The organism is Pontibacter aquaedesilientis, from assembly GCF_014773225.1.
In the GTDB taxonomy this organism is placed as follows: Bacteria; Bacteroidota; Bacteroidia; order Cytophagales; family Hymenobacteraceae; genus Pontibacter; species Pontibacter aquaedesilientis.
Genome location: NZ_JACXAJ010000002.1, coordinates 692,058 through 749,293 on the forward strand (window position 1 = coordinate 692,058; position 57,236 = coordinate 749,293).

A 57,236-nucleotide genomic window follows, 5' to 3' on the forward strand; every position below is an offset into this window, starting at 1 on the left:
GCAAGAGTCAAGGGTTTGTAAACCCTCAACTCATAACTCTTAACTAAATCAGCGTTTAGCTTGATGAACCTTATACTCTCTGGCCTTATTTTTACCCCCTTGCTGGCAGCGCTTGTCGTGTTGCTGATGCCTACCCGTCTGCAAAAACCGATGAAGGTGACAGCACTGTTGGGTACGCTGGTGCAGATGGCCCTGTCGGTGTTGCTATACCTTCGCTTTGATGGATCAGCACCCGCCAACGGACACACCGGCTACCAGTTTGTGGAGAAGCTGGACTGGATCAGCTTTTCGCTGGGCAGCCTGGGGCGCTTCCAGATCGAGTATTTTGTGGGCGTGGACGGGGTGAGTATCAGCATGGTGCTGCTGACAGGTATAGTTGGCGTCATCGGCGTAATCTCCTCCTGGACCATCAATAAAAACGTAAAGGGCTATTTCCTGCTATACCTCTTATTGGTGACCAGCGTGATGGGCTGTTTCCTGGCGCTGGACTTCTTCCTGTTCTACCTTTTCTTCGAGTTCATGCTCCTGCCCATGTATTTCCTGATCGGCATCTGGGGTGGACCGAAGCGCGAATATGCCGCTATCAAGTTTTTCATCTATACCCTGGTCGGGTCGCTCCTCATCCTGATCGTGATGATTGGGCTCTATACCTCCGTTATTGATCCGCAGGCGACAGCCTGGCAGATGAACCTGATCGGGCAAGGCATACCTGCCGATGCCAACGTGATCCGCCAGGTGCAGCAGATGCTGCAACAAGGCGTGATCAGTAATGCCGATATCGTCCGTACGTTCAGCATACCGGCCATGATGGAGCCGGCCAACTTTATACCGGGTAGTCTGCTGCATGTGCTGTCGGGCGTTAGCCTGTTCGATCTGCCAATCCGTTTTGTGGCATTCCTACTGGTGTTCGCCGGTTTCCTGATCAAGGTGCCTTCGGTGCCGGTGCATACCTGGCTACCGGATGCGCACGTGGAAGCGCCGACTCCGATTTCGGTGCTGCTGGCCGCAGTGCTTCTGAAAGTGGGCGGCTATGGTTTGATTCGCATTGTATACCCTGTCTTTCCGGATGCGGGGGCTTATTTCGCTACGCTGGTGGGCGGTTTGGGCGTGCTTTCCATCATTTATGGTGCGCTCTGTGCCCTGGCCATGAACGACCTCAAAAAACTGATCGCCTACTCGTCGGTGTCACACATGGGCTTCGTGCTGCTGGGGCTTGCCTCGCTCACAGCGGAGGGGGTGAACGGCGCCATTTACATGATGTTCAGCCACGGCATCATTTCGGCGATGCTTTTCCTGGTGGTGGGCGTGATCTACGACAGGGCACACGACCGCATGATCCTGAACTTCAGAGGACTGGCCAAACGCATGCCGGCCTATACCGCCTTTGTGGTGATTGCTTTCTTTGCTTCGCTGGGCTTGCCGGGCTTTTCAGGCTTTATTGCGGAGTTGCTGGTGCTATTGGGTAGCTTCGGTGCTCCCGAGGCCACTGGTATGCTGCCGCGCTGGCTGGCGATTGTGGCGGTGTTTGGCATTCTGCTGGCGGCTGCCTATTACCTGTGGGCCTTGCAGCGCATGTTCTTTGGCAAGTACTGGATCTTCCCGGAGCTGCGCGAGAAAGCCAGTATTTCTGACCTGGACCGCCGTGAGTACCTGATGCTGGTGCCGCTGGCAATCCTGGCGCTGCTCTTCGGAATCTTCCCGCACCTGCTGCTCGACAAGGTAAGTATAGCCGTATCAGGTTTCACAGAATTAGTGCTTCTCAATGGGCAGGAGCAGTTGAACATGGTTTTATCTACGATCATTCCTTAACCCGTGGAGGAACAAGCGGCACAACTCACCCAAGCCATTGACAGCATCATCTCCGGTGCAGGCACGCTGCTGCCAGAGTTTCTGCTGGCTGGCTTCTTCCTGCTGCTGGTCACGCTGGACCTTTTCAAATCAAAGACCATCAAAAGGCTGTTGCCCTGGCTGGCTCTGACCGGACTTTTCTCTGCACTTATATTACAGGTTATCGGACCTCCAGCGTCAGAAGGCGTGCAGTTTCTTAATTTGCTGCGCTCCGACGGACTGGCCCGCTATGCAAGCATTTTATTCAGTGTGGCAGGTATAAGCACCATTCTGCTTTCGTTGCAGAACCGTAAGATCGAAAAGAGAAGACAGGGCGAGGGACGTGGAGAGTACTATGCTTTGCTTTTGATGCTGGTGCTGGGACTTAACCTGATGGCCAAATCAGTGAACCTGCTCATGGTTTTCCTGGCCATTGAAGTCGTGTCCATCGCGTCCTACATACTTACCCTCACGCTAAAGGAAGAAAAGCGGGCGGTGGAGGCCGGTCTTAAATATGTACTTTACGGGACCCTGTCGGCTGGCGTCATGCTGTACGGGATGTCCTTTTTCTATGGGCTGACCGGCTCCCTCGACTATACCCTGGTTTCGTTCTGGCAGTCGTTGCTCGATGCCAACACACTGATGGTGACGTTAGCGGCCATTCTGGTCTTTGCCGGATTTTTCTTTAAGATATCGGCGGCACCTTTTCATTTCTGGGCACCGGATGTGTACCAGGGCGCACCGATGCCGGTGGTCGCCTTGTTTTCGACAGGTCCCAAAATGGCCGGTATCATCGTGATCCTGCGCTTTGTGGCTGCCTTCGGCGATCCTTCCATTGCTGCCTCGTTCGGGGACATACAGCTTTTCCTGGGGGTGGCGGCACTTGCTACGCTGGCGGTCGGCAACCTGACCGCCCTGTGGCAGCGGACACCGCGCCGGCTGATGGCCTTCTCCTCGGTATCGCATGCCGGTTTTCTGCTGATGGGGCTGATGGCTTTCGGCACAAACTACACTTCCAGTATCCTGTTCTACATGACCGTGCTGCTCTTCATGAATTTTGGCCTGTTCCTTTTCTTGCAAATGGCGGAAGAGGAATGGCAGGTGAAGAAACTGGAAGATTTTCAGGGTCTGGGCAAACAGGCACCTTTTGCCGGTATTATGGCGCTGCTCTACCTGCTTTCGCTCACGGGACTTCCGCCCCTGGCAGGTTTCATGGGCAAGCTCCTTGTTTTCAGTAGCGTCTGGGAAGCCTATACCTTGTCAGGGCAGCCGCTGTTGCTGGTTTTGCTGGTGGGAGGTATACTGCTGACGGGCGTGGCGCTGTTCTATTATATCAAAATACCCTATTACCTTTTCCTGAAAAGGAATCAAACTGAAGAAAATTTAGTTATTTCACTGTCAAATAAGCTGCTGTTGGTTTTCTTTGGTCTGCCGCTGCTGGTTCTGTTCTTTAAACCTGACCTGCTGCTGCACTGGATCGAGAAACTACTGGCCTAGATACTTTACTTGCCCTATGAGCGACTCTATCAAGCACGAATGCGGAATAGCCCTGATCAGGCTCCGAAAACCAATCGAGTATTACGTTGAGAAGTATGGCACCCCCATGTACGGCGTCAACAAGCTGTACCTGCTCATGCAAAAGCAGCACAACCGCGGTCAGGACGGGGCTGGAGTTGCCAGCATCAAAATAAACGCCGGACCAGGTATGGAGTACATCAGCCGGTTCCGCTCTGTGAAAACCCGCGCCATTGACAGCATTTTCGGTAAGATCGGCAAGGAGTTCAAGAAGCTGAAAGAAGACCAGCCCGAACTCGCACGCGACACTAACTGGGTGTGGCAGAACCTGCCTTTTCTGGGCGATGTATACCTGGGCCACCTGCGCTACGGCACGCACGGCGTCAACACCGTGGACAACTGCCACCCGATGGTGCGCGACAACAACTGGCGCAGCCGCAGTTTGGCCGTGGCCGGTAACTTCAACATGACCAATGTGGATGAGCAGTTTGAGAAACTGATCGAACTTGGCCAGCACCCAAAACAAAAATCCGACACCATTACCGTACTTGAAAAGATCGGCCACTTCCTGGACGAAGAAAACCAGATGCTGTTCGAGTCTTACAAAGACGAATTCACAAACAAGGAGATCACCCACCTGATCGAAGACAACCTGAGCCTGCAGCGCGTGTTGCGTCGGGCCTGCAAGGACTTTGACGGTGGCTATGCCATGGCGGGTCTCACAGGTTATGGGGCATCTTTTGTGGTGCGCGATCCGCACGGCATCCGCCCGGCTTACTATTACATGGACGATGAAGTCGTGGTGATTGCCTCTGAGAAGCCAGCCATCAAGACGGCCTTCGACATAGAGTACAGCGCCATCCAGGAGATTACGCCGGGCCATGCCCTGATCGTAGACAAAGCGGGCAATGCAGAACTGAAGGAAATCCTGCCACAGCTGGAGAAAACTTCCTGCAGCTTTGAGCGCATCTACTTCTCGCGCGGCAACGACCCCGAAATCTATGAAGAGCGCAAGAATATGGGCCGTCGCCTTTGTCCGCAGATTCTGGAGGCCATCGACTTTGACCTGAAAAACACGGTATTTTCTTATATCCCGAACACAGCCGAGACATCCTGGCTGGGCATGATGAAAGGGATTGAGGACCATTTGCGTGCCTATCGCCGCAAGGCCATCCTGAACCAGGATCTCACCGAGGAAGAACTCGACCAGATTTTGCAATACAAGCCCCGCGCCGAGAAACTGGTGATAAAAGACGTGAAGCTGCGCACCTTCATCACCGACAACGACAGCCGCGACGACCTGGTAACGCACGTGTACGACACCACCTACGAGGTGGTGAAGAAAGGCATTGATACACTGGTGGTGCTGGACGATTCGATCGTGCGCGGTACCACACTCGAGAAGAGCATCATCAAAATGCTTGACAAGCTGGAGCCGAAAAAGATCATTATCGTGTCTTGCGCCCCTCAGATACGCTACCCGGATTGCTACGGCATCGATATGTCCCGCGTGAAGGAGTTTGTGGCCTTCCGTGCCATGTTGGGGCTATTGAAGGACCGCGGCCTGTACCATAAGATCGACGAGGTATACGACAAGTGCGTAGAGGCACAGCATACACCAGCCTTCATGGAGACCAACTTCGTGAAAGAACTGTTTGACCTGTTCACGCACGATGAGCTCTCCGCCAAGGTATCGGAGATTGTGAAGGCACCGGATGTAAACGCCGAAGTACAGGTGATTTACCAGCGTATAGAAGACCTGCACCTGGCCTGCCCGAACCACAAGGGCGACTGGTACTTTACCGGCAACTACCCGACCCCGGGCGGTACCCGCGTGGTAAACCGTGCCTTCATGAACTTTGTGGAGAACAAGGCGGTACGGGCTTACTAAGCACTGTCAGAAATCATACTGAAAGCCTGCCCTTGCAAAGGGGCAGGCTTTTTTGCGTTTTAGGGGATCAGGTTACTGCGCAATTCCTGCCGCTTTATTTTTTAACTAAAGCACGGAGCGGCCGTTATCGTTATGCGGGCGACACTTTATGCGCGTCGGTGAGGAAGTACCAGATGAGGCAAAACAGAAATTTCTTTGAAAAAACCATCGCAATCCTGAAGGAATCCGTGCGCAATTTCCAGCAGAACGAGCCGATTGTGTACAGTGCTGCGATCGCCTTTTTTACTATTTTCTCGCTGCCCGCTATCCTGATCGTGCTCACATTGGCAGGCTCTGTTTTCTTTGCCGAAGAAACCGTGCGGAGAGAGATTGTGGGACAGATGGAAGAACTGATGAGTGAGCAAGTGGGCGGGCAGGTGGACGACATCCTGCGCAATGTAACGGAGATGCCAATGAGCTTTTGGAGCGTGCTCATTGGGTTTGCCATTACAGCCAAAAGTGCCACAATCATATTTTTTATCATGCAGAAGGCCCTGAACTCGGTTTGGAAGATCAGGGTGAAGCACAATGTGAATTACCTTAAATTTCTGAAGTACCGCCTGGTGACCCTGGCCATAGTGGCAGGTCTGGGGTTTCTGCTGCTGTCGAGTCTGCTACTGGATGCGGCCCTGCTGGTTTTCAGCGACCAGCTCTATGATTTGCTGGAAGAGCATCTATCGTCGGCCATCAGGTTGATAAAGGCTGCTCTCTCGTTGCTGGTGGTGCTGCTCTTCTTCACGGCCATCCACAAGATTCTGCCAGACGCCTCCATCAACTGGCGTGACGCCCTGGCCGGTGGCATCATTACCTCCATCCTGTTCCTGATTGGCAAGGAGCTCATAGATTATATCCTGAGCAATATCAAGGTGGTGGGGATTTACGCTGCTGCGGGCTCTTTTGTGATCGTGTTGCTGTGGGTGTTCTATTCGTCGGTGATTCTGATGCTGGGCGCCGAAGTGACAAAGGCCTACGCCAATGAGCACGGTCGGGAAGTAAAACCCTCGGAAATTGCCGAGCGGTATGAGAAAGTGAACGGCGATTAAGGAGACTACTTCATCAGATCCACCACTGTCATGATGGCGAAGGCGATGGTGCCGCCATATACGGCGAATTTGGTGAAGAACGTGGCTTTGGCCAGGAAGGCAGTATGTTCGTTGAGTTTGATTAGGCCCATCAGGCTAAGGGACAGGTATAGGAACAAGGCCAGCGGAATGATATTGAAAAGGAACTGTAACATTTCTCTTTCTAAGGGGAAGGATAAGGGTAAAAGGTATGGCGCAAAGATAGGTATAAAAGGCCAGGCTGGCGTATATTTGCTGATATCGAATACTCTGAATCCTAGAATACCTTCACGCATGGCCCTTACCAAGATCTGCAAAGCCTTCGGCGAAATGACACCCCACGAAATGTATGATATGCTCCGGCTGAGGAGCGAGGTGTTTGTGGTAGAACAAAACTGCGTTTTCCCTGACATGGATGACAAAGATCAACTGTGCCACCACATCCTGCTTTACAACGAGGAGCAAGTACTGGTAGCGACTGCCAGGCTTGTGCCGACAGGCGTTTCTTATCCGGATATGATGTCGATTGGACGAATCGTGACGAGTCAGTTGGTGCGCGGAACCGGCGTGGGCAAAGAGCTGGTCGAAATGGCCATTCAGGAGTGTTATCGCCTCTTCGGCCAGACAAATATCCGGATCGGGGCGCAGCTTTATGCCAAAAAGTTTTACGAGCGTTTCGGCTTTGAGCAGTCCAGCGAGGTATACGATGAGGACGGTATCGACCACATCAAAATGGTAAAGCAGGTATAGTAACAATGAGATAACATAATTTTGCTATCTTGCTTTTATATATTGCCTTACATGAAAGCAACGCCTCACCTCAGCCACCTTATTCTTTCGTTTTTGGCTTTCTGGCTAATCACAGCCTGCACCAAAGAAGAAGAGGACTACATCAGCAAGTACTGCCCCGGCGCCTGCACAGTGGTAAGTGGCCGCATCATAAAAAGTGGTAGCCTCCAACCCGTGGCAGGCATGCAGGTACTGGCCAGCTGGAAAAACCTGCGGCACTTCAAGGCCGGAGGCGGTGGTACCATCCGCAAGAAGGCCATTGTCAGCACGGACCAGCAAGGCAACTATACCCTCCGCTTTTTGCTTCGCGACGAGGAACTCCAGGACGGCGTCCTCGTGATCAGTCCACTCAACGGGGAATGCCCCACATCCGACTGCCCTTCCTATACCTTGTATCACGACGAACTAAAGCGGGACACGACCTATACCTATGATTTCCAGTTGCCTTAATTGTCGGTAGCTGTCCACAAGTTCATCATGATTTTTGATGCCGCCCTACCTGTACTTCACTAAACTGTATATGAGACGAACCTTTTCAGTTATTTTGCTGGTGCTGGCTTTAGCCGCTTCTGCCACTGCGCAGGATATTTATCCGCTCGGTCAGCGCATTGGGCTGCAGTTGGGCAGTGCGGTGCCGATCGGGGACTTCAGCAAAGACCGCTTTGAGGATGAGTTTCCTCCCATGGCCAGCAAAGGCACCATGGTGCAGGGCAGCTACGCCCGTGACCTGAAGCCAGGTATAGCCTGGGGAGTCACCGCAGGCTGGCGCTGGAACAGGTTCGATCTGGACAGATTCGCACAGGAAGACGACGAGTTGGTGATGAGCAGACGAGCTTCTGCCTGGCAATCAGGGTTTGTGCTGGCTGACCTATACCTGCAGAGCAAGGTGCAGCGTTTCTTCGGCTATGTAAAGGGTTCAGTGGGTGGGGCCTACAGCCAGTCACCCGACCTGCAGGTGAACACCAGCTATGGTCCGATCGCCCGGACTCCTGACAGCGCAGTTTCCATCGCTTATGGTTTAGCGGGAGGTATAGGCGTGCAAGCCAAACAGGTTAATTTTTCGATGGAGATTGGCACCCTGGCAAGCCGACCGACTTTTGAGGTGAGCGATGCGCAAGGGCAGCGGTTCCGTTACAAACAGTCCATGCAAACCGTGCATGTGAATTTGGGAGTAAGCTATACCTTGTAGCTGGCTGAGTTGAGATCACAAAGCGAGTCTATACCTCATACAATCTGCTACACCAAGCATTGCCTTTGGGAGAAATGATGGAAAACCGGGACGATTTCAGTCTATTGGCGCAGTTCGCTCGGCAGCACACCAAAATGTTTCTTAAAGGCGGCCGTGAAATAAGCCGGGCTTTTGTACCCTACCTGTAAGGCAATGTCACCCACAGGCAACTCCCGATGCTGCAGCAGAAGCTGTCTGGCTTTTTCCATGCGCAGTTGCACAGCGTAACCGTGCACGGTAGCACCCACGCACTCCTTAAAGCCCTGCTTTAATTTAAACTCGTTGAGTCCCACCAGGCGGGCAAGCTGGGTGAGGCCGGGCGGGTTGCCGTAGTCCTTTTCGATGATGGAGCGGGCTTGCAGAATGCGGCTTTCGTCATCGCCGCGCAGCACGCTCTTCCCGGCCTGTGCCAGAGGCTGCAATTGCTCCAACTGTAGCATGAGCAGTTCCATGATTTTCGCCTCCAGGTATAGCCGTTTGATCAGACCGGTGCGGCAGGTACTCCGTATCTCGTGAATTACCTGTTTCATGGCCGGGCTGATTGCCAGATTTTCGTTAGTGAGGTTGGTCGGAATACCCTGGCGCACCTGCTCGGCAAAGTCGCGGTGCAGCTGGTTGGCAGGATCGAGCAGGCGGAAATAGAAGGCCTTGGAAAGCAGGATCACATAGTACTGGAAGTCGACGAAAGGCGGCATTTCGAATACGCCCTCAAAAGTGGGGGTATAGCGCAGGTAATGCAGGTTGCTATTGTACTCCCGCTGGCACTCCAAACGATTGATCGTGGCCAGGGCCTTGCCTTTAAAAAAGAAGCCCATCATCACACACTCGCCCGTCACCGAGATGAGGTCGCGCACGGCATCGGCAAAGTTCATGTTGGTGTCAATAATGCAGAGACCTTCGGTATAGAGCTGTTTGCTATGCAGGTACTGGATAGAGGCATGCTGCAACGATACCTCCTGCTCGATCAGCTCACTGCCGGAGGTATAGCCTTCCCCAAACGAGACATCACACACAGGCAATTCCACACCATCTATCAGGGACCTAAGCCGCATAAAATCCTTTTACCGTTAATCTTTCTCCTTTTTCCGATACCCACCCCGCCTGGGGGGTGTTTACTTTTGCCAAAGTTAATTATTTGTAATTAGTCTAAATAAAAACAATGTATAAAAAATTTCTACTTACCTGCCTCTGTTTGATCTTATCGCAACTAGTCTGGGCTCAACGCCACTACGGCGGGAGCGGCCTGAAAGGGCGGGTCACCAACACCAGTGGGCAAGCCCTGGCCGGAGCCAGCATCGTGATCGAGCACCTTCGTGCAGGGACGAACAGCCAGGAAGACGGCACTTTTGAAATGCAACACCTACCACACGGCACCCACGAAGTGCGTGTGCTCCTATTGGGCTATGAAAGTGCCGTGCAGCAGGTTGAGCTCCGCAGAGGCGAAACCGCAACGCTGGTTTTTCAGCTAACGCCTAAAGCCAATCAGGTTGCCGAAGTGGAGGTGTTCGGGGTGCGGGACAAACAGCCCGAGAAACTGGAAGTAATCACCCGGCTGCCCCTCAAGCCCAGCGAGCAGATCCAGAGCATTTCCGTTATTTCCGACCGCCTGATTCAGGAACAGGGAGCTTTGACCATCACCGACGTGACCCGCAACGTACCGGGGGTATACAACTTCGCCACTTACGGCAACAGGCGCGAGAGTATGTCCTCCCGCGGTTTCCGGGGTATACCTGTCGTGAAAAACGGGGTACGCATCAACTCCGATTTCAGGGGTACGGGCGTACTGACTGACATGGAAGGGGTGGAGAGCATTCAGGTGATGAAAGGCGCCAGCTCTATCACGCAAGGCATGGCCGGCGACATCGGGGGACCGGGCGGGATCATCAACATCGTGACCAAAACGCCCAAGTTTGAGCGGGGCGGCTATGCTGCGCTGCGGGTGGGCAGTTTCGGGCAGGTACGTCCTAGTTTTGATGTGTACGGTCCGCTGAACGAGTCGAAAACAGTCGCCTTCCGGGTGAATGGTGCCCTGGAGCGTGCCGAGAGCTACAGAGCCCATGTTTCTTTCGAGAAATTCTACCTCAATCCGTCTTTGGAGTGGCGCCCGGATGGCAAAACCACCTTAACCCTGGAAATGGATTACCTGAACGACAGCCGTACCCCCGACCTCGGCACAATTACCTTGTCTGACGAGCAGTACAATATTTTCGATCTGCCGCACGAACAGTTTCTGGGATTTGAGACAGACCGCACCACCACCAAGAACGCGACTTTTGCCGCCCGCTTCAATCGTAAGCTGAATGACAACTTTTCGGTCAGGGCCGCCTATTTTCGCTCGAACCTGGAAGTGCCGGAGGTGGCCACCAGCCTCTCGCAGGGCAAGCGCGACGCCGATGGCAACTTCATGCTGCCGGCCCATCAAAGGCTGCGCTCCATCACGCAGTCCAACCGCTCCGACAAAAACTCCGTTGTGCAGTTCGACCTGATTGGGCAGGACGTGCAGACCGGCTTCCTGAAGCATACCTTTCAGGTAGGCACCGATTTCCGCACCGTCAACCTGGAGCTGCCGACCTATGCCTCTACCTTCATCGACACAATAGATGTGTTCCACCCCATTCCCAACACCTTGCCTGTCACGCCGGCTTCGAAGATCACGGCCACCACCACAAGCAACGAGGCGAGTCTGGGTTTCATGCTGCAGGATGTGCTCACGATCACGGACTGGGCCAAAGCCATTGGCGGAGTGCGCTATAGCACCACCGAGAGTCGCAGTTCTGCTACGGCAGTGGTGACACGCGGGCAGGCCATCAACCCGATGGCAGGCCTGATCGTCTCGCCATTCAGAGGACTCAACTTGTTTGCATCCTACACCAACAGCACCAACCCCCGCACGGCCACACGCCTCGACAAAGACGGAAACGAGCTGGGGACCGAGCGCATCGACCAGGTGGAGGCAGGTATAAAGTCCGATTGGCTGGATAACCGCCTGCGTTTCAACCTGACGCTCTACCAAATCAACAACCGCAACATGAACCTGCAGGCCGTGGAGCCCGACGCCAACGGGGTACTGATCCAGATGCCTTACTACACGAAAGGCGGCAACGACGAACGCAAAGGGATAGAGGTGGAGCTGACCGGCCGTGTGCTCGACAATCTGGAGCTGATTGCGGGCTATGCCCTGATTGACGCCAGGTATAAGGAGCATACCACCTTCGTGCGCAACTCCTCGCCGCTCAACACGCCTGACCAGACGGCCAACTTCTGGGCCAACTATACCTTTCGCTACGGTGCTCTGAAAGGCCTGGCTTTAGGCGGTGGCGCTTACTATGTGGGCAGTCGCCCGAACAACGACTGGACCAACGCCGGCGTGGACTACCATGAAATAGCGCCGGGTCAGGAGCCCTGGTACATGAAAGCCTACACCACCGTGAACCTGCAGGCCAGCTACCAGGCGACTGAGCACCTGGGAGTGCGCCTGCTCTTCAACAACCTACTCGATGAAGTGGGTTACAATGCCTACCGCGTATCTTTCATCAACCCCATCGACCCCCGCAACATGAGCGCGGTGCTGACCTACCGATTCAGGTAAAAAGGAAAGCAGGGCACACGCAGCCGGGGTCCCGGGACTTGGCTGCGTGTGTTTCAATTATACATAGTCTTACTTAAATTTGCACATGAAAAAGCCTTATTCACTCCGTAAATTTTTCAACGACATCCACTTATGGCTAGGTATAGCCAGCGGACTCGTGCTATTTATTGTCTGCCTGAGTGGCACCATTTATACCTTTCGCACGGAAGTGGAAGAAATGCTGGAGCCTGACAAGTATACCGTTGCCATTGGCAACAAAGCCATGTCGCCGGACGAGTTGGTGCAGCGGATGGAGCAGGAGAGCGGCGGCAAGGTGACGGCCATTTCTATACCTGAAGACAGAGCCCGCGCCTATGTGATGTCGGTGAAAAAGGCGGGAGAGGAGCGTGGTGAGAACCTGTACGTGAATCCCTATACAGGAAAAGTGACGGGCGGGCAAAAAGGCCCGGCTTCGGAGTTTTTTGGCACAGTCATGAAAATACACCGTTGGTTATTGATGGAAGATGGCACCGGGCGTATTATTGTGGGTTCAGCCACGATCATTTTTGCATTCCTGGTGCTCTCAGGGCTGGTGCTCTGGTTTCCGGTGAAGCGCAAAAACTGGAAGCAGGGGTTCAAAGTCAAAACAAACGGCAACTGGAAGCGCCTCAACCACGACCTACACAACACCCTCGGGTTCTATTCGTCCATTCTTTTGCTGATCATGGCGCTCACGGGGCTGTGCTGGTCTTTTGAGTGGTACAAAGAGGGGCTCAGTCAGGTGATGGGGGCGGAGGTGTTCAAGGGCCGGAAAGAGAAGCCGCTGCCATCGGCTATACCTGCCCAGGGTGCTGTGGCCTTGTCGGCTGCAGCGTATTTGCAGCAGGCGAACACCGTGCTGGCCTACGCCGGTGACACCCGCCTTACCTTTGCCGCCGACTCTGCCAGTTCGGTGGTGGTTACCAAAAGCAAGGGTGGCTTTATGGCGCTGGCCGCTTCCGACAAGGTACAGCTCGACCAGTACACCGGCACACCGCTCCAGGTCGAGCTTTTCGCCGACAAGCCTTTAAATGAGCAGGTGGTAGCGCTGATCAAACCGCTTCACTTGGGGGAGGTATACGGCCTGTTCTCTAAAATTCTTTATTTTTTCGCTTGCTTGTTTGCGACTAGTCTGCCGGTAACCGGCACTATTATCTGGATCAACAAGCTGCGAAAGAAACCCAAAAAGAAGAAGGGAGTAGCGGCACAGGTGCAAACCGCCTAGCCATACATTTATTGCTGAAAAGCAGGATGGCCTGACAGGGCTTGGTATACCTGTTCCGCCTCCTGCTTTTCAAAAATTTTCTGGGAGGCGCCGAAGTCCAGCACGAGTTTGGCGGTTTGCCGTGGCGTTTCGGGTTTGTAGGTGGCGAAGCAGAGCTTATTCACATCCAGCACAAAGACAGAGCGGCTCTCGTCGCTGCCAATCTTGATGCTTGTGAAGTTTGTGCTTGCCTTGCCCATCGGTCTGTATCCCACTCAGCTTTAGGTATACGTCAATTCCGGAATTTCTGCGTGATCATGAGCCCATGCCGGCGGCTGTGCAGCACCCCTATCCCTACCCGCCCAAAGCGGTCGTGCAGGATGTTGGCCCGATGTCCCGGCGACTCCATCAACCCTTTGTGGGCAATGCCGAGTGTGGGTGCCATGGCCAGGTTCTCGCCAGCCGTGCGGTAAGGTATGCCGGCTGCTCTTATTCTGTCGGGCGCACTGTCGCCTTCGGGCGATACATGCGAAAAGTAACCCCGCTCAAACATATCGGCCGAATGCTGCCGTGCCACGGTGGTCAGGGCTGTATCGGCTTCGAGGGGTTGCAGGCCCTGGGCCAGGCGCTCTTTGTTGAGCAGCTCCAGCATGCGGGCCTCCAGTTCCGGCCTGGGTGCATATTCATCGGCTGTAAAAGGCAACTCGATGTACTGCCCCGATTCCGGTGCAATGGCCAGCCTGTTGAGGGTTCGTTTGACGGCCTTGTCGAAAACAGGCGCCAGTTCGTCCTCGGCCAAATGGGTGTATTCGCCAAACTTGCTGGCCACACGGCTTCCCTCAACATATTGCTGAAACCGCTCCGGAAAAGGGAAGGCCAACAGCAAAATAGAAAGAATGGCAATGGTCATTAAGCCGCTCAAAAAGCCCGGAAGCGTTCCTAAGATCTTGTTTGCCCGGTGTGTGTGCATTTCCTCCGGAAAATGGTCGAGTAGGAGTGACCCCACAAACTGGATGAGCATGCTGGACAGGATGGCGATGATAAAAAAGGAGACCGGCGGAATCCAGTACACGTTCCAGTCGGTGGCGCGGCTCAGCCAGTCGGCCAGCGAAGGGTATAGCCGGAAGCTCAGCACCAGGGTGCCTACCCAGCGGATCAGGTCGAGCAGGCTGAAGGCAAAGCCGCGCCGCCAACCCATAAAGGCACTTAAAAGCACGATCAGAACAAGGAGCAGGTCGAGTGCATGCATGACATCTCAGGTATAAGGCGTTTCGTCCAAGTCTAAAGTAAAGATTAAAGCTTGTAAATCAAAGCCTTCTAAAGCGTTTGCGGCTATCCGGACCGTCGCATGACTCTTCACCGGTTTTCTGCGTAGACGGAGAAGCCCATCAGGGAATTAACCAGACGCTTTAGACTGAATTGATATGAACATTACCGTATACCCCGGCAATCCTTACCCGCTCGGTGCCACCTGGGATGGTGAAGGAGTGAACTTTGCATTGTATGCCGACTGCGCAACAGGCGTAGAGCTGTGCCTCTTCAACTCGACAGAGGACGAAACTGAATCCGTGAAGGTAAAAATGACCGAGCGAACTCACCAGGTATGGCACGTCTACCTGCCCGAGATCAAGCCCGGTCAGTTGTATGGCTACCGGGTGCACGGGCCTTACGATCCGCAAAACGGGTTCCGGTTCAACCCGAACAAACTGCTGATCGATCCTTACGCCAAGGCCATTTCCGGCACCATCAACTGGCACGACTCTATGTTTGGCTATGAGGTGGGCCATCCGGACGAAGACCTTAAAATGAGCACGCTCGACAGCGCACCGTTTATACCTTGCAGCGTGGTGATCGACCCGAATTATGATTGGGAAGGAGATAAGCTTCCAAAGATACCCTACCACAAATCCATAATCTATGAGGCGCATGTCAAAGGGTTCACCAAAATGCACCCGGATATACCGGAGGAAATCCGCGGAACCTATGCCGCCATCGCCCACCCTGTTACCATCGGGTATCTCAAAGACTTGGGCATTACCGCAATCGAGCTCATGCCGGTGCACCATTTCATAACCGATCGGCACCTGGAAGAAAAGGGGCTGACCAATTACTGGGGCTATAACTCCATCGGCTATTTCGCGCCAGATGTACGCTATACCAGCAGTGGCACCTTGGGCCAGCAGGTGGTGGAGTTCAAGAATATGGTCAAAGAACTGCACAGGGCAGGTATAGAGGTGATACTGGATGTGGTGTACAACCATACCGGCGAAGGCAACCACATGGGCCCCACGCTCTCGTTCCGGGGTGTCGACAATACCTCCTACTACCGTTTGGTGGAAGAGGACAAACGGTTTTACATGGACTACACGGGTACCGGTAACACACTCAACGCCATGATGCCGCCTGTGCTGCGCCTGATCATGGACAGCCTCCGCTACTGGATTCTGGAAATGCACGTTGATGGGTTCCGTTTCGACCTGGCAGCCACGCTGGCACGCGAACTGCACGAGGTGGACCGCCTGGGTTCCTTCTTCGACATCATCCACCAGGATCCGGTTATCTCGCAGGTCAAGCTCATTGCTGAGCCCTGGGACATTGGCGAGGGCGGTTACCTGGTGGGCAAGTTCCCGCCGGGCTGGGCCGAGTGGAACGGCAAGTACCGCGATTGCATACGCGACTACTGGCGCGGGGCCGACAGTGTGCTGGGTGAGTTTGCCGAGCGGTTTACGGGTAGCTCGGACCTGTACCGTGATGATTACCGACGACCAACCGCCAGTATCAACTTCATTACGGCACACGATGGCTTTACCCTACACGACCTGGTGTCCTACAACCACAAGCACAACGAGGCCAACGGCGAGGATAATAACGACGGGGAAAGCCATAATCGCTCCTGGAATTGCGGGGCCGAAGGTCCGACGAATGACAAGGAGATAAACCAGCTGCGACAACAGCAGAAGCGCAACTTCCTCACCACGCTTTTCCTGTCGCAGGGCGTGCCTATGCTCGTTGCCGGTGATGAGATCAGCCGTACGCAGCAAGGGAACAACAATGCCTATTGCCAGGACAATGAAATATCGTGGATCAACTGGCTGAACGCCGATAAAGAGCTGCTGGAGTTTACCCGCAAACTGATCAGTCTTCGCCGCAACCATCCGGTGTTCTGCCGCCGTCGCTGGTTTCAAGGGCAGCCCATCAAAGGCATTGGGGTAGAGGATATCAACTGGTTTTTGCCCGACGGTTCCGAAATGAACGAAGAGCATTGGCGGCATGACCATGTCAAATCCTTAGGTGTATTTCTGAACGGGCGTGGTTTGCACTCGGTTGGCCCCAAAGGGGAGCAGATCATCGACGATAGTTTCTACGTGATCTTCAATGCCCACCACGAACCGCTGGACTACACCATGCCGGAGGCAAAGTACGGCACCCAGTGGACCAGAATACTGGATACCTGCCAAAACCAGGTAGACGAAGATACCGATACGATTGGGGCCGGCGAGCGTGTGACAATAGCAGGACGCTCGGTAGTGCTGTTGCATCATCCGGTGGCGCAACTGGTAGAGGGCTAAACCTTGTGAGTAGGTATAAGTTATAGAATAAAAGCTTTGAACATGGAAGTGACGATCACACACGATAAAGAATACCAGCAGTTTACCGCCAAACTTGGACAAGAGGATGCGGAACTGGCTTATGCCACCCCTTCAGATGAAGTGCTGGACTTCACGCATACCTATGTGCCTGAGTCTGCAAGAGGCAAAGGCGTGGCCAATAAACTGATAGAAGAAGGGCTGTGCTATGCAGAGGAGAACGGCAAGAAAGTCATTGCCACTTGTCCGGTGGTCAAGAAATTCATCCACAAGAATCCGGACTACCACAAACTTCTGAAGTAAGAAAGGCCTTAAGAAGCAGGTATAGCCGGTTGCGATTCGCAGCCGGCTATACCTGCTTTTAAGATTTGTATCTGGCTATATAGATTATAGCCGAAAGAATGAGCGGATGCTTTTCCTGCATCTTCTCCAATAGCTGCTCCATTACGAGGTAATCGCTGACCGGAGTACTCATTTCACCACACAATAGCAGATACTTATACCTGATCACGCTGATGTAGCATTTGTCGTCGTTGTTCAGCAGGTAGCTACAGATATTCAGGTATAGCTCCTTTGCTTCCTTTTCTCCCAGCTCCACCTTTAGTGTGTCCTTGATTGCTTTTCTGGCGCTTTTGTTTTGCATAATAGTAGGAGGAGTTAATGCAATCGGTCCAAAACTTAGAGGGGTATCTGATTTTGATAAATTTTAAAATCAGTGCGTTACATGCGTCAGGGGAGCCGGCGGTTGGTTTTTAACCCGGCAGAAGCGTCAACCTGTACAGGCCACCATAGGTTGACGAACGGAGAAGTTGTTGCTACTGAAGTGTGGCGCTCGGTTGATTTTCCCGTCTACGCTGAAACCAGGCTTTGTCTGCTCACAGCGGCTAACGCTACATCCAGTGTATACCATACTGAAGTGACAGCGATAGAGTTTTATCCTGCTTATAAGTTGTCTATAGCCCATCCGGTGACATGGGGGGAGCCCCTGCCCTGAAAGTCGCTACGGCCGTGTTTTTGTGGAAAAGCGTGAGCACATCGCCAGAAATTTTGAAAGCGTCCACTTTCTGAAGGATGGCCATCAAATAGTTTTCCTGCTCGATGATCGGGCACATGGCACGCGTGCTTCCAAGGTTGGTTAGCTGGAGATTGTCGTTGCTCAGGCTATACCTGCCCATCAGCCTATTGCAGCCAGTAAAACCTTTGAGCTCGTCGCTGCCTTCCTCAAAACGCAGGTAGGCGGTGTTGCTTTCCGGATTATCCTGCAGCTCCTGCCCTTGCAGCGACAGCAGCATCCAGTAGGAGCCCTGCAGTTCGGATACGCCTTCAGCATATTGCCGGTTCTTCTGACTCATGGTGCAGGAACCCAGTAGGATCGATAGGATAAGGAAGTAGGTAAGGTGTATAGTTTGTTTCATACAGGAACTTGATTTGGTTCTTTCTGAGTCGCGGCCTGTGCCGTTGCCTCAATGCTTATCTTCTTACGATGCCGTCCTGATTTTGGTAAGCCTTCGGCCATATTAAAAAAGCAGTCTGCCTCCTGGAGGGCAGACTGCTCAGGTCAGCATCTATTTCTGGTAACCACGTACCCCGGGGCCATAGTTGGTGATTGGCGAACTGGCTGAATAGTCAGGGCCTGAACGGTAGCCATACCCTTTGGGGCTGCGGCTCGGGTAGTCGTCACTGGTATGGTCAAAATCGTGGCTGTCATTGCCTTGATGGGAACTGCGGCTGCGGTGGTCGTAGTTGGCGCCATACTGGCGACCGTAGTCGTTCCGGCTGCTGTCGCTTTGCTCCCTGCGGTCATAATAGCGGTCGTCCAGGTTTTCCGGATTCTCCAGGCTGCGCCGTCCGTCCTGGCGTCCGTGGGCAAAGTTGTAGTGCTCATCACGGCCGTATTGGTCAATGCGTCGGCCATGGCCGGTAGACTGGTAGCTGTTGTCCTGGCGGGCATAGCGGGGCTTGCCGTAGTCCGAGCCTTCGTTGTGCCAGCCCGTGCCCCGGCTGCGCGTATAGCCTCCCTGCTGCTTATAGTCTGATTGTGGGTTGGGGTCGCCGTACCGCCAGTGGTCCTCCTCTGACTGATTGCGGGTATCGTAATTTGGCCGGTCATGGTCCCGGTGCCAGCCGCTGCCGCCCCACTCGTTCTGGTGCATGCTGCCCTGCATGTGGCGTTCGTGCTGGTAGTCGCGGTTACGGTCCTGGCGGCTTTCGTTGGTCATGTCGTGGCGGCCACGGTAACTGCCGCTGTCCTCGTAGCGGCTCAGGTAGTCGGAGAGGTTGTTCCTGTTACCTGCGTTACGCCCTTGGTTTCTATGGTCACTTTCGTGATCTCGCTCGTTGTATCTCATAGTGTGGTTCTTTTTAGGTTGATAATTCAAACATGCTTTATAAACGGGCATTGGTCGGCAGTGTTTAATTTGTCTGATATTTAGGCTCCTATACCTGACCGTTGCCCGTGGTAGAATCAATCCTGATAGGACCCCGCCGAATGGTGGCTATACCTGCTGTCAGAACTTCTACCCGGGTTGGCAGCGTTAGGGCCGGATTCTGGGTCGGGAACCAGGGCCTTTTTTCCTGCACCACAATGAACATACCTTTCTCATCGCCCACCGCCTCAAACAAGGCCGTGGCTGACTTCCAGCGCGGGAGCTGCAGTTTTTCACGCACTTCCTCACAGAAGCCGGTCACATCGGTCACCGCAATGCCTATATCGGCCAGACCCATCAACTGCTGCGGGCCAAAGGCGGCAAGGCTCTCGGGTGATCTTTTGTGGGCGATCAATTCGACAATATTGAAGTCGGGGTCATAGAAGTAAAGTGCCTGCGCCTCCCAGCTTTCGTGTTCCACCACTGGCGAAGTAGCTCCCGGGGCGTATAGAAAGGCGACCTTTTCCTGAAGCCACTGGGAAGCAGCCGTTATCTGGTTGCTAGGTATATTAAAAGCGAAATGGTAAGGTTCATTTGCTCTTTCGGGCACCGTGCGGAACGTGATGGTGCTGGAGCCTGCCTGTATGCTGAACTGCTTTGTGTCTTCAGCAACAAGCGAAAGGCCAAGTGTTTGGGTATAGAAATCTTTGAGCTTCCCTGGCTGACTGGTCTGTAATTCAATTGAAGTAATTTTCATCCGGATCTTCCATATATGGTGTCAATTGAACCTATACGTAAACAGGGAGCCTTCTAGCATGTATTGGCCGAAACCCATGCAGGCAGGTGCTAAGGCAATAGCCAGAAGCAAAATACCACGATTTTGATAATGTGATCCGACTTCCCACATCTCCTGAATTTTAGCTAATTTTGCAGCACTGTGAGAAAGCAAAAGAAGAAAATCAATTTCGAGATACTCGAAAACATACGAATAGAAGAGATGGTGGCCGAGGGCAAGTGCCTCGCCCGTCACGATAACATAGTTATTTTTGTGGGTGGCGTAGCCCCCGGCGATGTGGTAGACCTGCGCATTACCCGCAAAAAGAAGAGTTTTATGGAGGCTGAGGCGGTGAATTTTCATGCCTACTCGGATGTGCGCGTGCAGCCTTTCTGTGAGCACTTCGGTACGTGCGGCGGTTGCAAGTGGCAGCACATTGGCTACGATACGCAGCTGTATTACAAGCAAAAACAGGTACAGGACAACCTGGAGCGCATCGGCAAGGTGCCGCTTCCGGCTTTCGACCCGATTCTGGGCTCAGCCAAAGACAAATTCTACCGCAACAAACTGGAGTTCACGTTTTCCAACTACGGCTGGCTGACCAACGAGCAGATCAAGTCGGGGGAGGAGCATGAGCGCCGGGCGCTGGGCTTCCATATGCCGGGCCGTTTCGACAAGATTCTCGATATCCAGAACTGCTACCTGCAGCCGGAACCTTCCAACAGCATCCGACTGGCCGTGCGCGACTATGCGCGAGCGAACAACCTGGTGTTTTTCGACAAGCTCGGCATGACAGGCTGGCTGCGCAACCTCATTATCCGGACAGCCAATACCGGCGAGGTGATGGTGATCGTGCAGGTATACCACGAGGACGAAGAGGCCCTGACAGGTTTGCTGGAGCATCTGGCGGTTACTTTCCCTGAGATATCTTCGTTGCAGTATGTTGTGAATGGCAAAGGCAACGAGACTTTCCATGACCTGGAGGTGGTGTGCTACAAAGGCTTGCCTTACATACACGAAGAGATGGAAGGTATACGTTTTCGGGTTGGGCCGAAATCGTTCTACCAGACCAACGGCGACCAAGCTTACGAGCTGTACCGCCTAACCCGCGAGTTTGCCGGCCTGACTGGAAACGAACTGGTATACGATCTTTACACAGGGGCCGGTACTATCGCCAACTTCGTCGCCCGACAGTGCCGCGAAGTCATCGGGATAGAGTATGTGCCCAGCGCCATCGAAGACGCCAAGATCAACTCGCAGATCAATGAGATTACCAATACCACCTTTTATGCCGGTGACATGAAGGACATTCTGTCGGATGAGCTGATCGAACGGCACGGGAGACCGGATGTAGTGATCACCGACCCGCCTCGTGCAGGTATGGATGAGAAGGTGGTGGCGAAACTGTTGCAGGTGCACCCGAACCGCATAGTGTATGTAAGCTGCAACCCGGCCACGCAGGCACGCGACCTGGAGCTTCTTTCCGAAAAATACGACGTAAACCGCGTGCAGCCTGTGGACATGTTCCCGCAGACGCACCACGTAGAAAACATAGTTCTGTTAACAGCTAAATAGGTATTAGATGTTAGTATTTAGATTTTAGACTTGAGAATAGCTCGACCTAACAGTAAAGTAGATGGAGCAGTCTGACGTCTAATATCTATAATCTAATGTCTCCAAAAAATATGCAAAACGATCCTGAACTGAACGGTAAATACCTCGGCACCATTTCCAGAGATTTTGTAGTGGTGGCCGAAACGCTGCGCGAAGCATCTTACCAGGTACGCAAGCGCCAAATTTCCAAATACCCGATCTTTGTTTTCTCCCGTACCGAGGTACCGATTGGCTCCCTTTTTCTGGCCAAGGAAGAACTGGCGCTGGAATGGAACATCTATGCTTCCTACCTGGAGGATTTCATCAAGCATAAATTAGTGGATGAAGAAAAGGTAGAGGACTTCGCTGCTGCTTACAAAGACCCGGATGAATTCTGCTGCCTGTTTGTAGTCGATGGCGAGAACTTCACCAATTTCGTATTCATTCCTTTTCCGGAGGATTAATATTAGAGGTTAGATACTAGATGTTAGACGTTAGATTTACAAAGTATTTTAAGAATCAAAAAAGGGAGCCAATGCTCCCTTTTTTGATTCTTAAAATAAGAAAATGTCTAAAGTCTAATTTCTAACATCTAGTATCTAGCATCTAAAAATGCTGCCAGCCCTGTGCCTGCAACGGGAAGGATTGCCCGTGTTTGTTGGCCAGGTTTATACCTTCGCTTTTGTCAGTTATCTTGCCGATAATGCTGATGTCAGGGTGGTTTTTAACCTTGTCGTAGTCAGCAATAGGTACAGTGAACAGAAGCTCGTAATCTTCGCCGCCGTTCAGAATGCAGGTGATCGGGTCGAGGTTGAATTCCATGGCCGCTTCCAGCGTCTGCTCATCAACTGGCAGGTTATCCTTGTAAATCGTGGCACCCACGCCTGACTGGGCACAGATATGGAACAGTTCCGAAGCCAGTCCGTCTGAAATGTCGATCATGGATGTTGGCTTGATGTCACGCTCCTTCATGTCATGGATCACATCCATGCGCGCCTCTGGACGCAACTGACGGCCCACGATGTACTGCTTGTTCTCTAGTTGTGGCTGCATTTCCGGATCCGCCATAAAGGCTTGCTTCTCGCGCTCCAGAATCTGCAGGCCCAGGTAGGCAGCGCCCAAATCGCCGGTCACGCAGATCAGGTCGTTCTCTTTGGCACCGCTTCGCAGCACAGCTTCGCCTTTTGCCACTTCGCCGATCGCCGTAATGCTGATAATCAGTCCGGTTCGGGAAGAGGTGGTGTCTCCTCCAACCAGGTCTACGTTGTAGTTTTCGCAGGCCAGGCGCATGCCTTCGTAGAGTTCTTCTACCGCCTCCACGGTGTACTTGGCGCCCAGTGCGATGTTCACAGTTATTTGGGTGGGTTTGGCAAACATGGCGGCAATATCCGACACGTTCACGGCCACCGCCTTGTAGCCCAGGTGCTTCAGGGGGCAAAAGGTGAGGTCAAAGTGCACGCCCTCCAGCAGCATGTCGCTGGTGATGACAATTTGCTTTTCGCCCGGCTCAATAACAGCTGCATCGTCGCCAATGCCTTTGATGGTAGAAGGCTGGCTAAGCTCGATTTTTTCATTCAAGCGTTTGATCAGGCCAAACTCGCCCAGTTCGCTCAAGGGGGTATAGTCACTCATGTTCTTTCTGCTTTATACCTGCAAAGGTACGCAATTTATCAGGTATGGGGGTAGTGTGCAGCGTCCTGCTTTCATAAATGTAATTTAGCGCAGAAGTAGTAGCTTTGTAAATGTTTCCCCGGACCAGGGGATAGTGTAAGATTCAGAAGCAAGAACATGAAAGATAAAGTAGTCCTGATTACGGGCGGCACCTCAGGTATAGGCAAGGCGCTGGCCTTTGCGTTTGGCAGGGCAGGAGCTAGGGTAGCTTACTCAGGCCGTAACCCGCAAAACCTTCACCAGACAGCTCAGGAACTGACGACGGCAGGTATAGACAACCTGGCCATAAACGCTGATGTGAGCGTGGAGGCAGATTGTGAGCGCATGGTGGCTGAGACCGTGGCAAAATTCGGGAAACTGGATATCCTCATCAACAACGCTGGCATCTCCATGCGGGCGCTCTTTCAGGACCTGGACCTGGATGTGCTGCGCCAGGTGATGGACATCAATTTCTGGGGAACGGTCTATAGCACCAAGTATGCCCTGCCGTATATTCAGGCTGCCAAAGGCTCGATTATCGGTATTTCTTCCATAGCCGGTTACCGTGGTCTTCCGGCCCGCACGGGCTACTCGGCATCCAAGTTTGCCATGCACGGATTTTTAGAAACCCTGCGCACCGAGCTGCTGCATTCGGGTGTGCATGTGCTGATCGCCTGCCCGGGTTTTACGGCCTCCAACATCCGCAACACAGCTCTTGCCGCCGATGGGCAGCAACAGGGCGAAACCCCGCGCGACGAACAAAAGATGATGAGCGCCGAAGAAGTAGCCGATCGCATTCTGCAGGCCACGATCAAGCGCAAACGCGACCTGGTGATGACCGCACAGGGTAAAATGGCCGTCTGGATCAACAAACTCTTTCCGAGCCTGGCCGATAAGCTGGTGTACAATGTGATGGCGAAAGAGAAGGACTCGCCCTTAAAGAAATAATAGTAGCTAAACAGTAGCAAAAAGAGCGGTCCGTCTCCTTGAGGCGGACCGCTCTTTTTGTATGTGGTGAGTGTTAGAAGAGGTATACGCTAGTAGTAATACATCATGCCACCTCCGCCATCAAACCTAGGATTGACGACGTTGTTGAAAAGAGAACCGAAACGATACCGAATACCAAAATTGAAGAAGAAGTCATAGTTGGAGTTCAACTGGCGTCTTCTTGTCAGCAGGTCTTGGTCAGTAACCGTCCCTTTTATAATGTTCAGCTGATCCCGTTGGATGGCATAGTAGCCGCCAATGTTAAAAGAGAAGCCCTTGAACAATCGGATATCCCCGTAGCCGGAAAAGGAAAGCCGCTTCTTGGAGAAGTCGTGGAAGTAATGGCTGAAAGAAGTGGAGCCGCTGATCTGTCCCCATTTCTGGTTAAAGCTCACGTCCAGCGAGAGGCTCTCCTGAAATCTGAACTCTTTCATCTGAGAGAAAATGGTTTCTTCTATGTAGTTAAGGTAGCGTGGACCAACCTTATACATCAAACCCACATAGCGGTTGTTAGACTCTGAATAGGGGAAGAAATTGTACTCAATAGCAGGAGTAACAGCTAGGTCCAGGTCGTAATTGCTGTAATCGGACTTTTGGGCGCTGACGAAGCCTCCAGCCGACAAATGATCAGTGATAGACCAAACGGTGGTGTTGCTAAAGCTATAGCGTCTGTTGGTATAGGTGAACATTTCATCGCCTTCCCCGAACCGGTTGTTGTTCTCGTTTGCGTTTATGGAGATGCTGGTCTTTAGTTTGTCCGTCACTCTGTTGGCGCTTATGCCTCCGTTCAGGCTGTTGCTGGAGTAATTTCTGTCTCCGCTAAAGTGACCACGCAAATTGAGGTTGAACACCCAGAAATTCCAAGGGTCCTCAGCCGACGTGGTGGCAATTTCGGAGGTATTGCTGTTGTCATCTTTAAAGGAAATGATCATGTCCTTTGCCTTCTCCGTTTTGAGTAAATAAGGCATCAGGCCTAGTTTTATCTTTGCAACCGCCTCTTTGCGGTCCTCATCATCGGTGGCGACGGCCTGTCTCAGGTATGACTTGGTCTCCATCATCCCGGCAAATTTCTCCTGCCCCTCAAACTGAAGCTTGTACTCGCGCCCGCCGCTTCCTGTGGACTGAGAGGTGATCAGCAGATAGACATTGGCCTGAAAACGGTCGTTCACATAATCCACAAAGGTGATCTCCCGCTTGATATAGTCTGTGTCGCAGTAGGCCTGACAGTCTAGAAATACCCGGAGGTTGTCAACTTTAGTGGTTGGGGATTGGGCAAGGCATACGTTTACCAAGAGGAGGGCAAGCACGAGGCTTAAGAATGTTTTCATGTATAGGAGAATTTGAAAAGAAAGAATTAAAAAGCAGTTAAATATATAAAAAATTAAATATAAACTGATTTTATAGGAATAATTATTCTGTTCCTTCTCAAAAACATGTAGCGCCCTCAGTTATAGAAAGGAGGCCTTAGGGCAATTCGAGCAGGTTATGCTTGCGTATATAAGCTGTCTGGCCTTTCCATCTGATCTTATACCAAATGTCCTGCTCGCCGGTGATGGGCACTTTATGGCCTTGCGAGGCAGTGGCCAGCCAGGTGGCACCAGCCGATGGGGCCGACATAATGGCCACCTGGTCTTTTTTGATGATACCCTCATCGCCCAGGTTGAGGAAGTTGATGTAGTAGAGGATAAAGAGCAGGTATAGGGTAAAGCCCACTTTGAAGGTACGCGAAAAGCGGTGGCCTTTACGCCAACTCACAAACATAACCGTGACCGTGACCACAGCCGCGAGCAACATCAGTTCGAGTATGCGCATGTAATGTTTGCTAAGCTGGGTTTTGAAAAACTGCAGGTCATTGTACTCATAGCCGTTCAAACGGTGGGCCTGGCCCAATTCCTCCATCTTTTTGAGCACCGAGCGGCTGGGCTGCTTCTTGTAGAAAAGGTGCAGATAATACATAGCCCCGGTATAGTCGCGCAGACTTTCCTTGATGTAGGCCATTTTCAGCAGCATTTGAGGGGAATAGAGCTGCTGGTTTTGTAACAGCGAGTCGTATTTGGTGAAGGCCTCCACATATTGCTGATTATTGAACAGCGAATCTGCTTCAACAAGTGTTTTAGTATCTGTCTGACTATAAACTGGTTCGGTGTGCAGTACCAAAAAAAGGAGCAAAAAACCAGATATTTTGAACCAAAGATTTTGCATTTAATCAGATAGCTATTACTTTTGCAACGCAATTAAGGGTAACGCCCTTAGGAATGCAAGTTAGTAAAAAGATTCTGTAGCTCAGCTGGTAGAGCAATACACTTTTAATGTATGGGTCCTGGGTTCGAATCCCAGCGGGATCACTCTTAGAACCTCCTTATTTAGGTAAGGAGGTTTTTTTACCAACTAACTTAATTGCCGATTCTGTAGCTCAGCTGGTAGAGCAATACACTTTTAATGTATGGGTCCTGGGTTCGAATCCCAGCGGGATCACTTCTAAAAAGCCTCAAACCTGTGTTTGAGGCTTTTTTTATGTCATTGTTTTTCGAAACCGTAACCCAATAGGCAGTTTAAGGTTTATATTGCCATAGCTCACCTAAAGCTTATCTATGGAAAACCTCGTCAAGATCCAGGTACCCGTATCCATTGCCTATCCCGTTTTGGAAAGTCTGCTGAAGAAACAATTGGTAGGAGAATTCATACCTAAACCAAAAGAGGGGGTGGAGGAATCGCCCTACGCCCAGATCCTGGATATCGGGCTGACAGGCAGCAGCTCAGGAGTAGGCAACATCTTCCTGAAAGTACGGATTCGCATTCTGCGCACGATTCTGAAACGGGACCAGGTCGACCTTTATGTGCAGGCGGCACTGGGCTATGATAATACGTCTCAGGAAGTATATGTCCGGCAGTTTAGAATGGAGTCCCAGACATCCAGTCGTTTTTACAATTCCTCACTAGAGGTGCTGGTCAACAAGGTGGCCTACAATCAGATTATACAGAAAACCAGGGTCAACCTGCAGGATATTATAGAAGCGGAACTGAAAAAGGCCAACGGTTCGCTGGAAAAAGGATTGGAACTGAAAGGGCTGAAGCTTACGGGAGTAGTAGAGGAGGTGCGTGTGCAGGACATCTTACCTAAGCCCAACCGAATGTTCCTGAACCTGGAAGTGCAGGCAAAAGTAGAGGTAGACGTTTTTGACTTAGGCGAGCTAATGCCAGTATAGTGAATCGGCTTATTCGGACGGATTCAGTTTTTTCTGAAAATGATAATTTTTTATACCTCTGTTAAAGGCTTGAAAATAAGGCGTGTCAAACCAAAAATGTGTCGAAGCGTTTTAAACAGATACCAATTAGCAGTTCTAAAGTAAAGCAGGATTTTGCGGTTTAGAGAAAAACTGCTACTTTTGCAATCCCAACACAGGGAATACAGTACTGATTCTGTAGCTCAGCTGGTAGAGCAATACACTTTTAATGTATGGGTCCTGGGTTCGAATCCCAGCGGGATCACAAAAGAAAAGCCACTTAGATTAGTCTGAGTGGCTTTTCTTTTTTATGCTGATTCCTTTACTCAGTTTTATAAAGCGTCTCGAAGAGTTTGTACTTATACTGCTTGTACTCCCGCAGCACGGCTACCATGGCAAAAAGCGTCAGGGCGATTACCACAGGGTATGCCAGGTATAGCAAGGGGTGAAGCAGTGGCAAAAACAGCAGCCCCAACAGCAGAATCGAGATGAAACTATATAGGTAAGAGGTCTTGGCACTGAAACTCAGAATACCCCCCTTCACCATTTTCGGACTTGTGAACGACGCGATAATGCCTATCGGGGTGAGCACCAGCACCGCTGCGCTGTACATGAGCAGAATGAAGGTCGCCTGCTCGTGGTTGAACAGTGCCACATACAGCACCACAATCGCTGCGTCGATCAGTAAAGGCATGCGCAATGGCAGCAGGCTGGCTTTCAGGAACTCTTTGTAGTTGCCGGTGGCCCGTTCGGTTGTCAGCCAAAGGTTCTTATAGAAGCCCCACACGTTGTTAAACACATAGGTATAGATGACGAGCGGCCCCACAAACAACCACAGCGATGCGTTCTTGTCGAGCATGTGGATACCCTTGATGCTATACACGGTGGCGTCGATGCCCAGCATAAGTACTTTAAAGCCTAGCCCGAAGAGCAGGAGTTGTTTGGCCATCTTGTGGTTTTTGAACAGGCGCCATCCCAGGCTGCGGCGGGCATTGCTGCTGTAGTTCACAGTGCGGCGTTTTGGTTCGAAAGCGGCCTGCTCCAGGAAATAGTTTGACGTCAGGAAGAAGCCCAGCGAAGCCAGATGCACCACCAGCATGATGACCGTACTGATAGGCTCGAACATAGGAGCGCGTGCCTCCAGTGCTATAAAGGCACCGGCCATCACCACAGCCGCCCAAAATACGCTGCTGCGCCAGTTGATTCTGCGCTCAACAAAAATTTGGAAAGAGCGGCGCGTGATATGAGCCGTCAGGAAGACCAAAAAGCTCTGAACCAGGTGCAGGAAGGTATAGTCAGGCGATATGATGGAAAGCAGCAGCAGAAAGTTGAGCAGCACGAAGTAAAACGGCGACACCAACTCCACCACCAGCTCGGTCCAGAAGCGCATGAGTGGCTTGACAGGGTAGATGCGGTTAATAAAATCAGCCTTGGGAATGTAAGCCGGGAAAAATCCGCGCAGGATAGTGAAGGCCAGCAGCAGCAAGTTGGTATACCCCAGCATTTGGTCCACACTCATGTTCAGGCTGCCTTCCTGCGCCTGTTGCAACAAGTAGGAAAACAACCAGGCATAGAAACCCGAAAGTACAATGCCCAACGCCAGCAGCAAAACGCGCTGTATCTTTTTCTGTCTGAAATAGCTATGGAGTCTCGCCTTGCACGAGTATAAGATCAGGTCCATGTGATAAGTTAGAAAGTTTAAAAGTTAGAAAGATGTGAAGTTTAGAAATCAGAATGCTTTATCGGTAACTTTCTAACTTCCAAACTTTTTAACTCTCTAACTAATTCAACATCCAATCCATGTTGGTGTCGGCTGCGGAGGTGTGGTGCGGAAGCAGCAACTGGAACAGGGCCTGGTCAATCAGGCTTTCGCCGTTCATGGTAAACTCCTGCACCGATCCGTTGTACATCAGCTGACCGTCGTTAAGCACGCCGATGTGCGTGGCTACACGCTCCACATAGTTTAGGTCATGCGATGAGATTAGCACCACCCGGTTTGGCGTGCTGTAGTTTCGTATAAGCTGCACGAGCAGCTGGGCGGCAATCGGATCCAGGCCTGTAAAGGGCTCATCCAGGATCAGCACCCGCGGTTTGTGCAGGATAGCCGCCACAATTCCCACTTTCTTTTTCATGCCTGTGGAGTAGCCCGCAATGTTCTTGTGCAGCGACTCCTTATCCGTGAAAAAATAGTTGGTCAGGCTGCTGATGCGCTGCTGGGCTTCTGACTCCGGCAGTTTGTAGAGTTTAGCCACAAAGTTGAGGTACTCTAACCCGGTGAATTCTTCGATGAGTGGGTTGTCTTCGCAAAGGGCTCCCAAATCCTGTTTAACTTCCAGGTTACTGGTTAGATAGTCTTTGCCGAAAAGGGTGATGGTACCTTCATCCGGTTTTATGAGATCGAGAATGCTATTGAGAAGCGTGCTCTTGCCAACTCCGTTTTTTCCTAACAGGCAGTAGCACTGCCCTTGCTCTATTGTGATATCAAGCGACTGCAAAACGTGTTTTCTGCCATACGCTTTCGATAATCCCTTTATCTCGATGCTCATATATGATGATCTGGCTAAGTTTGTCAACCTGTAACTAATTGTTAATCAGGTATAAAGTTGAGTATACACCCGGAATAGTCCAAACAAAGGCCCGATGTGTCAAGCAAATAGCCCTGCTTCTCCGGAAAAACTTATGTATCTCATCTTGCTATTAGCAACATGTGTGGCTATGCAGAAGGTTTCGGAAAGAACGAATTGTTCGTTAATTTTTTCAATTATCGCCTGCTATCTGCTAACAGCCATTCGGTTGTTGTAGAACAAATCCATCATTCTATTACAGAAAATAAAAATTTAGAACCATCTAAAAATAATTTTTAAATTAATCTAAACTTTTATTTAAGTTTGTCTCGTATTAAATGGCATACCTGACATAACTTATGAAACAACTGTATCTTTTGATGATTATTTCCATCATACCCGTTATTGCACTGGCGCAGCAGGGAAGTATAAGCGGCGTAGTAAGAACCGGGGAATCGCCTGTGGCTTTTGCCAGCATAGGTATAGCCGGAACCACCATTGGTGCTACCGCCGACGAAAACGGTCGGTTTGTGCTGGAGCAGATCCCGGCAGGCACTCATCAGCTGAACGTGTCGGCAGTAGGGTATAGGCCCCAAGAAAAAACTGTCAGTGTCAAAGCTGGCGAGGTAACCACTGTTAGTATCACACTGCAAGCGCAGGATGCCCGGCTGAGGGAAGTTGTCGTGACGGGTACCATGCGGGAGACCTATTTGCTGGAGTCGCCGGTTGCCGTGGAGATCTATACCCCGAAGTACTTCCAGAAAAACCCAACCCCTGCCATATTTGAGGCACTGGAGATTGTGAACGGCGTGCAGCCCCAGATTAACTGCAATGTGTGCGGCACTGGCGATATCCACATCAATGGCATGGAAGGCGCCTATACCATGGTGCTGATAGACGGCATGCCGATCGTAAGCGCCCTGTCTACGGTATATGGCCTGAGCGGAATACCCAATAGCCTGATCGAGCGGGTGGAAATAGTGAAAGGCCCAGCTTCTACGCTGTATGGCTCTGAGGCAGTGGCAGGCCTCATCAACATCATCACCAAAAGCCCGGCCACCGCGCCGCGCCTTTCCGCCGATGTGTTCTATACCTCGCACCGCGAGTTGAATACAGACGTAGGGTATAGCAAGCAGTGGCAGAAAGCCTCCACTCTGCTAAGCGCCAATTATTTCCGTTTCAACGACAGACGCGATGTCAACCACGACAACTTTACGGATGTGCCATTGCAGCACCGCATCTCGATCTTCAACAAGTGGAACCTGAGCCGAAACCAGAACCGGGTGGCTCATCTGGCAGCCCGCTATTATTACGAAGACCGTTTTGGTGGGGAGTTGCAATGGACACCGGCCTTTCGGGCAGGGGACAGCATCTATGGGGAATCTGTCTACACAAGGCGCTACGAAATGCTGGGAGCTTACCAGTTGCCGATTCAGGAGAATGTGGTACTGAGTTATTCCTACAATGACCACCTGCAAAACGCGGCCTACGGTAACACGTTGTACAAAGGCCATCAGCGGGTGGCTTTCGGGCAACTAGTTTGGGACAAAGACCTGGCCTTGCGGCATAAACTACTGCTGGGCGCTGCCTTTCGCTATACCTGGTACGATGACAATACACCCGCCACGCAGCAAGGCGAAGGAGAAACACAGGTAAACAAACCTGCGCAGACCTTGCTGCCAGGGGCATTCGCGCAGCATGAATATAAGGCCTCGGACAAAACCACGCTGCTTACCGGTCTGCGTTACGACTATAACTCTGAGCACGGCAGCATTCTGTCTCCACGCTTTAATGCCCGCTGGTCTCCCAATGAGGACAATACCTTCCGGCTGAGCCTGGGCAATGGCTATCGTGTCGTCAACCTGTTCACCGAGGACCATGCCGCGCTCACCGGAGCCAGGGAGATTGTAATTCGGAATGAGCTGAAACCAGAGCAGTCCTATAATGCCAGCCTCAATTACCAGCGCTATGTTAACTTTGCCGGTGGCTTTTTGAATCTGGAGGGCTCGGCATTCTATACCTATTTCACCAACAAGATCGTCGCCGACTTCCTGACTGACAATAACCTGATCATCTACGACAACCTAAGCGGCCACGCCATCTCAAAAGGTATAGCCCTCAACACAGAACTGGCCTTTACATTTCCGCTACGTTTGCATGCAGGTGCTACGCTGATGGATGTTTACCAGGTAGAGCAATCGGCAGAAGGAAACGAGGAGCGGATACCGCAGCTCCAGGCACCCCGCTTCTCGGGTACCTTCACGGCTTCCTATCAGTTTCGCAACCTAGGCCTTACCCTCGACTACACCGGCAGTGTGAAAGGGCCAATGCACCTGCCTGTGCAGAAGAATGACTTCAGACCGGAGATGTCGCCTTGGTTCAGTTTGCAGAATTTACAGGCCACAAAAGCCATGGGGGAGGGCTTGGAGGTATACGGCGGCGTGAAAAACCTGCTCAACTTCATGCCGAAGCACCCACTCATGCGCCCCTTCGATCCGTTTGACAAGCAGATAGAAGTAGACAACCCCGACGGCTATAGCTTCGACACTGAATATAATTACGCCCCACTACAAGGCCGTCGATTTTTTGTCGGGCTGCGGTATACCTTGCCACAGCAGGCTAAGTAATTGTAAATGTGATCGGTGCAGGTGTGATTGATATGGCGATGAAAAATTTCAGGAAAAGTATCTGCCAAAAATCGGCTTTGGCGGGTACTGCTTGTTGCAATTCTCGAAACTGCTCTATACTTTTGCAAACCTATTTACCTGCGCACGTGGTGAAACTGGTAGACACGCCATCTTGAGGGGGTGGTGCCTTCGGGTGTGGGAGTTCGAATCTCCCCGCGCGCACATCAAAAGCTCTGTTCTTAACTGAATGGGGCTTTTTTTTTCAGGATTTTCTTCTGGACGGGGTGGCTATACCTACCTTTGGTTAGTACGATCAGGCTTATACCTGTAAATTGGAAATGGCCGCCAGCTCCTAGCCTGTTTTTAGGAGGGGTGGGAGAAGGTGACCCGACATCTTTGAGAAAATCTTGTGTATCCTTTCTGATCCTGAAAATCCTGATTCAGACTATACCTTCCGCTCAAACGGATTCTCCGGCTTTACCAGCAAGACCTTTTCCCGTTCCACAACCACAGCTCCGGCTGGGGCGCCCTTGGGTTTGCGCACCCATTTTTTGGGAGTATAGATAACAGGGCATAGCGAATCACTTTTGCGTTTGCTGTAGTAGGCAGCCAGTTGCGCGGCTTTTTCGAGCACGGTGGCAGGTATGGTTTTGCCGGCCTGGTGTTTGATGACCACATGCGAGCCCGACACATCCTTGGCGTGCAGCCAGATGTCCTCTTTGTAGGTATGGCGTTGGGTGAGCTGGTCGTTGCTCTGCGAACTTTTGCCCACCAGTATTTTGAAACCTTCCGTCTCGAACAGGCGAAAAGGGATTTCCTGCTGTGCCTGTTGTTTGGAGCCTGTTAGGTGGGGATATGTTTTCAGGTATTGCTTTAGTTCCTTGTAAGTCTTCACTTCAGCAAGTGCCTGTAACGCATCCTCCAGCACAATGGCCTCCTCTAGTTTTCGCTCCATTTTCTCCTCCAGCTGCCTTACTTCTACGTGCTGGTTCTTCGCCTTGCGGTAGAGGCGCTCTGCCTGCTTCTGAGGCGACTCGTTGCTCTTTAGCTTAAAGGTGCGTGTCTGGTCGGTATAGAAGTCGTAAAGCTCCACCTCCGTAGCCCGAGGCGGTATGTTGGTCAGGTTCGCCATCAGGATATCCGCAGTCTGGGAGTAGGAGCGGTTGTGGCGCATGTCCAGAAGCCGCGCTTCGGTTTGCTCCAGCACCGCCTGGGTCATATGCTGCTTTTTCAGGAGTTGTTGCTGTAGCTGCGCATACTGCTGCTCAAAACCTGTTTCTGTCAGGTATAGGCGGGTATACGCATTAAGCACCTCAATAGGGTCTTGGTATACCTGTCTCACTTCCCCAACTTCCAGCAACGACAGACGCGTTTTCCCGGCTAGCTTTACCAGGTAGTAGGCAGTCGGGTTTTCCAGCTCGTCGAGCATATCCTGCACCAGCTCCCATTTACCCTCTAGTGAGGCATTCGCGTATCCCTTGTTCTCCAGGTATAGCGCAGGTATATCACCGAAGGTAGGGTATACCTGGCGCACATTCCCCGCTGCTGCCGCGAAGGCTTCGAAGTTCTGCCGGATGGGCCGATCCATTTTGAGTGGGTCAAGCTCCAGGTCGGGACTAAATTTCTTGTGAAAAACCTTGAGCGGTTCTTCTCCCTGGAACAGCACTACGTTAGAGCGATTCCCGAACAACTTAAAAAGCAGGGTAAAGTCGTTGCTGAGCCGAAGGTAAAAACTGCGCTCGTTAAGGTGTTGTACTACCTCTTGTACAACAGCACCCTGTATTTCTTTAAATAAACTGACACTGTTGGCGCGTGCCCGCTTGAAATCAGCAGGGAAGGAAAGGGATGAAAACTGGGAGGTCAGAATCGCCCGGATGTAAAGTTCTTTCTCTGCCGCAGCCAGTCCGATAACCAGCTCGTCTTTGTTTTGGCTGAAACAGGAAATAACCTCCAGCCCTGCCAAAAGGGGCTGTAGCTGTGCTGTTAGTTGCCTTAGGAAATAATAGTTTTGGTGCATCTATACCTCAAACTGCAGGCCATCGTAGCCCAATCGAATAAAGTCGGGGAGGGTAAGCTCCACCTCGCGGTGCTGGCCCAGCAAATGGCTGATGTGGGTGAGGTAGGCCCGTTCAGGTTGCAGGTCTTCCAGTAGGTCTACAGCCTCTTGCAGGGAAAAGTGGGAGATATGCGGTTCCTGGCGCAGGGCGTTCAGCACGACTACCTTAGAGCCGCGCACTTTTTCCTTCTCCTCTTCCGAGATATAATTGGCGTCGGTGATGTAGGTAAAGTCGCCTACACGGTAGCCCAGCACAGGCAGTTTGTAATGTTTTACCCGGATAGGTGTGAAGCGTATACCTTCCACATCAAATGGTTCTTCTGTGATCGGGTGCAGCTCCACGCGAGGGATACCGGGATACTGTATACCTGAAAAAATATAGGAGAACTCCCGCTTCAGTTGCTCAAGCACCCGCTCCTCACCGTAAAGCGGCATGTCTTTGTGCTGAGAGAAATTGTAAGCGCGGATGTCGTCGAGGCCGGCGGTGTGATCTTTGTGCTCATGGGTGAACACCAGGGCGTCGAGTGTGCGGATCCGTTCGCGCAGCACTTGCTGGCGAAAGTCAGGGCCGGAGTCAATGATGATGCTTTTGCCGTCTACCTGCAGGTGCACCGATACCCTGAGCCGCTTGTCCCGATAGTCAACAGAACGGCACACTTCGCAGGAACAACCGATTACCGGTACGCCCTGCGAAGTGCCCGTGCCTAACAGCGTTATTTTCAATTGATTCTTTCCTGGTTACGGATGTCCAGATAAAGCTGGCGGTTCTTCTCGCTCAGCAGGGTTTCATCCACCGATATGGTTCTCAGGATGTCGCAAAGGCAGTTGATCTTACCCTCGAGACTGAAATACTTGTTCACAACGGCTACTTTCATGTCCTTCAATACACAGTAGCCCGCCTTAAAATTTCCCTTCTCGTAGCGCAGCACAAAATCTGACTCCGCAAAAACATCCTCCAGCTTATTTAAAAATGGCCGTGTGTACTTCAGCTCCATTTACAGTTCGCCTGTGTGCTTCTTTACGGTTTGTACCAGCATGTCGAAATCAAGTGGCTTAGGCAGGTACTCGTTGATGCCTACCTCCTTGAAGTCTTCCATGGTATAGTTGTTGGCGTTGCCGGTTACCGCGATGATGGGAATATTGGCAATTTGCTTGTCTTTGTGGGCGCGAATCTCCTTGGAGCACTCCATGCCGTTCTTGATCGGAATGTTAAGGTCCATCAGGATGGCGTCGATCTTGTTGTTTTCTACCTGCTTGATCACCTCGCCGCCGTTCTTTGCGGTCAGGATCTTGTAGTTCTGAAGCTCAAGGATCTTCTTCGTCAGGTTCAGGATCACAGAGCTATCTTCTGCGATCAGTATGGTTTTGTTTTCTGCCATAATAATATAAGCTATATAATTATTTCTTTGTAAGCTTTGCGGTAAATATCGTACTGTTGCTGAAGCTTAAGGAAGTTTTCGGGTACATCCTCAAACTTATCATGCTTTATGTCGTGCTCCAATATTTTGGCAAGTTCAGCCACCTGGTTTATACCCAGCGTAAAGCCGGTTCCTTTAAGTTGATGCAATGTACTTAAAATACTTTTGTATTGTTGTGCATCGAGTTCTTTTTTGGCTTCGTCGAGCAATTCGGCCGCTTCTTGCTCAAATTCGGAGTAGAGTTGGCGGGTAAAATCATTGCCGCCGATCTCTCTCAGTTGTTCTACTATCTCCATGTCGATGACTGGTTCTGTATCGGTACTCGCCTCTTTTGAGTCAACCAGTTCGAGGGCGACAGCACCTTCGCGCTTCCAGTTCTGCTCATGCCACTTCATGATGACTTTATGCAGATCGGAGCTCTTGACAGGTTTGGAGATGTAATCGTCCATACCCTGGCTCATAAACTTCTCAGCATCTTCCCGCATAGAGTAAGCCGTCATGGCTACCACTGGCGGGCAGGCTGATCCCAGCTTCTCCTTGATGATGGAAGTGGCCGTAATGCCGTCCATCTCCGGCATCTGGATGTCCATAAAGATCATGTGGTAGCCGTTGTTCAGGGCCCTGTCGATGGCTTCGTAGCCATTGGAGGCCACATCGGTGTTACAGCCCAGACGCTCCAACAGCTTGAAGGCCACTTTCTGGTTTATTTGGTTATCGTCCACCAGTAGCACATAGGGCGCAAAATCAAGCGACTCTACTTCGGCGTTCTGCAGCTGCAGGCGTTGGATCTGCGCCTCCACCTCATCGCTGTTGGCTTCTTTCACTTTAATGGTAAACCAGAACGTGCTGCCCTGTCCCGGAGTGGATTCGACCCCGATGCTGCCACCCAGCAGGTGTGTGAGTTGTTTAGATATGGCCAGCCCAAGCCCGGTTCCCCCAAATGTCTTCGTTGAGGAGTTGTCGAGCTGCGTAAAGTCAGTGAAAAGCAGTTTCTGGTCTTTTTCTGTTATACCTATACCTGAGTCCTTCACGCGCACACTCAGTACATACTCTCCTTTTTTCTTGAGCGGTTGGGCATCCACGCTGATGTTCACTTCGCCCTCGTTGGTAAACTTAATGGCGTTGGAAGTCAGGTTGGAAAGCACCTGCAGGAATCGGGTTTCATCGGTCAGGATGTAACGCGGTGTTTCTGGCGTAATGTTGTAGATAAAGTGCAGGTCTTTCTGCTGCGCACGATTCGCAAACAGCGAGTGTATCTTGTTGAGCGTGTCGTGCAGGTCCATGCCGTTTTCATGCAGCACCAGTTTGCCTGCCTGCATCTTGGAAAGGTCCAGGATGTCGTTCAGGATCGCCAGCAGGGCGTCCGACGATTTGCGCAGGGTGTCGATGTATTCGCGCTGCTCGTGGTCGGTGATGATCTGGCTCAGCAGGTCGATCATGCCGATGATGCCGTTCATAGGCGTGCGCAGCTCGTGGCTCATATTGGCCAGGAACTGTGTCTTTACCTTGAGCAGGTTCTCGGCCTCTTCCTTCGCTTTGAGCAGGGCGACCTGTGTGCGCTTCAGTTCTGACACATCGCGCACCACACCCTCCAAACCAGTCGGAGCGCCCTGCTGGTCGTAGGTCAGCCGGGCGTCGAGTAGCACGGTTTTAACAGAGCCGTCCTTGCATACCATGTCGATTTCAAAATCCCGGATGGTTTTCTGCTCCAGTACCCGCTGTTTCACCAATTCCCTGTCGGCAACATTGGCGTAGAGCTGTTCCGATGCGTGATTCAGAATCTCTTCCTCACGATACCCGAGCAGGTGTTGGATGGATGGGCTGACCAGTTCCACAATGCCATTTAGCGTAGTGCGGTAGTACACATCCTGGAAGGACTCGAAAATGCTTCGGAACTTGACCTCGCTCTGCGCCAGGGCAAGCTGCGAACGCTTCTTGTCTGTGATGTCTAGGGCTATACCTGAAATTTCCTCAAAGGTGCCGTCCTCCAGGTAGATCGGGTTCAGGTATACCTCACGCCAGCTTTCGGGATTGTGCAGATGCACCTCAAAATGCTGTGTGTGCCCCTTGAAAGCCTCGGTATACTTTGCCTGCCAGAACTCAAAGGAGTGCTCATGGAAGTTAGCAACGTTGTTGTCGTTGAGGCGCGTGTACAACTCCAGCTCCTGGCCGCTGCGGTTGAAGAAGGCGGCCGCGAAGTTTTTGTTGAAAGACGTCAGCTCAAAGTCGCGGTTGAGAGACCACATGTGATGCGAGCCGCTCTCGAAGATGGCGTTGAGGCGTGCGTTCTGGTTGTTTATCTGCTCCTCGTTGCGCTTGCGCTCAATGGCAAGCGCCACCTGGTTCGATATAAAGTGCAGAATCTCGATGTCGGTATGCACATAGGCGTTCGGGTCATGGTAGTCCTGTAACGTGATTACCCCGATAATGCGGTCGCCAATAGCTAAGGGGGAGCACAAAATCACCTCCGGTATAGCGCCGTGCAAGGTTAGGTTTTGCTCTTTGGCCAGCTCCAGCAACTCTGCCTTCTGCATATAGAGCGGTTTACCCGATTCGATGATATACTCTGATAGTCCGATCGAGAACGGCCGGCGCATTTGCGACTTCGTGGACTTGTCCACAAACTGGTCGATCAGGTAGACGAAATGCAGGTGCCGGTGATCGTTGTCGCAAAGGGCGATGAAGATGTTGCGGGTCTCAATGATCTTGCTCAACTCCCGGTGTATGGCACTGTAAAGCGAGTTGAGGTCCTTGCTGCTGATGGCCAGGTTGGCTATACTGTAGTATACCTTCTGCAGGCGCTCAGCCTTGATGCGGTCTGTAATGTCGTGCAGGATCGCCCGGGTGGCCACCGGGCGGCCGTCCTGCCAGCTGCAGGTGATGGAACCGATGAGGTGGACCGGTTTGCCTGCCTTGGTGAGGAACACGGTTTCCATTTTGTTCACATTCTCCCCCTTGTACAGGTTGCGCAACTGGTAGATCAGCTTGGCCTTGTAGTAGGGGTGCACGATATCGTTGAGCGTGAGCGACTCAATGTCGTGGTCGGTATAGCCCAGGCGCTCTTTCCAGGCCTTGTTCACGAAGATGAACTTGTTGTCTACCGAGATGTTCTGTATCAGGTCATGCGCATTGTCAAAAAGGTCCTGCAGGCGGATCTTGTTGTCCTTCAGGGCCTCCATGGCAATCCGTTTGTCGGTCATGTCCTTGCCCACGCTGGTAAGCCCTATCAGCTGGCCCTCAGGACCGTACTCGAACATGCAGTTCCAGCGCATGGTCTTCACCTGACCCGACTTGGTGATCACATCACGTTCGTAGTAGGTGTTGAGCTGCTTTGTCTCCAGTGATTTTTTGAACTCTCCAAATCGCGTTTCGCGGTCAGAGTCAGGTACTAGCATTTCATAGAAGTTCTGACCGATTACCTCCTCCCGGCTGTACTCTACATATTTGAGGAAATAGTCGTTGGCATAGGCGATGTTCCCGTTCGTGTCCAAGCTGTAGTAGATCAGGTTTACCTTCTCCAGGAAATCGCGGAAATGCGCCATGGATTCACGGGCAACTTCCTCGCGCCGTTTCGCATGCTGCATTTGCTTTCGCTGCGTGATGTCGCGCTTAAACGCCAGGATATGGTAGTGTCCGTCAATCAGGATCCGGTTCAGGGTAATTTCGGCGTCAAACGGGGTGCCGTCTTTGCGGATGTTCTTCCATTCGAAGGTGATGGGTTCGCCGGTTGACATGATCTGCTCAATGAGCTGTGCCGTTTTTACGGTGGACAGCATGCCGTCCGGTTGATATTCCGGAGAGTAATCCTTCGGTGCTTTGCCTAGAAGGTCCTCCTTTTTGCAGCGGAAAAACTGCAGCGCTTTCTCATTGCATTCAACCACTACACCATCACGGAAAAGCAGAATGGCATCGTAGGTAGACTCAAACACCTTCTTGTACTTATCCTCGGTGCTCGAAAGCTGCTGCTGCAGGTCGTGCGTGGCGATGTAGTTGCCGATGGCCGTGCCGATGAAGTCGAGCAGCGCCACAAATGACTGTGTGATTTTCGACTCGTGGCCTGGCCATACAAGCAGCAAGGCGATCAGGCCGGAGTCAGTTGTAACAGGCATCACCGTCAGGTGCTGTGCCAGCTGCTTCTCCAACATCCGGATGATGTCGGGGAGCACCTTGCGCTTCTCGGCATGGAAAAGCTTTGTTGCCTGGTCGAGCGGCAGTACAAGATCGGCGGGCAAGCCATTGGCTGGCATTACGCCCTGAGAATAAGCCAGATGGACTTTCTCTGCCGCAGCGTCGTAGGCATATACGGCTCCCCCGATCACGTCGCTCTTGTCAAGCAGTTCTTCCAAGGTGGAGCGTAACACATCCTCCCGACTGTCGGAGCCGGACAGGTTGGTAATCAGGTGGTTGACGAACTCAAGCTGGTGGTTACGGAACCTGACATTGCGCTCGGCGCCCACCGCTTCATACAGGTTTTTGGCAGAGCCGAAGATGACGGTTTTGCCATCGAAAGTACCGCGCCGCAGCGATACCTCTATCGGCGTCAGTTCCTGTTCCTTGTCGCGTAGCCACCACTCAAACCGCTGGGGCTCACCCTGCAGTGTGCTCTGCAACTGGTTGCGTAGGGCCACCCGCTCAAACAGGTTCAGGTCAAAGTTCTTGAATATTGATTTGCCGAGCAGGTCTGCCTTTTCCTGGTTAATGAGCTCCAGTGCGCTTTGGTTGATGTCGATAAAGTCACCTTCCTGGTCCAGAATGAAAAGGGGCTCCATGGTTTCGTCGAACACATTGTGATAGCCGTGGCCGACCTCGGCGAGGGCCTCCTGGGGTGCGCCTTCATTGCCGGAAAACTCCAGGCACAGGAACGAATGCCCCTGAAACTGCAACGACTGCAGTTGGCAGGCAACCCGCTGACCTTTGGCCAGTAAGGTGCCTTCTTGTCTCTTGCTCTGTTCTAGTTTTGCAATAAGAGCAGCAAAATCTCCCTCGGTTTCCAGCTCCAATCCCTGCCGGATGTTATCGCCGACTGTTAGCTGAAACAAGGCCTCTGCCTGTGGGCTGGCGGCCAATATCTCCCCGCTGTGGGAAGCAACTAGCAGCGCACTCCCATCAGGGTGTAACTGCGTGAGCACCTGCAACAGGCTACTGGCCTGGTTCGTAAGGTTTTGTGTGGTATTTCGACTAGGTATAAGGGGCATCTAATTGTCTTGCTATATGGCTGAATAACCGGTTTAAGAAACCCGAAATTCAGGATACAATTTGGGAATCAAACCGATAAATTAACAAAAAAAAACGATTGGATAGCATGTTTTGCTACTCGGTTAACAATAAAGCCTTTTAATTTGTGCTCCTTTGCACAGATATTTTGCACTGCTTACTTTTAGTGCATTGGCAAGCCGCTAGGCCGAACGTGATTGGTTTGGCAGCTTTGCCTCTATTTCTTTTGATACACTGCATGACTTTCTCCGACAAAACTAATTTCCTGATCGTGGTGGTGGGCCCGACGGCTGTGGGTAAAACAGACCTGTGCGTGCAACTGGCCCGCCATTACCACACCGAAATCATTTCGGCCGATTCCCGGCAGTTTTACAAAGAAATGTCGATCGGGACGGCAAAGCCCTCAGCAGAAGAGCAGCAAGGTATAAAGCACCATTTCATAGATTCACACCAGATTACAGCGGAGTACAATGCCGGTGCCTATGAGCAGGATGTGCTGGCGCTCCTCCAAGCACTCTACCAAAAGAAGCAGACAGTTATCCTGACGGGAGGCTCCGGCCTGTATGTGCGGGCCGTATGCGAGGGCATGGACGAAATGCCCGAGACAGACCCGGCCATCCGGGAGCAACTGACCGCCCTATACCAGCAGCAAGGGATGGAGCCTTTGCTCACACAACTGCAGCAGTTAGATCCATTTTACTATGAGCGAGTAGACAAAGCGAATCCGCAACGGGTTATCCGGGCATTGGAGGTATGCCTGTCGAGTGGGCAGCCTTACTCTTCGTTTCGCAAGAAGGAGCAGCAGGAGCGGCCTTTTCAGATAATCAAAATCGGCCTCAACCGGGACCGGCAGGAACTCTACGACCGCATTGACCAGCGCATGGACCAAATGCTGGCGCAGGGACTTTTGCAGGAGGCGGAGGCCTTATACCCTTATCGGCATCACAATGCTCTGCAGACAGTGGGGTACAAAGAGATATTCGATTTTCTGGAAGGCAAGTATGACTGGGAAGAGGCAGTGCGATTGCTCAAACGTAACAGCAGGCGCTATGCCAAACGACAGCTTACCTGGTTTCATAAGTTTCCCGACTATACCTGGTTTCACCCCGACCAGTGGGAGGAGATAGTGGCATTTATTGACAAGCAAATAAGTGCGTCGCAGGTATAGCGGCTATCGTTCCGCCTAAAAACAACAGAAAAGCCGGCACATTGCTGCTACCGGCTTTTTTTGGTAAGTAAACAAAATGTGCTATACCGACAGGATATCCACCATTTTGGTGAAGTTCGGGTTGATGAGCTTCTGTTTGGTTATGGTTTCGATAAACGGTGTGTAAACCAGTTCTTTGTTGATGATACCGGCCATTTCGTTGGTGCGTCCTGCCAGCAGGCCTTCCACACAGGCTATACCTAGCTGACTGGCCAGCATACGGTCGGCTGCAGTAGGTGCCCCGCCGCGCTGCACGTGGCCCAGAATGGTTACTCGGGCATCCATGTTCGGGATGATCTTGGATACCTTGGCGGCAATCTCAGTAGCACTGCCCTCCTCATCGCCCTCGGCCACAATCACTATAAAAGATGTCTTGGACCGGCTCCAACCCGCTTTTAGGGTGTCGATCACATAGTCAATTGACGTGTCCGTTTCGGGGATCATCACGATTTCGGCTCCGCCGCCGATGGCGCAAGGTATGGCAATGTATCCGGAGTCACGTCCCATAACCTCCACAAAAAACACACGCTCATGGCTGTCCGCTGTATCGCGTATCTTGTCGATGGCATCAAGGGCGGTGTTCACGGCGGTGTCGTAGCCAATCGTGTAATCTGTGCCGTAAAGGTCGTTGTCAATGGTGCCGGGCGCACCCACGGTAGGGATACCGAACTCTTCGTGAAAGATGTTGGCACCCGTAAAGGTACCGTCGCCGCCAATGGCCACCAGGCCTTCTATACCATGTTGCTGCAACTGATCATAGGCCGCCTGGCGTCCTTCCTTTGTCATGAACTCCATGCTGCGGGCAGACTTGAGGATAGTGCCTCCTTTCTGAATGATGTTACTCACCGTCAAAGACTCCATTTTGAAGATATCGCCTTTGATCATGCCGTTATAGCCTCTTCTGATTCCGTAAACTTCCAGACCATTGTACACGGCCGTCCGCACGATTGCCCGTATGCACGCGTTCATTCCCGGAGAATCGCCCCCTGATGTGAAAACACCAATCTTTTTCATAGGAGAAAAAATTAAATAAATATCGTTGGCTGTCTGTAAGCAGCTCTCTCAATTCAGTTAGACAGGTAATACCTGAAGGATTTTAACCTGCAAGGTATGCAAATGCTAATTTAAGAGGAAATAAAAAAAATATACAAAACTTTGACTGCTAAGATAGCAAAAACCGTATGTAAAAGCAGCAATGACGCCTGGGTATTTATTCTATGCAAAAAAGTCCTCTTTTCCTTTCTGTAAAAGTAAGGTCGATTGCCTGAATCTGCTCAGAATATCCGTTATTTAATTGTTAATAAATCAAAACCCTTTATAAAATCTGGGAGCTGTATGTTTGGTTTTTTTGAAAGCGAGGAAGTAAAAAAGTTAAAGAGCCACATCACAAATCTCGGGGCCCTGGCCAAAGCCGACGGACATGTGGACCCCTCCGAAATGGACTTTATCATTGCCATAGGCGAGCGGCACGGTATGAAACCGAGCGAGGTTCGCAACCTGCTGTCCCATGTGGAGGATGTGAAACCGCAGCTTCCTACAAACGACTCAGAGCGGTTTGACCAGATTTACGACCTTGTGGAAATGATGCTGGCGGACGGAATCGTGGACGAAAGCGAAATGGAGTTCTGTATCAGCATGGCGGCCCGCCTGGGCTTCAAGAAAGCCATTGTTGGCGTACTGGTCCGAAAAATTTCGGTAGGGGTGAAAGACGGCCTCTCCCGGGAAGACATCAAAAAGGAAACCCAGGCATTTCTGAACTATTAGTTTGAATAGCACGAGAAGCGGCACGAAAAATCTGCGCTTATGGAACAGTGCGGTCCTGGTAGGGTATGCCTTCCTGCTGGTCCTGCTGGCCTTTGTGTTCTTTTCGCCTGAAATAGAGACAGCCCCCTACCGGAAACCATACCTGTCTGTGGATTTTATCGTGCGCTTTTCCGCCTTCTGGTTCGTCAGTTTTCTGCTCACGATCCTGGTATACCTCTCCAACATAAGCCTCAATTACCTCTGGCTACCCCGGGCCGACAAACTGGTGGCGGTGCGTGCCGGTAAACTGATTCTCGGGCTGGGGCTTACGGGAGCAGCCACCGTGCTAACGGTTTTGGTTCTCCTGAGCACCTTCCGTTAAGCTGATGCTACATCGGCCAGAAGACCGGAACCAACAGCAGAATGACTATAATAAGCAACAAGGTTAGCGGGGATCCAATTTTTATGAAATCCCAAAAACGGTATTTGCCCGGGCTATAGACCAAGATGCAAGCCGGCTCGAAAGGCGTAACGAGCGAAACCGAAGCAGCCAGCATAATGGCAATGGCAAAGGCTCTCGGGTCGGCGCCCACCTCTACGGCAGCCCGCAACGCCACAGGTATAATGACAAGCGCCGCCGCCGCGTTAGACATGGGTTGGGTAAGCAGGACGGTCAGCACCACAAATCCAGCGAGTATCCCGATCTTGCCTCCCAGTGGTGCCATCACATCCACGATGCCGTGCGCCATAAAATCTGCAGCGCCTGAGTTTTCCATGGCGGTGCCAAAGGCCGTCATACCCCCGATCAGGATTAGCAGACGCCAGTCAATAGCGCTATAGGCTTTCTCGGTGCTGATGCAGCGCAGCAATATACTGATGACGGCAGCCGATAGAAACGCGATTGACAGCGGAAGCAATTTAAGAGTGCCAGCCAGTATCGCCAACAGGAAACACCCGATTACGATCAGCCCTTTTCTTTTCTTATAGAGCACCGGCTCAAATTCATCCAGCACGGTAATGTGGTTGGAGCTTCTGATCTGATCGAAGCGCTGCGGGGAGCCCTGTACCAGCAGCACGTCTCCCATTTTAAGGCGTATACTCCCGATCTTATCCCGAAGCGTATCGCCATGGCGGGACGCGGCCAGTACCACCAGTCCGAAACGCCTCAGAAACTCCGACTCCTTGATGGTGCGGTTGATCAGGTTCGATTGCCTGGTAACCATCACCTCTGCCAGCCTGATATTCTCCGTTTCGAGGTCTTGAGATGCCAACACATCGGCCATGATCTTCAGCCCCTCCGTTTCTTTCACTTTCATCAAGGTGTCCACATCGCCTTCCACCAGCAAAACGTCTTGCTCGCGGATGCGTGTCCGGAAATCGGGTAAAAAATTATCCTGGCCGCGAATCACGTTCAGCATCCGGAGGTTTAGCTTGGTCAGGTCGGAGGAAAACACCAATTGCCCGATGAGCGGCGAGTCAGGCATCACCACCACTTCCGATAGGTATTTTTGCAGCTTATACTCTTCGGCAAGTTCTTGGTCATCGTAGTTTGGCAACATGCGCTGACCAATGGTCATCATGTAGACGATACCCACCAGAAAGATGATAAAGCCTATACCTGAAATCTCGAACAGCCCGATTGGGGTCAGTCCTGACTTGGCAATGTAACCACTTACGGCCACGTTGGTGGAAGTACCGATCAGGGTGCAGGTACCCCCAAGGATGGCAGCGTAGGCCAGCGGCATCAATAGCTTGGAAGCACTCACACTGATGCGTTTGGACAGGCCAACGAGCGGAGTCAGGAACATGGCGGTTACAGTCGTGTTGTTCATGAAAGCCGATACTATCCCTGTCACCAGCATGATGATCAGGAGCATCAGGTTATTGCTCCGTTGTGCCAGCCGCACGAGGCGCACGACTGCGAAGTCGAGGATGCCCGTCTCCTCCAAGGCAGCACTGAGGATAAAGATAGAGGCAATGATGATGATGAAGTCACTGCTGAAGCCGGCGAAAGCTTCTTCGGGAGAGATAATGCGAAGGCTCGCCAAAATAATGAGCATAAGCAGTGTTACCAGCTCAATAGAGATCTTCTCGGTGGCAAAAAGCACCACCGCTGTCACCAGCAACGTCAGCACAATGGCTATTTCCATAAAAGCTCAGCTTATAAATGTCCCCTGCTTTACTCCTATAATAATAGCATAAATAATATTATAGCAATAGAGGAACTTCGGCTTTTACGTGCCAAAGCCGCCCATGATGGTGCTTTTGAAAAATATTTGTTCTGTTGCGGGGCTCAATAGTGGCGGTTAGCCTAAGCCTCTCTGCTGCGGCTTGCCACCGCGACAGGGATGGCGCAGCAAAAACCTAGGCCAGCGCCTCGTCAATGGAGGTCAGGATGATGCGGCAGGCCTCCCTTATCTGCTCCTCGGTGATGGTAAGCGGCGGGGCGATGCGCATGGAGTTGTCGCAGAACAGGAACCAGTCGGTCAGCACCCCATTGCGAATCGCCTGGTCAATGACGGCCTTCAGCACCTCAAACGACTCAAACTCCGCCGCCATCATGAGGCCTTGGTTGCGTATACCTTTGATGCGTGGGTGCACAAGCAGTTCCCGGAACAATGCGGCTTTCTGAACTACACTCTCCAATAGGTTCTCTTCGTAAATGGTTTGCAAGGTGGCCAGGGAAGCGGCACAGGAAACCGGGTGTCCGCCGAAGGTGGTCAGGTGACCCAGAATCGGATCGTTCTTGAACACCGCCATGATCTCCTGAGGCGCAACGAATGCACCAATAGGCATACCCCCGCCCATACCTTTGGCGCATAGCAGAATATCGGGTTCGATGCCAAATTGCTCAAACGCCCAGAAGGAGCCCGTGCGCCCGAAGCCAGTCTGTATCTCATCGAGAATGAGCAGAGCACCTACTTCGGTACAGCGGGCACGGAGCTGTTGCATATAGCTTATCTCCGGTACACGAACACCCGCCTCGCCTTGCACTGTTTCGATGATGATAGCGGCCGTGCGGCTTGTAATTTGTTCCAGGTCAGGTATAGCGCCATGGCTGATGATGCGGACATCCGGCAACAACGGACGGAAAGCGTTTTTGAAGTTCTCGCTTCCATTCACGGAAAGGGCCCCTTGTGTGGAGCCGTGGTACGCATTGCGGCAGGACACGAACTCGGTGCGCCCGGTATAGCGTTTGGCCAGTTTCATGGCGCCCTCCACTGCCTCGGTGCCGGAGTTGAGCAGGTATACGTTGTTGAGCCGGGGAGGCAGCGTGCTGCAAAGCGCCTGCGCCAACTGTACCTGCGGACCCTGCACAAACTCACCGTACACCATCAGGTGCATGTAGCGGTCCAGTTGGTCGTGTATGGCACGCAGCACCTTGGGGTGCCGATGGCCCACGTTGCTCACGCCTATACCTGAAATCAGGTCGATGTAGCGGTGGCCGTCGCTGCCGTACATGTAAATGCCTTCTGCCTTTTCCACTTCTATCATGAGCGGAAAGTCTGATGTCTGTGCCTGGTGCTGCAGGAAAAGTTGCCTCAATGATACCATGCCGCAAAGTTAGGTAATTTTAGGGCTATCGCATCATAGCGCTCATGCTACCTGCCTCTAACAATAGCGGCGCCGTGGACAAGCCAATGCCTTATCCTGCTGATGTCGTTCCTTGCCATTCCTTCAGCGGCGCCCCCTTTTTCAGTGCCGTTTTTTTTGTTCCTCGTTTCGTCTGCTCCGTAAAAAGAGAGAAGCCAGTCATCAGGCTGGCCAGTCATGTTTAACTTAAAAGAAGGAGGACATTATGCCACAAGGAGATAAATCATCATACACCGATAAGCAGAAGCGCCAGGCTGAGCACATCGAAAAAAGCTATGAAAAGAAAGGCGTCAGCCACGACGAGGCTGAAAAGCGTGCGTGGGCTACTGTAAATAAACAAGACGGAGGCGGCAAAAAAAGCGGCTCTGGAAGAGGGAAATAACTAACCCTGTAATCACACCAGGTATGGGGCAGAGGCCGGAACAGCTGTTTCCGGCCTCTGCCTTTTACGGGTAGTTATTCGTGTGCGCGTGTGGGTCGTCCTCTTCCAGAGTGGCAGGTACGGTAGGGGGTATACCTGGCAAGGGCCTGTTATGAGAAAAAGGTCGGTTGAGACCTCTTGCTCTGTTCTTCTTATGTTCATTGTTGTGTTTGGCGTACGCTGCCAGAGCAACACCAGCCAGGGCCACTACTCCCGCTGCCGCCAATACCTTCGGTATGGTATTGTCTGTTGCCGGGGGTACTGAAACGACGCCTTGCTCATCCGCAATAGCAGGTTGGTGCGCGTACCGTCCATGGCTAGGCACTGCCACTGTCCAGAAGTCCCTAACCAGGTTTTCGAGCTGCTGCAGAAGCTCTTGCCCTTTCATGGGCAGCCCATGCCCGGTGGCAGCCACATTTGGGTTTAGTTCCAGCAGCTTTTCTACTGAGTGACGGGCAGCGCCCCAATCCGATGTGTAATACTTGGGTGGGCCATGCACTTCCCGTTTTTGGCTCATCACCGCTAACAGCGACTCGCCGTGCCTGGTTACGAAAGCATCCCCGGCCAGCAGTACACGGTCGCTCTCCCGGAAGAAAGACACGTGCCCCGCTGAATGCCCGGGCGTGTGTACCCAGTGCCAATCGGGTAGCCCGGGAACAGTGCCATCTGTGGGCAGCAATTCGATGTAGTTTGGGATATTGATCGGTTTTTTCGGGTATAGGAAAGACATGTAGGCCATGGCACCACCGCCCACGCTGGGGTCGGGTGGCGGGTAGGAGGACATGCCCGTCAGGTAGGGGAGTTCAAGCGGGTGCGCGTATACTGGCACGTCCCATTCCTCCGCGAGTTCTTTTACGCTTCCAACATGGTCGAAGTGGCCGTGGGTGAGCAGGATGGCACGCGGCCTGGTGTGCCCGAACAAACTTTGGGCAACTTTCCGGATCTTGTCGGTGCTGCCATAAAGGCCGGTGTCCACCAGAACCCAGGAGCCATCGGGTGCGCTGACAAAATAAAGGTTGACAAGCATAGTTTTTAGGCCCCATACGCCCGGTGCAACCGGAAAGACCTGTTTGTTCTCATGGTGGGAAGTTGGGAGAGGAGAATTCATAGGCACGTCGCAAATTTTCGTTTCTCAATAAAGGAATAAGGCAGAATACCTTAGTACGGGCATAGGTCCTTTGTGGCTGCCAAATATGCAGTCAAAAAGGAAAAATTGTATTGCGGTTAGATGGAAATGAAGAATGCTGATTTAGCAAAACAAAGGCACGTTATTTGTGTTTTGAAATGTAGCACCACTTGAAAAATTAATAAAGCAGGTGTTTCCTGATTGTCAGGAATTAATTATCTTTCTGAAATTGTTACAGACTCATGGTAAATCTATTTGTTCCCCCCAGCTATATGGCAGTCTACGCGAAATGCGTGGATGCGTCGATGCCTGCTTTCGAACCGGAAGAGTGGATAGAGGAAGGTAAAGTATACTCCGTCAAGCATTTCACTGAGCCCCTTAACCAAGGTGACGGTTTTGCTGTCACGATCATTGATGAAGACGGAGTAGAGATTCATCCATCTTCTTCGCACTGGAGCTTTGCCTCCACCAGGTTCGAATTGTATACGTTACATCTGAACTAATATCAAATCGCGTGATATTTTCGTTAAATCAAAAGGCTGCCCCGGCAGCCTTTTTTCTTAGCCATTTTTGCCAAAGGATTTACGATTAGCCTATCATGTTTACTTTAGCTGAGTTTAACAACCTCTCGCCCCGCCAGCAGGCCGGGCTAGTACTGGAGCAGGGGCGTTACCTGCATCATATTGTCAGAGGTTGGTGTAAGATCGACCTGTATTGGTTTCAGAACTTCTATGTGGAGATCTGGTTTCTGTACGACCTCAAAACCATCGGCCTGGTGCGTGTGCTCACCAACAAAGCTTCGCTCGATCCCTACCTCGCCACTATTAAACTGAAAGTGCATACCTGAGAAACCTTTGCGAAAGTCTGATTAATGTCAGGTTTTTATCCCAGTTGAGATCTGAACTATATGACATGACCATATTGCAGTTGGGCATTAGTTTATACCTTTGCGGAAGTAAAAATCAAGGGCCATTCACCATCAGAATATAGCATGAAGAAAGAACAACCGAAGAAAGAGCTACTGCTGATCAGTACCTCCACTACGCATGGAACAGGCTACCTGGAACATTGCGAAGATGAGATCAAAGCGCTGCTCCAGGATCGCAAATCGGTCTTATTTATACCTTATGCCAGACCGGGAGGCATATCGCATACCGACTATACCGCCAAGGCAAAGGAGGCGTTTGAGCGTATGGGCATCACACTGACAGGTATACACGAAGCAGACAACCCTGTAGAAGCCGTGGAGCAGGCCGAGGCTGTGTTTACGGGTGGTGGCAATACTTTTCTCCTGTTGCGGCAGCTTTACGCCAAGAAACTACTAGAACCTCTGCAGAAAAAGGTAGAGAAAGGAATGCCTTACATCGGAACAAGCGCTGGCACCAACATAGCTGGCAAGACCATTGGCACGACCAACGACATGCCGATCGTTTTCCCAAAGTCGTTTGATGCGCTGCAGCTGGTGCCTTTCAACCTGAACCCGCACTACCTGGACCCAGATCCGAACTCCACACACATGGGGGAAACCCGCGAGACGCGCATTCAGGAATTTCATGTGCATAACAGCCAGCCGGTGGTAGGTTTGCGAGAAGGCAGTATGCTGCGCGTGAAAGGGGAGAAGATGACCCTCCTAGGACACCTCTCTGCCAGAGTGTTCCTGCAAGGGCAGAAGCCTATGGAGTTTAAGCCCGGCGATGATATCAACTTCCTGATGGAAGCCTACTAAACAACAAGGCCCCTCTTACTTGGGTAGGAGGGGCCTTGTTACAGAAAAAAGCACCACAAAATGCAGTGCCTTTTTTCTGTTCTCACTATAATTATTTATTCACAAAACTATTGTGCTTTATTGGCGTCAAGCTTTTTCAGCAGCAGTTTGGTGAACTCGCGTTCGCTGCGGTATAGCTTGATGATTTGGTTGGATGTAATGACTCGCTGGTAGCGGGACACATATTCCTTCTCCAACTCAAGTTCTCTTTCGCGGGTATTGAACATGCCGTCTAGACGGGCCTTGGCCTCCTGCTCGCTTAACTGGTCTACATCCTCCCGGTAACCGCTTCTGTAAGATTTAACCAGCTCGCGGCGCTTGTTCTCATACTCGTTGTAAATGGGCCAGAACTTTTGCGATTGCTCCGTGGTCAATCCCATTTTGTCAGTCAGGAAGGCTACTTTGGCAGCTTCTACGTTTTCCCTTCTGTCCTGGGAGCGGCCGCTCTGGGCCAGGGTTTGGGTGCCGCTCAGGGTTAAAGCGCAAAGGAAGATAAAAATAAGGGTGTGTCGTGTCATGGGTGGTTTAATAGTCAATCGTATTCAGTTGGTAGTATTCTAGTTCCTCTTCGGCAGCCTTCGAGCTTACGTTCAGAAACTCTGCTGTCATCTCCTGATCTGACAGGGAGGTGAGCTCAGCCAGGTCAGTGCTTTCGAGTACGGCGTAGGTGCTCAGGTAATCCACTATATCGGTGTCAGTGACAGTAGCCAGGTTGACCACCTGCTGCTCCGGTTGATCTTTAAGTTGAGTGAAGTACACTACCCCCACCACCAGCAAAAGCACCAACGGGGCCAGCGCCAGGCGCAATGGTTTTAAGGCTGCGACGTACCAGGGGGCCGGGGTATAACCCGCGCCGGCGGTGCGCTCCATGATCTGCATAGGCAAACGGTCGAAGTACTTTTCGGGTACCTGGTAAACGTTGTGCCTGGGTATATCACTGAGCTTTATGTCCTTGTTTATTTTAGTCATACTATGAGTTAGATAGGGATTCGGGACTATAGTTTAATCCTGCTTAATAAATTCTTCGATTTTTTTCACGGCCAGGTGATACGAAGCCTTGAGTGCGCCTACCGAAGTGCCCAAAATGGCGGATATTTCCTCGTACTTCAGCTCGTCATAATACTTCATGTTGAAGACGAGCCTTTGCTTGTCAGGCAGGCGCAGGAGTGCTTTCTGCAACTTAAGCTGAATTTCATCACCACCGATATCGGGCGAGGAATCGATCTTCTCGGTGAGTTCTGCGGCAACATCGTTTAGGGGCAAAAAGAATTTCTTGCGCTTACTCGACAGAAAGGTTAGGCACTCGTTGGTGGCGATACGGTAGATCCAGGTATAAAGCTGCGCATCCTGCCTGAAATTTTCCAGGTTTTTCCATACCTTGATAAATACCTCCTGCGTGAGGTCATCGGCATCGTCGTGGTCGATCACCATCTTCCGGATATGCCAGTAAATCTTTTGCTGGTACTTCCGGATGAGCTGGTTAAAGGCCAGGTTGCGACTGTCAGGGTTTGCGAATTTCTCTAAGAGCTCTTTGTCTTCCACAGTTCAGGTATGGGGCGCTTGGGCCTGTCTGAATCTGCAATATAGCCCATAAAAATAAAAGAGGCTGCACTTTAACAGCACAGCCTCTTTTATTTTCTGAAAAACTGAAGTTTAACCTTCGTATTATTTTCTGCTTATAACACGCTCAGCAGCAGCCACAATATTGTCGGTGCTCAAGCCATATTTTTCCATCAGCTGGTCCGGTGTGCCAGACTCACCGAATGAGTCGTTCACGCCTATCATCTCAAGCGGAGTAGGCAGATTGCGACCCAACAGCTGTGCTACTGAATCACCTAAGCCACCGTTCAACTGGTGCTCTTCGGCGGTTACCACGCACTTGGTTTTGCCAACAGAAGCCAGAATAGCCTCGTCGTCAAGTGGCTTGATGGTGTGGATGTTGATGATCTCGGCGTTGATGCCTTTCTCGGCTAGTTTGTGACCCGCTTCAATGGCCTTCCATACTAAGTGACCGGTGGCCAGAATGGTTACATCGGTGCCTTCGTTCAGCATAACGGCTTTGCCGATCTCGAACTTCTGATCGGCAGGGGTGAAGTTAGGAACAGCCGGACGACCGAAACGCAGGTATACCGGGCCTTCGTGCTCGGCGATTGCGATGGTGGCGGCTTTGGTCTGGTTGAAGTCGCATGGGTTGATCACGGTCATGTGTGGCAACATTTTCATCATCCCCACATCTTCCAGAATCTGGTGCGTGGCACCGTCCTCACCCAAAGTCAAACCGGCATGCGATGCGCATATTTTCACGTTCTTGCCCGAGTAGGCGATCGACTGGCGGATCTGGTCGTATACGCGGCCCGTTGAGAAATTGGCGAAGGTACCTGTAAAGGGAATCTTACCCCCAATGGTCATACCGGCTGCCAGGCCCATCATATTGGCCTCGGCTATACCTACCTGAAAGAAACGCTCCGGAAACTCTTTCTCGAAAGCGTCCATCTTAAGTGAACCGGTCAGGTCAGCACAAAGGGCTACTACGTTCTCGTTGGTGCGGCCAAGCTCAAGCAGACCAGCGCCAAAGCCAGAACGGGTGTCTTTTTTTTCTGTATATTTAAACTCTTTCATTGCTGTGTGTTAATGCTTAGTAATCAGAAGCTTGCTGTACTGCTAGTTGCTGAAGTGCGATCTCCAGCTGCTCATCGTTTGGCGCTACGCCGTGCCACTTGTGCGAACCCATCATGAAATCCACGCCAAAACCCATCTCGGTGTCCATCAGGATCATCACAGGCTTGCCGTTGCCGGTTGCCCTCTTTGCGTCTTCCAAAGCAGGCAGCAGCAGCTCAAAGTTGTTGCCATCGGCCTCCAGTACGTGCCAGCCAAATGCTTCGAACTTGGCACGCAGATCACCCAGCGAAAGCACTTCTTCGGTGCCGCCGTCAATCTGCTGGTAGTTGCGGTCCACGGTCGCGATCAGGTTGTCCACTTTGTTGTGGGCAGCGTACATGGCCGCCTCCCATACCTGACCTTCGCCCAGTTCGCCGTCGCCCATCAGCACGTAAACCAGGTTGTTGTCCTTGTTCAGCTTCTTGGTCTGCGCAGCGCCTACGGCCACAGACAGGCCCTGGCCCAGCGAGCCGGAAGCCACACGAATGCCTTCAAGGCCTTCTTCGGTGGCCGGGTGGCCTTGCAGCCTGGAGTTGATCTTACGGAATGTCGCCAGTTCTTTTACCTCAAAGAAGCCAGCGCGAGCCAACACACTGTACCATACCGGAGAAATGTGTCCATTGGAAAGGAAGAAAAGGTCTTCGCCTTCGCCGTCCATGTTGAAAGGTGATGGCTTATAGTTCATCACGCGGAAGTACAGCGACACGAAATAATCTGTGCAGCCAAGCGAGCCGCCCGGGTGGCCGGAGTTTACCGCATGCACCATGCGCACGATGTCGCGGCGCACCTGGGCCGCAATCTCCTTAAGCTCCTCGATGCTTTTGTTGTGTGGATTCACGTTATTAAGAATGGTTAAGTTGTTGATTGTTAATTCTTTGATTGCTGAATTGTGGATGGTTAAATTGTTGATCTGAGGCAATAATTTAACCATCAATTTGCCTGGCACTAGCTTATTTATACCTGATAGTGCTTAGAAGGGATAAGGTTAATAATTCTATCCCCAGAAAGTCTATCATCTGAAGTCTAATATCTATCGTCTAAAATCTATCTTCTAAAAAAGTCCTGTGTCCTTTTTTAAACTCAAATATACAAAAAACGCAGCGGCCCGTGTGGACAGCTGCGTTCGCTTTTACTTTTTCAGGATCTGGGCGGCGTGGTCGGCAGTTTTCACTTTCGTGATGATGTCCTCCAGTATGCCGTTCTCGTCTATGACGAAGGTATAGCGCATGGTGCCCATATACTTGCGGCCGTACATCGATTTCTCTTGCCACACGCCGTATTGTTCTACCAGTTTTTTATCGTCGTCGGCAAGCAGCGTAAAGGGCAGTTCGTACTTGCTGATGAATTTCTGATGTGACTCCTCGCCGTCGATGCTCACGCCAATCACTTCGAAGCCTTCCTGTTGCAAGTGGCTGTAATTGTCGCGCAGGTTGCAGCTCTGGGCGGTGCAGCCGGAAGTGTCGTCTTTCGGGTAGAAATACAAGATCACTTTCTTGCCGCGGTAGTCACTCAGTTTTACCGTTTTGCCGTTTTGGTCTCTGGCCTCAAACTCCGGGGCCTTATCTCCGATTTTCAGTTCCATGTATTTGGTTGCGTGTGTCGTGGTACGAATTAAATTGTCGTAGTAAACTCCGCTTCGTTTCCGGCGTTGTCTTTTACCTTCAGGACTACTTTGCCCGACAAAGGTAGGCTTTTATCTAGTTTTTCGGAGTATATGGTCGCAGTTTTATGCTCATATTTCATCAGAAGCCATTTGCCGTTTACCTCGCAGCGAAAAGAATTGACACCGGAGAGGTCATCGCCGATTCTAAACTTAATCTGAGTAGGGCTTTTGCTTAGCAGCTTAATAGTCGGGGCTTTCACATCCTCCAGTACTTTGAACTTGCCCATACCGCGGGTGGAGAAAGTTATGCTATTGCCATCCCATACGCCGCCCAGCATGCCACGGCCTTTGCCCAGGCCCAAATAGTACACAGCGGCTTTGCTCTTGTCGGTCACCGGCGTGTTTGGCGTAATCGTTACCTTGATGGCTTTATGCAGGGGCGTGTAGTAATCGCCTATCGTATACACATCTCCCTCTTTACGGGTCTGCAGGTATAGCGTGTCGTACAGACTCTCTTTGTCGAAGCGTATGGCCAGGTCGCGGTTCGTGAAGCTGTACTCCTGGCCCGAAGGTATACTGGCCTGCAGGTTAAGGGGAGTAGAGGCACCACAATACTCCAGCGACGCCGGCAAACCACCGCGCAGGTCGTACAAGCTCACCGATGCCGTCCCTTTGGTATAGCTAGGCACCAGCATGAGTCTTTGGTTGTTCACCACCATCTCCACGTTGCGGGGCGTGGCCGATGTGTCGGAAGCGCTTACTTTCAGTACGTTTCCTATAATCTCGTAACTCAACTGAGGTTTGGCAGCCTTTCCATTCTGGTTGTTCGTGAAAACTGGTTTTTGCCCCTTTATCACAAATTGGAGGGTAGAGGCATTATTGTAGGTGTCTTTCGCCACCAGCCGCACCTGGTAAACAGAGTCAGTCTGCACGTTTAGCCTGCCCCGGTTCTGTGGTGCTGTGTAGAGCGGCAGGTCGTTGCCGTAATCCACATACGCTTTCTGGAATGTGCGGCCTGTCTGACGGTACACACTATAGTTCACATGTTGCGATACTTGTTTCGAAAGTTCGAACGGAACGCGGTCGATGTGATGGTTGTATACCTGCCTGTTGTTGACAAACACGGTGACTTCCTGCGTTCCGTTGCGATTTTGGGTATCGTCGTAACGGTCGATGGTCTGCAACTCAAACCCGATCAGGCCGTGGGCAAACACCGTGTCAGGCAAGGTATGGATGCCGTTTGTTTTCTTGGGCGTAAACTCCCTGCGTGCAAATTCCCCGTTGATGCGGGCATGGATGTTCAGCGGCTGTATACCGAGACCCAGCAAGTCTGGCGGGGTGGTGTCTATAATCTCCTTAAAGCCCCAGCGAAGCGGGTTGTACAGGCGGTCTTCTGAATCACGTATCTCGAAGTGCAAATGCGGACCTCCAGAGCCTCCTGTGTTGCCGGACAATGCGATGATTTGCCCTTTCTTAACCGGGAATAGGTTTTTCTCCGGGAACAGCTCCAGCTCGAAGGTTTCCTTCTCGTATTGTTTTTTCAGCACGTAGTCGGCCAAGGGGTCGTAGAAGGCCAGCAAGTGCGAGTAAGTGGTGGTGAGGCCGTTCGGGTGCGTTACATAAATGATGTTGCCATACCCGTAGGTCGACATCTTCACACGCGAGATATACCCGTCTGCCGCAGCGTAAACCGACAAACCCACGCGCTGGTCGGTCTTGATGTCGAGTCCGCCATGAAAGTGAGTAGAGCGGATCTCACCCATGGAGCCGGATAGGAAATTGCGCTGCCCCGGCTTGATGGGAAACATGAAATAGCCCTGTTCCGGCGCCGGTTGGGCAGCCAGTCCGAGGGTAGTGAAAACGTAAGCGAAAAGTAGCGCCAGGCGCTTATTTAATT

53 protein-coding genes and 4 tRNA genes (2 of these 57 cut by a window edge) are annotated in these 57,236 nt (G+C 51.8%); 27 read left to right on the plus strand and 30 right to left on the minus strand.

The window, feature by feature from the left end; translation table 11 throughout:
• Positions 1-63 precede the first annotated feature (63 nt).
• The 4 genes from H9Q13_RS07995 (at position 64) to H9Q13_RS08010 (ending at position 6,315) form a co-directional block, all read left to right on the plus strand.
• Complete coding sequence (locus H9Q13_RS07995; protein WP_191183230.1) at positions 64-1,809, plus strand: complex I subunit 4 family protein; 1,746 nt, start codon at positions 64-66, stop codon at positions 1,807-1,809.
• Between the two features lie 3 nt (positions 1,810-1,812).
• Positions 1,813-3,324, plus strand: coding sequence for an NADH-quinone oxidoreductase subunit N (locus H9Q13_RS08000; RefSeq protein ID WP_191183231.1), 1,512 nt, complete (start codon positions 1,813-1,815; stop codon positions 3,322-3,324).
• A gap of 16 nt (positions 3,325-3,340) precedes the next feature.
• Positions 3,341-5,233: an amidophosphoribosyltransferase gene (locus tag H9Q13_RS08005; protein WP_191183232.1), complete on the plus strand. Its 1,893-nt coding sequence runs from the start codon at positions 3,341-3,343 to the stop codon at positions 5,231-5,233.
• Positions 5,234-5,406: 173 nt separating this feature from the next.
• Positions 5,407-6,315, plus strand: coding sequence for a YihY/virulence factor BrkB family protein (locus H9Q13_RS08010; protein WP_191183233.1), 909 nt, complete (start codon positions 5,407-5,409; stop codon positions 6,313-6,315).
• 5 nt (positions 6,316-6,320) lie between these two features.
• Here H9Q13_RS08010 and H9Q13_RS08015 read toward each other — a convergent pair whose 3' ends face one another.
• A complete protein-coding gene (locus H9Q13_RS08015; protein ID WP_191183234.1) occupies positions 6,321-6,509 on the minus strand; it encodes a hypothetical protein in 189 nt (62 codons plus the stop codon).
• 118 nt (positions 6,510-6,627) lie between these two features.
• Between H9Q13_RS08015 and H9Q13_RS08020 the strand changes: the two genes are divergently transcribed.
• The 3 genes from H9Q13_RS08020 to H9Q13_RS08030 all read left to right on the plus strand — a co-directional run bounded on the left by H9Q13_RS08020 (position 6,628) and on the right by H9Q13_RS08030 (position 8,311).
• Positions 6,628-7,083, plus strand: coding sequence for a GNAT family N-acetyltransferase (locus H9Q13_RS08020; protein WP_191183235.1), 456 nt, complete (start codon positions 6,628-6,630; stop codon positions 7,081-7,083).
• Positions 7,084-7,134: 51 nt separating this feature from the next.
• Positions 7,135-7,572 (plus strand): carboxypeptidase regulatory-like domain-containing protein, encoded by a 438-nt coding sequence (locus H9Q13_RS08025; RefSeq protein ID WP_191183236.1) that lies wholly within the window; start codon positions 7,135-7,137, stop codon positions 7,570-7,572.
• 70 nt (positions 7,573-7,642) lie between these two features.
• Entirely contained in the window at positions 7,643-8,311 is a 669-nt protein-coding gene (locus H9Q13_RS08030) for a hypothetical protein (protein ID WP_191183237.1), read from the plus strand.
• Between the two features lie 101 nt (positions 8,312-8,412).
• Here H9Q13_RS08030 and H9Q13_RS08035 read toward each other — a convergent pair whose 3' ends face one another.
• Positions 8,413-9,402: a helix-turn-helix transcriptional regulator gene (locus H9Q13_RS08035; RefSeq protein WP_191183238.1), complete on the minus strand. Its 990-nt coding sequence runs from the start codon at positions 9,400-9,402 to the stop codon at positions 8,413-8,415.
• A gap of 140 nt (positions 9,403-9,542) precedes the next feature.
• Here H9Q13_RS08035 and H9Q13_RS08040 point away from each other — a divergent pair, with 140 nt between their 5' ends.
• Together H9Q13_RS08040 and H9Q13_RS08045 are read left to right on the plus strand one after the other, a co-directional pair.
• A complete protein-coding gene (locus H9Q13_RS08040; RefSeq protein ID WP_224744146.1) occupies positions 9,543-11,939 on the plus strand; it encodes a TonB-dependent receptor in 2,397 nt (798 codons plus the stop codon).
• Between the two features lie 85 nt (positions 11,940-12,024).
• The gene (locus H9Q13_RS08045) at positions 12,025-13,182 is read left to right on the plus strand and encodes a PepSY-associated TM helix domain-containing protein (RefSeq protein ID WP_191183240.1); all 1,158 of its coding nucleotides are present in this window, start codon (positions 12,025-12,027) and stop codon (positions 13,180-13,182) included.
• A gap of 8 nt (positions 13,183-13,190) precedes the next feature.
• Here H9Q13_RS08045 and H9Q13_RS08050 read toward each other — a convergent pair whose 3' ends face one another.
• Both H9Q13_RS08050 and H9Q13_RS08055 read right to left on the minus strand, forming a co-directional pair.
• Positions 13,191-13,436, minus strand: a complete 246-nt coding sequence (locus H9Q13_RS08050; RefSeq protein ID WP_317173883.1) for a hypothetical protein — start codon at positions 13,434-13,436, stop codon at positions 13,191-13,193.
• Between the two features lie 17 nt (positions 13,437-13,453).
• Positions 13,454-14,410, minus strand: a complete 957-nt coding sequence (locus tag H9Q13_RS08055) for a CvpA family protein (protein ID WP_191183241.1) — start codon at positions 14,408-14,410, stop codon at positions 13,454-13,456.
• Between the two features lie 175 nt (positions 14,411-14,585).
• Here H9Q13_RS08055 and glgX point away from each other — a divergent pair, with 175 nt between their 5' ends.
• Both glgX and H9Q13_RS08065 read left to right on the plus strand, forming a co-directional pair.
• Positions 14,586-16,730 (plus strand): glycogen debranching protein GlgX, encoded by a 2,145-nt coding sequence (gene glgX / locus H9Q13_RS08060; RefSeq protein WP_191183242.1) that lies wholly within the window; start codon positions 14,586-14,588, stop codon positions 16,728-16,730.
• Positions 16,731-16,772: 42 nt separating this feature from the next.
• The gene (locus H9Q13_RS08065; protein WP_191183243.1) at positions 16,773-17,051 is read left to right on the plus strand and encodes a GNAT family N-acetyltransferase; all 279 of its coding nucleotides are present in this window, start codon (positions 16,773-16,775) and stop codon (positions 17,049-17,051) included.
• Between the two features lie 58 nt (positions 17,052-17,109).
• Here the strand turns inward: H9Q13_RS08065 and H9Q13_RS08070 are convergent, their stop codons facing one another.
• From H9Q13_RS08070 to H9Q13_RS08085, 4 genes are all read right to left on the minus strand, one after another.
• Positions 17,110-17,391, minus strand: coding sequence for a hypothetical protein (locus H9Q13_RS08070; RefSeq protein ID WP_191183244.1), 282 nt, complete (start codon positions 17,389-17,391; stop codon positions 17,110-17,112).
• A gap of 310 nt (positions 17,392-17,701) precedes the next feature.
• A complete protein-coding gene (locus H9Q13_RS08075; RefSeq protein WP_191183245.1) occupies positions 17,702-18,163 on the minus strand; it encodes an META domain-containing protein in 462 nt (153 codons plus the stop codon).
• 150 nt (positions 18,164-18,313) lie between these two features.
• The gene (locus tag H9Q13_RS08080) at positions 18,314-19,096 is read right to left on the minus strand and encodes a hypothetical protein (protein ID WP_191183246.1); all 783 of its coding nucleotides are present in this window, start codon (positions 19,094-19,096) and stop codon (positions 18,314-18,316) included.
• Between the two features lie 88 nt (positions 19,097-19,184).
• Positions 19,185-19,871 (minus strand): VOC family protein, encoded by a 687-nt coding sequence (locus H9Q13_RS08085; RefSeq protein ID WP_191183247.1) that lies wholly within the window; start codon positions 19,869-19,871, stop codon positions 19,185-19,187.
• 180 nt (positions 19,872-20,051) lie between these two features.
• On the opposite strand from H9Q13_RS08085, the gene rlmD reads away from it, so the two are divergent.
• Entirely contained in the window at positions 20,052-21,464 is a 1,413-nt protein-coding gene (rlmD, locus tag H9Q13_RS08090) for a 23S rRNA (uracil(1939)-C(5))-methyltransferase RlmD (protein ID WP_191183248.1), read from the plus strand.
• A 110-nt stretch (positions 21,465-21,574) separates the two neighbouring features.
• On the plus strand, positions 21,575-21,946 hold the full coding sequence (locus H9Q13_RS08095) for a hypothetical protein (protein WP_191183249.1): 372 nt from the start codon (positions 21,575-21,577) through the stop codon (positions 21,944-21,946).
• Positions 21,947-22,088: 142 nt separating this feature from the next.
• Here H9Q13_RS08095 and thiL read toward each other — a convergent pair whose 3' ends face one another.
• Entirely contained in the window at positions 22,089-23,114 is a 1,026-nt protein-coding gene (gene thiL / locus H9Q13_RS08100; RefSeq protein WP_191183250.1) for a thiamine-phosphate kinase, read from the minus strand.
• Positions 23,115-23,270: 156 nt separating this feature from the next.
• Between thiL and H9Q13_RS08105 the strand changes: the two genes are divergently transcribed.
• The gene (locus tag H9Q13_RS08105) at positions 23,271-24,080 is read left to right on the plus strand and encodes an SDR family oxidoreductase (RefSeq protein ID WP_191183251.1); all 810 of its coding nucleotides are present in this window, start codon (positions 23,271-23,273) and stop codon (positions 24,078-24,080) included.
• An 89-nt stretch (positions 24,081-24,169) separates the two neighbouring features.
• Here the strand turns inward: H9Q13_RS08105 and H9Q13_RS08110 are convergent, their stop codons facing one another.
• Positions 24,170-25,447: a hypothetical protein gene (locus H9Q13_RS08110; protein ID WP_191183252.1), complete on the minus strand. Its 1,278-nt coding sequence runs from the start codon at positions 25,445-25,447 to the stop codon at positions 24,170-24,172.
• Positions 25,448-25,583: 136 nt separating this feature from the next.
• The gene (locus tag H9Q13_RS08115) at positions 25,584-26,288 is read right to left on the minus strand and encodes an SH3 domain-containing protein (protein WP_224744147.1); all 705 of its coding nucleotides are present in this window, start codon (positions 26,286-26,288) and stop codon (positions 25,584-25,586) included.
• Between the two features lie 103 nt (positions 26,289-26,391).
• On the opposite strand from H9Q13_RS08115, the gene H9Q13_RS08120 reads away from it, so the two are divergent.
• From H9Q13_RS08120 to H9Q13_RS08135, 4 genes are all read left to right on the plus strand, one after another.
• Positions 26,392-26,464: transfer RNA gene (locus H9Q13_RS08120), tRNA-Lys, on the plus strand.
• A gap of 57 nt (positions 26,465-26,521) precedes the next feature.
• Positions 26,522-26,594: transfer RNA gene (locus H9Q13_RS08125), tRNA-Lys, on the plus strand.
• A gap of 116 nt (positions 26,595-26,710) precedes the next feature.
• Entirely contained in the window at positions 26,711-27,325 is a 615-nt protein-coding gene (locus H9Q13_RS08130; RefSeq protein ID WP_191183254.1) for a DUF4403 family protein, read from the plus strand.
• A gap of 210 nt (positions 27,326-27,535) precedes the next feature.
• A tRNA-Lys gene (locus H9Q13_RS08135) sits at positions 27,536-27,608 on the plus strand.
• A 57-nt stretch (positions 27,609-27,665) separates the two neighbouring features.
• Here H9Q13_RS08135 and H9Q13_RS08140 read toward each other — a convergent pair.
• Together H9Q13_RS08140 and H9Q13_RS08145 are read right to left on the minus strand one after the other, a co-directional pair.
• Positions 27,666-29,024, minus strand: a complete 1,359-nt coding sequence (locus H9Q13_RS08140; protein ID WP_191183255.1) for a hypothetical protein — start codon at positions 29,022-29,024, stop codon at positions 27,666-27,668.
• A gap of 100 nt (positions 29,025-29,124) precedes the next feature.
• Positions 29,125-29,889, minus strand: a complete 765-nt coding sequence (locus tag H9Q13_RS08145) for an ABC transporter ATP-binding protein (RefSeq protein ID WP_191183256.1) — start codon at positions 29,887-29,889, stop codon at positions 29,125-29,127.
• 377 nt (positions 29,890-30,266) lie between these two features.
• On the opposite strand from H9Q13_RS08145, the gene H9Q13_RS08150 reads away from it, so the two are divergent.
• Together H9Q13_RS08150 and H9Q13_RS08155 are read left to right on the plus strand one after the other, a co-directional pair.
• Positions 30,267-32,534: a TonB-dependent receptor gene (locus H9Q13_RS08150; RefSeq protein WP_191183257.1), complete on the plus strand. Its 2,268-nt coding sequence runs from the start codon at positions 30,267-30,269 to the stop codon at positions 32,532-32,534.
• A 140-nt stretch (positions 32,535-32,674) separates the two neighbouring features.
• Positions 32,675-32,756, plus strand: a tRNA-Leu gene (locus H9Q13_RS08155).
• A gap of 223 nt (positions 32,757-32,979) precedes the next feature.
• Here H9Q13_RS08155 and H9Q13_RS08160 read toward each other — a convergent pair.
• The 5 genes from H9Q13_RS08160 to H9Q13_RS08180 are packed head-to-tail and all read right to left on the minus strand — an operon-like array spanning position 32,980 to position 41,203.
• Positions 32,980-34,497 carry an NFACT RNA binding domain-containing protein gene (locus tag H9Q13_RS08160; RefSeq protein ID WP_224744148.1) on the minus strand — a complete coding sequence of 506 codons (1,518 nt, stop codon included), beginning with the start codon at positions 34,495-34,497 and terminating at the stop codon, positions 32,980-32,982.
• 54 nt (positions 34,498-34,551) lie between these two features.
• Positions 34,552-35,313, minus strand: a complete 762-nt coding sequence (locus H9Q13_RS08165; protein ID WP_191183259.1) for an MBL fold metallo-hydrolase — start codon at positions 35,311-35,313, stop codon at positions 34,552-34,554.
• Positions 35,310-35,585, minus strand: a complete 276-nt coding sequence (locus H9Q13_RS08170) for a hypothetical protein (RefSeq protein WP_191183260.1) — start codon at positions 35,583-35,585, stop codon at positions 35,310-35,312. The genes H9Q13_RS08165 and H9Q13_RS08170 overlap by 4 nt, the downstream gene beginning before the upstream one ends.
• A complete protein-coding gene (locus H9Q13_RS08175; RefSeq protein WP_191183261.1) occupies positions 35,586-35,969 on the minus strand; it encodes a response regulator in 384 nt (127 codons plus the stop codon).
• 11 nt (positions 35,970-35,980) lie between these two features.
• Complete coding sequence (locus H9Q13_RS08180; protein ID WP_191183262.1) at positions 35,981-41,203, minus strand: PAS domain S-box protein; 5,223 nt, start codon at positions 41,201-41,203, stop codon at positions 35,981-35,983.
• A 257-nt stretch (positions 41,204-41,460) separates the two neighbouring features.
• Here H9Q13_RS08180 and miaA point away from each other — a divergent pair, with 257 nt between their 5' ends.
• Positions 41,461-42,390 (plus strand): tRNA (adenosine(37)-N6)-dimethylallyltransferase MiaA, encoded by a 930-nt coding sequence (miaA, locus tag H9Q13_RS08185; protein WP_191183263.1) that lies wholly within the window; start codon positions 41,461-41,463, stop codon positions 42,388-42,390.
• An 81-nt stretch (positions 42,391-42,471) separates the two neighbouring features.
• Here miaA and pfkA read toward each other — a convergent pair whose 3' ends face one another.
• Entirely contained in the window at positions 42,472-43,443 is a 972-nt protein-coding gene (gene pfkA / locus H9Q13_RS08190) for a 6-phosphofructokinase (RefSeq protein ID WP_191183264.1), read from the minus strand.
• Between the two features lie 321 nt (positions 43,444-43,764).
• Here pfkA and H9Q13_RS08195 point away from each other — a divergent pair, with 321 nt between their 5' ends.
• A complete protein-coding gene (locus H9Q13_RS08195; RefSeq protein WP_191183265.1) occupies positions 43,765-44,193 on the plus strand; it encodes a tellurite resistance TerB family protein in 429 nt (142 codons plus the stop codon).
• Between the two features lies 1 nt (position 44,194).
• Positions 44,195-44,554 carry a hypothetical protein gene (locus H9Q13_RS08200; RefSeq protein ID WP_191183266.1) on the plus strand — a complete coding sequence of 120 codons (360 nt, stop codon included), beginning with the start codon at positions 44,195-44,197 and terminating at the stop codon, positions 44,552-44,554.
• 7 nt (positions 44,555-44,561) lie between these two features.
• On the opposite strand, the gene H9Q13_RS08205 is transcribed toward H9Q13_RS08200, so the two are convergent.
• Positions 44,562-46,322, minus strand: a complete 1,761-nt coding sequence (locus H9Q13_RS08205) for an SLC13 family permease (protein ID WP_191183267.1) — start codon at positions 46,320-46,322, stop codon at positions 44,562-44,564.
• Between the two features lie 214 nt (positions 46,323-46,536).
• Positions 46,537-47,727: an aspartate aminotransferase family protein gene (locus H9Q13_RS08210; protein WP_191183268.1), complete on the minus strand. Its 1,191-nt coding sequence runs from the start codon at positions 47,725-47,727 to the stop codon at positions 46,537-46,539.
• Between the two features lie 244 nt (positions 47,728-47,971).
• Here H9Q13_RS08210 and H9Q13_RS08215 point away from each other — a divergent pair, with 244 nt between their 5' ends.
• Positions 47,972-48,148 carry a hypothetical protein gene (locus tag H9Q13_RS08215; protein ID WP_191183269.1) on the plus strand — a complete coding sequence of 59 codons (177 nt, stop codon included), beginning with the start codon at positions 47,972-47,974 and terminating at the stop codon, positions 48,146-48,148.
• Positions 48,149-48,212: 64 nt separating this feature from the next.
• On the opposite strand, the gene H9Q13_RS08220 is transcribed toward H9Q13_RS08215, so the two are convergent.
• On the minus strand, positions 48,213-49,214 hold the full coding sequence (locus tag H9Q13_RS08220; RefSeq protein ID WP_224744149.1) for an MBL fold metallo-hydrolase: 1,002 nt from the start codon (positions 49,212-49,214) through the stop codon (positions 48,213-48,215).
• Between the two features lie 371 nt (positions 49,215-49,585).
• On the opposite strand from H9Q13_RS08220, the gene H9Q13_RS08225 reads away from it, so the two are divergent.
• The 3 genes from H9Q13_RS08225 (at position 49,586) to pepE (ending at position 51,039) form a co-directional block, all read left to right on the plus strand.
• The gene (locus H9Q13_RS08225) at positions 49,586-49,816 is read left to right on the plus strand and encodes a hypothetical protein (protein WP_224744150.1); all 231 of its coding nucleotides are present in this window, start codon (positions 49,586-49,588) and stop codon (positions 49,814-49,816) included.
• Between the two features lie 95 nt (positions 49,817-49,911).
• Positions 49,912-50,160 carry a hypothetical protein gene (locus H9Q13_RS08230; RefSeq protein WP_191183272.1) on the plus strand — a complete coding sequence of 83 codons (249 nt, stop codon included), beginning with the start codon at positions 49,912-49,914 and terminating at the stop codon, positions 50,158-50,160.
• Between the two features lie 144 nt (positions 50,161-50,304).
• Positions 50,305-51,039: a dipeptidase PepE gene (gene pepE / locus H9Q13_RS08235; RefSeq protein ID WP_191183273.1), complete on the plus strand. Its 735-nt coding sequence runs from the start codon at positions 50,305-50,307 to the stop codon at positions 51,037-51,039.
• 107 nt (positions 51,040-51,146) lie between these two features.
• Here the strand turns inward: pepE and H9Q13_RS08240 are convergent, their stop codons facing one another.
• The gene (locus H9Q13_RS08240; RefSeq protein ID WP_224744151.1) at positions 51,147-51,596 is read right to left on the minus strand and encodes a hypothetical protein; all 450 of its coding nucleotides are present in this window, start codon (positions 51,594-51,596) and stop codon (positions 51,147-51,149) included.
• A gap of 7 nt (positions 51,597-51,603) precedes the next feature.
• Positions 51,604-52,047 carry a hypothetical protein gene (locus H9Q13_RS08245; RefSeq protein WP_224744152.1) on the minus strand — a complete coding sequence of 148 codons (444 nt, stop codon included), beginning with the start codon at positions 52,045-52,047 and terminating at the stop codon, positions 51,604-51,606.
• A 33-nt stretch (positions 52,048-52,080) separates the two neighbouring features.
• Positions 52,081-52,620 carry an RNA polymerase sigma factor gene (locus H9Q13_RS08250; protein WP_191183274.1) on the minus strand — a complete coding sequence of 180 codons (540 nt, stop codon included), beginning with the start codon at positions 52,618-52,620 and terminating at the stop codon, positions 52,081-52,083.
• A 123-nt stretch (positions 52,621-52,743) separates the two neighbouring features.
• Positions 52,744-53,697 (minus strand): transketolase family protein, encoded by a 954-nt coding sequence (locus H9Q13_RS08255; RefSeq protein ID WP_191183275.1) that lies wholly within the window; start codon positions 53,695-53,697, stop codon positions 52,744-52,746.
• Between the two features lie 16 nt (positions 53,698-53,713).
• Complete coding sequence (locus H9Q13_RS08260) at positions 53,714-54,574, minus strand: transketolase (RefSeq protein ID WP_191183276.1); 861 nt, start codon at positions 54,572-54,574, stop codon at positions 53,714-53,716.
• Positions 54,575-54,865: 291 nt separating this feature from the next.
• Complete coding sequence (gene bcp, locus H9Q13_RS08265; RefSeq protein WP_191183277.1) at positions 54,866-55,318, minus strand: thioredoxin-dependent thiol peroxidase; 453 nt, start codon at positions 55,316-55,318, stop codon at positions 54,866-54,868.
• Positions 55,319-55,347: 29 nt separating this feature from the next.
• Positions 55,348-57,236, minus strand: the 3' portion of a protein-coding gene (locus H9Q13_RS08270) for a M23 family metallopeptidase (protein ID WP_191183278.1). It continues 4 nt past the right edge of the window; 1,889 of the gene's 1,893 nt are visible here — the last part of the coding sequence; its start codon lies beyond the right edge, outside the window; the stop codon is at positions 55,348-55,350.
• A protein-coding gene (locus H9Q13_RS08275; protein ID WP_191183279.1) for a fumarylacetoacetate hydrolase family protein crosses the window boundary here: on the minus strand, positions 57,227-57,236 show its 3' portion. Its footprint extends 602 nt past the window's final position; only the last 10 of its 612 coding nucleotides appear in the window; the start codon falls outside the window, past its right edge — the gene reads right to left on this strand; its stop codon occupies positions 57,227-57,229. The genes H9Q13_RS08270 and H9Q13_RS08275 overlap by 14 nt, the downstream gene beginning before the upstream one ends.

Excerpts from the sequence above, each read along its gene's own strand:
- H9Q13_RS08140 (WP_191183255.1), bottom strand. The coding sequence starts at position 29,024 with ATGGACCTGATCTTATACTCGTGCAAGGCGAGACTCCATAGCTATTTC.
- H9Q13_RS08145 (WP_191183256.1), bottom strand. The coding sequence starts at position 29,889 with ATGAGCATCGAGATAAAGGGATTATCGAAAGCGTATGGCAGAAAACAC.
- H9Q13_RS08180 (WP_191183262.1), bottom strand. The coding sequence starts at position 41,203 with ATGCCCCTTATACCTAGTCGAAATACCACACAAAACCTTACGAACCAG.
- H9Q13_RS08130 (WP_191183254.1), top strand. The coding sequence starts at position 26,711 with ATGGAAAACCTCGTCAAGATCCAGGTACCCGTATCCATTGCCTATCCC.
- H9Q13_RS08205 (WP_191183267.1), bottom strand. The coding sequence starts at position 46,322 with ATGGAAATAGCCATTGTGCTGACGTTGCTGGTGACAGCGGTGGTGCTT.
- H9Q13_RS08255 (WP_191183275.1), bottom strand. The coding sequence starts at position 53,697 with ATGAAAGAGTTTAAATATACAGAAAAAAAAGACACCCGTTCTGGCTTT.
- H9Q13_RS07995 (WP_191183230.1), top strand. The coding sequence starts at position 64 with ATGAACCTTATACTCTCTGGCCTTATTTTTACCCCCTTGCTGGCAGCG.
- H9Q13_RS08080 (WP_191183246.1), bottom strand. The coding sequence starts at position 19,096 with ATGAGATACAACGAGCGAGATCACGAAAGTGACCATAGAAACCAAGGG.
- H9Q13_RS08245 (WP_224744152.1), bottom strand. The coding sequence starts at position 52,047 with ATGACTAAAATAAACAAGGACATAAAGCTCAGTGATATACCCAGGCAC.
- H9Q13_RS08035 (WP_191183238.1), bottom strand. The coding sequence starts at position 9,402 with ATGCGGCTTAGGTCCCTGATAGATGGTGTGGAATTGCCTGTGTGTGAT.
- bcp (WP_191183277.1), bottom strand. The coding sequence starts at position 55,318 with ATGGAACTGAAAATCGGAGATAAGGCCCCGGAGTTTGAGGCCAGAGAC.
- H9Q13_RS08015 (WP_191183234.1), bottom strand. The coding sequence starts at position 6,509 with ATGTTACAGTTCCTTTTCAATATCATTCCGCTGGCCTTGTTCCTATAC.
- H9Q13_RS08105 (WP_191183251.1), top strand. The coding sequence starts at position 23,271 with ATGAAAGATAAAGTAGTCCTGATTACGGGCGGCACCTCAGGTATAGGC.
- H9Q13_RS08030 (WP_191183237.1), top strand. The coding sequence starts at position 7,643 with ATGAGACGAACCTTTTCAGTTATTTTGCTGGTGCTGGCTTTAGCCGCT.
- H9Q13_RS08020 (WP_191183235.1), top strand. The coding sequence starts at position 6,628 with ATGGCCCTTACCAAGATCTGCAAAGCCTTCGGCGAAATGACACCCCAC.
- pepE (WP_191183273.1), top strand. The coding sequence starts at position 50,305 with ATGAAGAAAGAACAACCGAAGAAAGAGCTACTGCTGATCAGTACCTCC.
- H9Q13_RS08070 (WP_191183244.1), bottom strand. The coding sequence starts at position 17,391 with ATGCAAAACAAAAGCGCCAGAAAAGCAATCAAGGACACACTAAAGGTG.
- H9Q13_RS08170 (WP_191183260.1), bottom strand. The coding sequence starts at position 35,585 with ATGGAGCTGAAGTACACACGGCCATTTTTAAATAAGCTGGAGGATGTT.
- H9Q13_RS08085 (WP_191183247.1), bottom strand. The coding sequence starts at position 19,871 with ATGAAAATTACTTCAATTGAATTACAGACCAGTCAGCCAGGGAAGCTC.
- glgX (WP_191183242.1), top strand. The coding sequence starts at position 14,586 with ATGAACATTACCGTATACCCCGGCAATCCTTACCCGCTCGGTGCCACC.
- H9Q13_RS08005 (WP_191183232.1), top strand. The coding sequence starts at position 3,341 with ATGAGCGACTCTATCAAGCACGAATGCGGAATAGCCCTGATCAGGCTC.
- H9Q13_RS08095 (WP_191183249.1), top strand. The coding sequence starts at position 21,575 with ATGCAAAACGATCCTGAACTGAACGGTAAATACCTCGGCACCATTTCC.
- H9Q13_RS08110 (WP_191183252.1), bottom strand. The coding sequence starts at position 25,447 with ATGAAAACATTCTTAAGCCTCGTGCTTGCCCTCCTCTTGGTAAACGTA.
- H9Q13_RS08240 (WP_224744151.1), bottom strand. The coding sequence starts at position 51,596 with ATGACACGACACACCCTTATTTTTATCTTCCTTTGCGCTTTAACCCTG.
- H9Q13_RS08010 (WP_191183233.1), top strand. The coding sequence starts at position 5,407 with ATGAGGCAAAACAGAAATTTCTTTGAAAAAACCATCGCAATCCTGAAG.
- miaA (WP_191183263.1), top strand. The coding sequence starts at position 41,461 with ATGACTTTCTCCGACAAAACTAATTTCCTGATCGTGGTGGTGGGCCCG.
- pfkA (WP_191183264.1), bottom strand. The coding sequence starts at position 43,443 with ATGAAAAAGATTGGTGTTTTCACATCAGGGGGCGATTCTCCGGGAATG.
- H9Q13_RS08055 (WP_191183241.1), bottom strand. The coding sequence starts at position 14,410 with ATGCATGCACTCGACCTGCTCCTTGTTCTGATCGTGCTTTTAAGTGCC.
- H9Q13_RS08195 (WP_191183265.1), top strand. The coding sequence starts at position 43,765 with ATGTTTGGTTTTTTTGAAAGCGAGGAAGTAAAAAAGTTAAAGAGCCAC.
- H9Q13_RS08075 (WP_191183245.1), bottom strand. The coding sequence starts at position 18,163 with ATGAAACAAACTATACACCTTACCTACTTCCTTATCCTATCGATCCTA.
- H9Q13_RS08045 (WP_191183240.1), top strand. The coding sequence starts at position 12,025 with ATGAAAAAGCCTTATTCACTCCGTAAATTTTTCAACGACATCCACTTA.
- H9Q13_RS08150 (WP_191183257.1), top strand. The coding sequence starts at position 30,267 with ATGAAACAACTGTATCTTTTGATGATTATTTCCATCATACCCGTTATT.
- H9Q13_RS08065 (WP_191183243.1), top strand. The coding sequence starts at position 16,773 with ATGGAAGTGACGATCACACACGATAAAGAATACCAGCAGTTTACCGCC.
- thiL (WP_191183250.1), bottom strand. The coding sequence starts at position 23,114 with ATGAGTGACTATACCCCCTTGAGCGAACTGGGCGAGTTTGGCCTGATC.
- H9Q13_RS08025 (WP_191183236.1), top strand. The coding sequence starts at position 7,135 with ATGAAAGCAACGCCTCACCTCAGCCACCTTATTCTTTCGTTTTTGGCT.
- H9Q13_RS08225 (WP_224744150.1), top strand. The coding sequence starts at position 49,586 with ATGGCAGTCTACGCGAAATGCGTGGATGCGTCGATGCCTGCTTTCGAA.
- H9Q13_RS08210 (WP_191183268.1), bottom strand. The coding sequence starts at position 47,727 with ATGGTATCATTGAGGCAACTTTTCCTGCAGCACCAGGCACAGACATCA.
- H9Q13_RS08175 (WP_191183261.1), bottom strand. The coding sequence starts at position 35,969 with ATGGCAGAAAACAAAACCATACTGATCGCAGAAGATAGCTCTGTGATC.
- H9Q13_RS08215 (WP_191183269.1), top strand. The coding sequence starts at position 47,972 with ATGCCACAAGGAGATAAATCATCATACACCGATAAGCAGAAGCGCCAG.
- H9Q13_RS08230 (WP_191183272.1), top strand. The coding sequence starts at position 49,912 with ATGTTTACTTTAGCTGAGTTTAACAACCTCTCGCCCCGCCAGCAGGCC.
- H9Q13_RS08220 (WP_224744149.1), bottom strand. The coding sequence starts at position 49,214 with ATGCTTGTCAACCTTTATTTTGTCAGCGCACCCGATGGCTCCTGGGTT.